Genomic DNA, 57,671 nt, shown 5'->3' with positions numbered 1-57,671 from the left:
GATAGAGCCGAAGAGTATCAGCAATACAGCAATCCATTCAATCCCTTGACTTTCGCTCAACGATAACGCCCCTTTCAATATATTTTGAAAAGGCAATCGTTCCAATAAACGCTAGAACACCCAGTATTAAAATCGCCTCTAAAAACGCTTTTGTCTTCAGTACAATAGATACGATAGCAATCGCCGAGATAAGGTTTACGCCAATTGTATCAATCGCAATTGCACGGTCAGGCAAGGTCGGCCCCTTTACGATACGGTAGAGCAGCAGTGCAATTGCTACCATAAATAGCGCAAGCGATACGAGCATTATTTTCTCAATCATTGCGCGTCACCTCCAAAATGGCCCGTTCAAATTTTCCGATGGAACGGACAATTGAATCCTTTGCCTCTTCTAAGTCCATTGCATGAATGTAGAAGAGGTTTCCTTCCTCCGATACTTCCATGACGACAGAACCCGGTGTAAGTGTTAAAAGCAGTGCAAGCGCCGTCACCTGCCAATCACCTTCCAGCTTTGTCTCATAGGTGAAAATCCCCGGGGTAATATTTAACTTTGGGGAGAGTACCCACCGAAGGACTGATATACTCGATAGGATGAGCTCTTGAATAAAGAGGAGGATGAGCTTGATAATTTTCTCTACACGACGCAGGTAAAAGCGTGTACCAAAGAATCGGTGCATCGCATATAGAATGACGATCCCTACAAGAAATCCTGCTACAAATGTGGAAAAATCGGCTTGCGGATCATCCTTTAATAGAAACCATAATGCAGCAATAAATAAGTTTAATACAAATTGTCCTAACATATGCTCACCCTCCTTTACTCACTATTTCCTAAAACAGCTTCTATATAGATGCTCGGATCAGCCAATGTTTTTGCTGCGTCTTCAATAAATGGTGCGAATGCCTCGGCCCCTACTCCCAGAACTATGAGGCAAAGCGCCAGTAAGGAGAACGCTGTCATCGCCAACTTGGGAATCGGCTTCTGATGATCCTCGCTGATCGTCGTCTCTCCGAAGAACGACGCTAGTAAAATACGTAATAGTGAGTATAATACAATGATGCTGGAAGCAAAGCCTAATGCCAGCAGCACAAAATTTTCACCTTCGATTGCTCCCTGTCCAATCAACAGCTTCCCGATAAATCCACTTAGTGGTGGAATGCCGGCAAGAGCACACATTACAATAAAGTAAATCCAACCAAACAATGGATAGTTTCGAATAAGCCCGCTCATCCTTTTTACGATGACTTCGCCAGTCAAATATACCATCGTACCGATTAATAAGAAGAGCAATGCTTTTGCAAACATATCATGAACTAGATAATAAATAGAGCCGGCAAAGCCTGTCTCTGTACCTGTAGCTAGGCCGATGAGGATAAACCCAATCGCGATAATTACATTATAAGTAGCAATCGTGCGGACATCCTTCCCAGCAAGCGCCCCCATACAGCCTGCTATAATGGTAAGACCCGCCATTATACCAATGATTAAATGTGTAACCTCCTGATTCAATGGGAACATCAATGTAAACGTACGGAATAATGCGTAGACGCCGACCTTTGTCAGCAATGCAGCAAACAGTGCCTGTACCGCTGTAGGCGGCACACTATAGGAACCTGGCAGCCAGAAGAACAATAATAGCCCTGCCTTTAACGCAAAGACAATCAAGAATAGAATCGACACTGTCGTAAGGATTGGGTCCTGTCCTAATTCGGCAACTCGCTGTGCAATATGTGCCATATTTAATGTCTTTACTGTCCCGTATAGGAAAGCCAGCGCCACAAGGAACAGCCAGGAAGCGACTACATTGATTAAGACATACTTGAGCGCCTCTCGCAGCTGTACCTTCTCCCCGCCCAGTGCAACTAGTACATACGACGCAAGCAGCATCACCTCAAAACAGACGAACAAATTAAAAATGTCTCCTGTTAGGAATGATCCATTTACTCCGGCAATTAAGAACAGCACAAATGGATAGAAAAACATCCTCTCATGGCGTTCACCAATGGTAGCGAATGCATAAATCAAGCAAATGGCTGTGATGATACTAGCCGTTAAGACAAGTATGAGCGCAAATGAATCCGCTACAAAAAGGATGCCATATGGAGGGAGCCATCCGCTGAAGTCCAGCTTCATAATCCCCCCGGATTGTACAAGACCAAGCAATAAGGCCGTAACACCGATGACAAACCCCATCGTCATAAGGCTGATAATACGCTGAAGCTTAATAAAATCACGAAGAAATACGAGCAGGATAGCTGTAATAACCGGGACAATCATCGGCAATACAATAATATTATTCATCAGATGATCCCCCCAACTCGCTGAAATCATCTGCGTCATTTGTTTTATACATACGGTAGGCCAGAACAAGAACAAAAGCCGTCACTGCAAAGCTGATAACAATAGCCGTTAAGATCAGCGCCTGCGGGAGAGCATCTGTGTAAGGGCCGTCCGACTGGCTAAGCAGCGGCACATCCCCTTTTTTCAGACCGCCTACTGTTAAAATCAGCAGATGCACAGCATGCGATAACACGGCTGTTCCAATAATGACCCGAAGGATTTTACGAGAGAGGACTAAATAGGTAGCGACTGCTACAAGAACACCAATTAATATCATCATTAAAGATTCCATGCTATTCATCCTCACTTATACTTAAAATAATCGTCACCAATGTTCCGATAACTGTCAAAGCTACCCCAGCCTCAAAGATGGTGACTGTCGTCAAATGGGTTTCCCCAAGCAGCGGAAATTCAAAATAATCATCTGCCTGCTTCAAAAACGGTGCGCCAAAGAAAAGAGAAGCAATGGCACTGCCTGTAGCAAGCAGCACCCCCAGCGCGGCCACCTTTTTAAAATCAAAAGGCATTCCTCTATGAACTGTCTCGATATCAAACGTAATATACAAAAGCACGATACCCGAGCCAAGCACAAGCCCGCCAATGAACCCTCCACCCGGCTCATTATGCCCTGCAAAGAAGAGGTAGACACCGAGTGTCAATACGATGAATACAACACCTTTTACGACTGTGCGTAAAATGACATCATTTATTTTCAACGTCTGCATCTCCTTTCTTTGCCTTTAGTTTAATAAGTGTATAAACGCCAAGCCCCGCGATAAATAGCACTACTACTTCGAGCATCGTATCAAATGCCCGGAAGTCGCCTAAAATCGCATTGACGATATTTTTACCGCCGGCCAGCTCGTAAGCATTTTCAAAGTAGACAGAGATAGCAGAAAATTTCTCGTAGTTCATTACCGCTAAGCCAATCAATGTCACTGTCGCTCCAACTAAAATAGACACAAGGGCTTTTGAAAAGACAATAGCCTTGGAGGTTCTTTCCGGTTTTAACTCCGGCAGGAATTTAAAGCTGATCAAGAACAATGCAGTCGTTACAGATTCTACGACAAGCTGTGTCAGCGCTAGATCTGGTGCCCGGAAGATAACAAAGAAGAAGGCTACAGAATACCCTAATACGCCGTTTAACAGGACGGAAGTGATACGTCCCTTCGCAAATAGCAGCGCAACAGACGCAAAAATCATGACCAACACAAGAATGAGCTCATAATACTGAACCGAAGAGTCCTTGGATGGCTGCCAGCTGAATGCATCAGAAAGCAAGAAGTACCCTGCTACTGCTGCCACAAAAACGATATAAATATACATAAAGTAATACGATAGATTTCCATTCATATAACGTCTTGTTATACTGCCAGATGTATTTTCACTCGTCGTAATAACACGTTCATATAAAGCATTCAGTGTATACCGCTCTGGGATAATGCGATAAATCGGACGCCATTTTTTCAGCGTACGATATAACACAATCCCCAGCACAACTACCCCGACCGTCATTAGCAGCTCTGTATTGATACCATGCCATGCATAAATATGAGGCGTAAGCTCCTCTGAAGACGGGAAACCAGGGTAAACACTTGCCATCGCCGGCTGCAGTATATAGTGCCCTAATACATTTGGGAATAAGAAAATACCGATTACAAGCGCAATTAAGATGAATGGCGAAATAAGCATGCCAAATGGCGCTTCATGCGGAGGCTTTTCCAGACGCTCCGGTTTCACCTTTCCAAGGAAAGTCCTAGCAACGATGATCATACAGTAGACAAATGTCAACACACTTGCTATCCATGCAATGATAGGAAACAGCATGCCAAATGCTTCAAGTGAGAAGATATTTAGCTCTGTAATGTGCAAAGTAGCGGCAAAGAACATTTCCTTACTTAAAAACCCATTGAACGGTGGAAGACCTGCCATAGAAAAACTTCCGATTACCGCTATTGTAAAAGTAAACGGCATAAGTGCCATTAATCCGCCCAAGCGACGGATATCACGTGTCCCCACTTCATGGTCGACTATTCCGACCATCATAAACAGGGCTCCCTTAAATGTTGAATGATTTATCAAGTGGAACAGCGCAGCGAATGTTGCCTGCGTATAAATCACCGACTCTGTGGAATAACCGAGGTGCAGTGCTGCAGATCCAAGCCCTAATAAGCACATGATCAATCCAAGCTGACTGACCGTCGAATACGCAAGCAATGCTTTTAAATCGAATTGTTTTACTGCATTAAAGGAACCCCAGAAAAGCGTTACAAGGCCGATTACACTTACGGTCCAGAACCATACCTCATGACCGCCGAAAATAGGGGTTGTACGAGCAACTAAATAGATTCCTGCCTTAACCATTGTCGCAGAATGAAGATATGCGGATACAGGAGTAGGTGCCTCCATGGCATCAGGCAGCCAAATATGAAATGGAAATTGGGCAGACTTTGTAAATGCCCCGAGCAGAACAAGCAGCATTGCCGGAACGAATAAGACATGACTCTGCAGCATGTCTGCCTGGGAAATGAGCTCCCTGACGCTGAACGTGCCGCCGATGGCATATAGCAGCAAAAACCCAACAAGCATTGCTACACCGCCTATAACGGTAATTGTCATTGCTTTACGCGCTCCTGCACGCGAAGCTTTCCGGTGATGCCAAAATGCTATTAACAGGAACGAAGATACACTTGTCAGTTCCCAGAACGCATAAAGGACCATTAAATTGTCTGATAGGACTACCCCAAGCATGGCTCCCATAAAGAGCAGCAGGTAGCAATAAAAGTGATGTAGTGATTCTTTTGTCGACAGGTAAAAAATCGAGTATAAAATGACTAAACTTCCGACACCAGTAATAAGCAGCCCAAGAATCATGCTTAGACCGTCTAAATAGGTGGTGAAATTTATATGGAACGAGGGAATCCACTCAATTGTATAGGTGTAGGTTTCACCTTTTGCAATACGAGGGATATATGTAGCTAAAAGTCCAAATAAGATGACCGGTACCGCTAGCACGAACCAGCCGATATGCAAATTCGTAAATCGCCTATATACAAAAGGAATACATGCGGCTACGATAAATGGAAGTAAGATGGCAAAAATAATCGTCACAAACTAAAACCCCCCAAGAATATCGAAACTGGTACTTTATGAAATCAATTACGCCTTGCCGCAATTGAGTCAGGATTCATTTTTGTGAATGGGCTCATATAAATGTCTGTCAGTCACCCGTTATCGCGTGATGCGACGAACTTAGGCTGACTTCCTTTTCAAGAATGCCCTTCCGAATCGCATAACTCACCGGAGGCTATCACTTCTTTTATACAGACCGTAAGGCATCTGCCGGATAGAGGGATTCCTCTTTTATCTCTCCTGCCTGTTAAGGTGAGAGACTCCTGTTAGAAGAAGTGAAAAATGAAAATAAGAAACGGACTTGACTAAAGATTTAACTCACTTCATAATATTGTTTCATAAGTAAGAAAGTAAACTTCAATGTTGCAAATTGTTTCGATTTTAATATTTTTAAAAATAAATTACAAAAATCCAATATGCCATACATGTTAAGTATACAATAGAAATGGGTGCATTGCACTGCATTAAGCCTATTTTTCACTTATTCATACTAATTTTCTCGAATTATTGGACACATTGATTAGGTATAATTTCAAATATTTAAAAGAGGTGCAAACTGAAATGAAGCATTTGAGAGGCCGAATGGATGAAAGCATTTTAGTTTGTGTGTACTACGGATTAAATGGGGAACGGCTGATTCGTAGAGGACACAAACTAGCAACATTACTGGATTGCCCATTATATGTGCTAACAGTAGATACAAAACCGCTGGACGCATTCGATGCGGAAAAATCGGGCTATATTGAGCAATGGAGACAGCTTGCAGAAGAGCTTCAGGTAGAAGAATTTATCGTCAAAGATAACGAGAAGCGCCCGATTCAAAAAGTTGTCAACGAAATAGCCCGCAATTATGACATTACACAAATCATCGTCGGCCAAAGTGCACAAAGCCGCTGGGAGGAGATTACAAGAGGTTCCTTCCTAAATGTATTATTGAAGGAAGTCCCATTTGTCGACTTCCACATTGTATCCATCAAACGCCCGACAGAGGATGATTCCTATGATGTATACGAAAAAGGCGTACGTGCTTATCTGGTCGAAACAGAAGACCATTTCAAGGTCGCTTTCACATGTCCTAAATTTGCCTCTATCGAAGGGATTTTCTTTAAAGAAATCGGGACAGACTTTGATAACGGTATCTTCAAGTTTACGTACAATAATAAAATGCATGAGTTGACGATTACAGAGGCGATTGTCGTTAACCCAGAAAAAATACCGGATGGCGCAAAACCGTCATTAAATCCCGGCATGTAAGCTGTTTCCTATAGGAAACAGCTTTTTTCAAAGCCATTACAGGAGCGATGAATAATGGACTATAAAAAAATCAGGCAAAAAAAACTTTATGAACAAGTAGCAGAGGCAATCGAATATCAAATGATTGATAAAAAACTTTTACCGGGTGAGCGTCTTGATTCCGTCGAGCAGCTAGCAAAAAGTTTTGATGTAGGACGCTCAGCTATCCGAGAAGCGCTTATGTCCTTGCAGGCTAAGGGATTAATTGAAATTCGTCATGGAGAAGGTACATTTGTCAGGCAGTTAAGTACCGAAGACATTACGATTCAAATGCCCCCCTCTGCTCTGTTTGATAAAAAGGATATAGAAGAAATTTTTGAAGTTCGGGAATTGCTGGAACTCGGTGTAATTGAAAAAGCAGCTACACGCCGTTCACAAGATCAGCTAATGACACTACAGAAAGCCATTCACATCATGAGCGAGGCATTAACAGATCATCAGGCAAGCAGCGAGGCGGACTTTTTATTCCATACGACCATCGCTAAAGCAGCGGACAACCAATTGCTCGTGACGATGCTTGAACATATTTCCAAGCCCCTCGCCGACCAAATTCAACAAACAAGGGTATTGCTGGGTACTACAAATCCGCAAGCACTAGAACAGCTGCATGATGAACATATAGCTATTTATAAGGCAATCGAACGAAAGGATGACCGCGGCGCCAAAGAAGCAATGTCCCGCCATCTCGCCACTGTAAAAACGATGATTTTTAACTAAAAATACTCGTTTTACAGAAATAAATCTATATAGCGTTCATTTATACTAGTCATCAGATGACCTGTTGACTTCCGTTCACACAAGCTGTACAGTGAAAAAAAGGAGTGATTTCATGAAAGTTTCATTATTTGCTACATGTTTAGTGGATTTATTTCAAAGCAACATTGGAAAAAGCACAGTGGAACTGTTAGAAAGACTCGGCTGTACGATTGATTTTCCAAAAGGGCAAACATGCTGTGGGCAGCCGGCTTACAATAGCGGCTATGTAAAGGCCTCCCGCGAGACAATGAAGCATACGATTCGTGCTTTTGAAAACGCACAATATGTCGTCTGTCCTTCAGGCTCATGCGCTTATATGTTGAAGGAATATCCCCATTTGTTTGAGGATGAACCGTTTTGGCAAGAACGAGCAGAGAAACTGGCTATGAAGACATACGAACTCTCGCAATTCATTGTGGACGTGCTAAAAATTGAGGATGTAGGTGCGAAACTTGAAGGAACGGCTACTTACCACCCTTCTTGTCATATGACACGCTTATTACAAGTACAAAGTGCTCCGCTTACGCTTTTAAGGCATGTAAAAGGACTGGAGATCATCGAGCTTCCGTTAAAGGAAAATTGCTGCGGATTCGGAGGTACCTTTTCAGTAAAAATGGGAAAAATTTCGGAGCAAATGGTAGATGAAAAAGTTATGAATATCCAATCCACTGGTGTGCACTATTTAATTGGTGCTGACGCGGGTTGTCTAATGAATATCGGCGGACGAATGAGACGCCAGGACCTACAGGTCGAGACGAAGCATATCGCAGAAATACTCAATATGGTGTAAAGGAGGAATGGGTATGGCTATGAAAATTTCCAATGAGCAGTTTCCAAATCGGGTGGACGAAAACCTTCAAAATGAATTCATGCGGAATGCGGTTTCTTCTGCACAACATCGCTTTCAGACCCGCCGTGCTGCTGCGGCTGAAGAGCTAGGCAATTGGGAGGAATGGCGAAATCACGGAGAGGAAATCCGCCAGCATGTTCTTTCAAACCTGGACTATTACTTATATGAGCTGAGTGAAAATGTAGAAAAACAGGGCGGCCATGTATTTTTTGCCCGTACAGCAGAAGAGGCAAATGATTACATCGTTTCTATTGCCCAAAAAAAGCAGGCCAAAAAGGTTGTAAAGGCCAAATCGATGGTAACGGAAGAAATCAGCTTAAACGATCATTTAAAGCAAGCTGGCTGTGAAGTAATTGAAACGGATCTTGGGGAATATATTTTGCAATTGGATGATCATGAGCCTCCTTCCCATATCGTGACGCCTGCTCTTCACAAAAATAAAGAGCAAATTCGGGAGGTCTTCGCCGAGAAAAACGGGTACGTCAATTCCTCTATTCCTGAGGAGCTTGCTCTGCATGCACGGCATGTACTGCGCGAGCATTTTCTTACAGCAGATATTGGTATTACAGGATGCAATTTTGCTGTCGCAGAAACAGGCTCCGTCTGTCTCGTGACAAATGAGGGAAATGCCGACCTTGTCACTGCCCTCCCTAAAACACAAATTACTGTTATGGGAATGGAGCGGCTCGCCCCCACATTCGAGGAGATGGAAGTACTTGTTAGTCTGTTAACACGGAGTGCGGTCGGACAAAAGCTGACTAGCTATATTACCGTTCTGACAGGCGCTAGGAAACCACTGGAAGTCGATGGCCCAGAAGAGTTTCACCTTGTTATCGTCGATAACGGAAGGTCTTCCATTTTAGGAAGTGAATTTGAACCGATTCTGCAATGCATTCGGTGTGCTGCCTGTATCAATGTGTGTCCAGTTTATCGTCAAATCGGAGGACACTCATACGGTTCTATCTATTCAGGTCCAATTGGGGCAGTCCTTTCTCCCCTTCTCGGTGGATACGATGACTATAAAGAGCTTCCCTATGCTTCAACGCTTTGCGGTGCCTGTACGGATGTATGCCCGGTGAAAATTCCGCTCCATCAGCTGCTGCACAAGCACCGGGAAGTCATAGTAGAACGAGAAGGGCGTGCACCGGTTAGTGAGACAGCATTAATGAATGCATTCGGCTTTGGGACTGCATCAAGCGCCCTTTATCGATTCGGTTCAAAAATGGCATCGGCCGCTATGAAGCCTTTCGGAAAAGGAGATACTATTTCTAGGGGGCCAGGTCCTTTAAAGGCATGGACAGATATTCGTGAATTCCCTGCTCCAAATAAAGAGCGCTTCCGGGATTGGTTTGAAAAACGCGGGAAGGACGGTGAACAGCGATGACAATTACAAACCGCGAGCAATTTCTTGCTGACATCGCCGGACGCCTTGGACGCTCTCCGTCGACGGAGAAGCCTGAGCGTATTTGGCAATATAACCCACAAGCATCGGTACTCAAGGGCCAATCACAAAATGAGCTGGTGCACGTACTTATTGAACAGTGTATGAATATTCATACTACCGCGTTAACATGTACAATAGCCGAGCTTCCAAATGTTTTTCAGGAGACGGTAGAGACATTTGGAGGAGGAACAGGAATTTACAGCAAAGACGCTCGCTTTGAGGAACTAGGGCTTACTTCCCTGCTTATGAATAATCCTATGATGCATGAATGGGCTTATGAAAAAGAAAATATTAATGTGAAAATAGCTGAACAGGCCAATATTGGGGTCGTAATTAGTGATATTACGCTAGCAGAATCCGGGACGATCGTTGTTCAGACAAGCAAAGACATTGGCCGGTCGCTATCTTATCTCCCGTCAAACTCCATTGCGATCATTCCAAAGAGCACCATTGTCCCCCGTATGACCCAAGCTGCCCAGCAGCTGCGAGCCAATACAGATACGGCATCATCCATTCACTTCATTACCGGTCCAAGCAACTCTGCCGATATCGAAATGAAGCTAGTTGTTGGTGTACACGGACCAATTCGTATGGCTTATCTCATTGTAGAAGATATGTGAGGAGATCCTCCCCATACACAAAAAAACAACGGCAATTGATTTGCCGTTGTTTTTTATTTAGGATAAATACATTTTCAAATTACCGATATCTATTTTAAATTTTCTATGCCCTAGCTTACCTGCCCACCAGAAATCAATAAATCCTTCTCATAATTTACAGCGGATTCGATTGCCACTTTTAATCCTTTTACGATTGTCTCCATTGACATATGTGGTTGACCGGTATGATGGACTGCTTGTTCCGGGAGAAACGGAATATGGATAAACCCGCCTCGTATTGCTTTTCCGGATTGAGCTACATAATGCATCAGACCATAAAATAGATGGTTACAGACAAAGGTCCCGGCTGTCTGCGAGATAGAGGCTGGAACGCCGCTTTCTCTCATATCCTTTACCATCGCTTTAATCGGAAGCGTAGACCAGTAACCGACTGGTCCTCCTTCGATTATAGGTGTATCAATCGGCTGATTGTGCTCATTATCCGGGATGCGGGCATCATTTACGTTAATCGCCACCCGTTCTACCGTAATATCTGGTCTGCCGCCAGCTTGACCAACACAAATTACAATGTCCGGATTAGTTTCCTCTACAGCTTCGATTAACCTTTCACAAGATAGTCCAAATACGGTTGGAATTTCACGAATGACTACTTGATACTCACCAACGAGCAAGCCTTTTAATTGCTTGATGCTTTCTAATGCCGGGTTGATGCTTTCTCCCCCAAATGGGTCAAAACCAGTGACTAAGATGTTCTTCATTTATATTGCCTCCTACTCTAAAAATAGTAACTACCACATGGAATTGCTTATCTTTCTGCTTACAAAACACTTAACCTTTGCTAGCTTCTTCAGCTCCTCCATCTTTCGGCAATGCCAAGGCAACCAGCATTAAAAGCGGCAGGAGTGAAATGATAATAATTGTTTTTTCAATCCCTATGACATCCATGAGCAGCCCGATTGCAACAGCCCCAATGGCGCCCATCCCAAACGACAGCCCTACTGTCAGGCCAGCCATTGTGCCTATTTTAGAAGGAACAAGTTCCTGCGCATAAACGACGGTTACCGAAAAGCTAATCATAATAAGAGATCCGATAGCAATCAGCAGTACGACCACCAGCCACAGCGGCACATAAGGCAGTGCCAAGCAGAGCGGAATCGGCACGACAACTGATAATAAAATGACATTTTTACGACCAATGCGGTCTGATAACGGACCGCCAAAAAATGTTCCTACTACCCCGCAAGCCATGAAGAGAAAGATCAGCAGCTGTCCTTCTTTTATCGTTAAACCGTATTCTTCCAACAGATAAAATACGTAAAAATTTGTAATGTTAGTTGTATAAAAAGATCTAGCAAAAATGACAGTAAACAACAGCCCTAGAGCAATGCCTACTTGTTTTTTCGTCAGAGGAGGAAGTGAAGAAATAAGTACCTTTTTCACATTCGCCAGCTTCTCTTCTTCTAATCTCTGTTTATACCATAAGGCAATTTTCGTCAGCATGAAAATACCAATTGCCGTCAATACTAAAATGACAGCAGCACCGTTCATCCCGAATGGTAAAATCAAAAAAGCACTGATGAGAGGCGCTAATGCCTGTCCTGAATTTCCTCCTACTTGATAAATCGACTGAGCCAATCCGCGCTTGTTTCCCGCAGACATGAAGGACACACGAGACCCTTCCGGATGGAAGATTGCAGACCCTAGCCCCAAAAACAGAACAGATATTAAAATCATCCAATAGGTCGGCGCCAAAATAAGCATCGTCAGTCCCACAAAGGAGCTGACCATCCCGATTGGGAGCGCATAAGGCATTGGCTTTTTATCTGTCACAAAGCCAACGACCGGCTGAAGGACAGATGCAAAAATATTTAATGTAAAGGAAATGAGACCCAGTTGTGTATAGCTTAGACCCATATCCCTCTCAAGCAACGGGAACATAGCAGGTATCACCGATTGCATTGCATCATTGATTAAATGACATATGCCAATAAGCACCATCATTATGTATACAGGGTTATTTTGTTTTGCTACTGCTGAAGCTGTTGTCATGTTTTTCACGCTTTCTGTATTTTAATTGCTGTATAGTTTCCCTTCTTTGCGCTCAAGTTAACGTGTAAGGAGTGGATAAAATGGAATTCAATTTTTTTGAAATGATCATAAGAACAACTGGAGCGTTTTTTGCTATTTTATTTTTGGCCCGCATTATCGGTAAGAAACAAATCAGCCAATTAACGTTTTTCCATTATGTCACAGGCATTACATTCGGGTCTATTGCAGCTGAAATATCAGCACAGGTAGAAACACCTTTTTGGGACGGCCTTGTTGCCCTGATTTGGTGGACAGTGCTAACTATACTCATTAGTTATCTATCCCTTAAATCTGAAAAATTACGTGTTCTATTTGATGATAAACCAACTATTCTTATTCAAAACGGTACGATCCTTCCCAAAAATCTAAAAAAAGCACGGCTCAGTTTAGATGAGTTATCAATGCTTTTACGTGAACAAAGTGTTTTTTCCGTGGCCGATGTAGATTATGCTGTATTCGAAACAAATGGCGAATTAAGTATTATGAAAAAGCCAGGTATGGAAGCTGCAACAAAACAGGACGTAAAAGCTAGTACCACACCTACTCAATATATTCCTACTCAAGTGATTAATGATGGAAAAGTCATTTTACCGAACTTATTAAATTTAAATCTCACAGAAGATTGGCTGATAAAAAAATTAAAAAAGAAAAATGTCATGAAGGTAGAAGATGTTTTCTATGCGCAGGTGCTGGAAAACGGCTCCCTCTACGTTAGTTTAAAAAATGGCGTTCCCCTTAATCCACCTTCATAATATCAATTGGCGTAATGATCCCAATCAGCTTTTGGTGCGGTTTGCCATGCTCTGTAATAAGCAGCGCTTCAAAGCGGCGGCCGCGCTCTACACCTTGCTTAAAAATCTCTTCTGCTTCATAGATCGTTATGTATCGGCTAATAAATTGATCGTTTACCTCATGCTTTTCATGATGCAAAATATCATGCAATGTCGGAATTTTTTTGGCAGCTGTACTCCAGTCATAGAACTCGCCAGCCAGTTCGTAATACCAACCGTTGTAACAAGCCCCCGAAAAACCTTTCCCTCATAGACAGGGAACTGTGTATACCTTCTCTTTCGAATGGCCTTTAGTGTATGTTGAAGAGAATCGGTCGTCTGAAATGTCATGACCTGCTTTCTGAACATCTGTCCTACAAGCTTCGGACGGGTCAATGCCTCATCAATATGCTCAATCTGCTCGACTACCTGTATATGGGGCTCTGCAATGACAAATTCCATCGATGTTCGATGATGGACAATTGCATTCCGTAAATCCGCATAAGCACGTAAATCATCCTCATATTTCCGAACGAGCAGACTCTTCTTTTTCGCCTGATCAATTAGACGGTAAAACGGCATATAGTCTCTTACTCCTGCAATATCCCGCATCTGATGGTCAATCCGGTTAAACGCCGTCAAAAAGCGATCCGAATTTTTCACGGTCATAGCAGGCTCACCTTTCTTCCCTTTGCTCTTTCTTTATTATATTCCTAATTTTCTTATATTTAAATATAGAAAAAGCAGCCCTCCTGTTGTAAGAGAGGCTGCTTCTTCAGTTTGATGGAAAAAACATAATAAAAACTACTTATTCTTTTTGTAATATTTTTCTATATTTTTGCTGTAGCCGCATTTCTTTTTGAGAACAAAATGCCGAGCAGCACAGCGCTAATCATAAGAGCTAATGTTAAAGCTACTGTCGCTGTATAGTACTCACTCGTTCCACCACTGATAAATTGTACTCCATAGGCAGAAAGCTTCCACGGACTCAAACTCCAGAAACTGCCGATTATTGAATCTATCATTAAACCAAATGGCAGGAGAAGGATGGCCAATGTCATAGAGATCGCCGTATTGAACATGGCACTGCAAGCAAGCGTCACAGCCGTTACAAAAAGAATCCAAATACAGTAAGTACCAAGCATTTTCATAAATGCTCCGTACTCTACCGACCCGTATAACAGCGTCGTATAATACAGGCTTCCTGCGTATCCTGCCACCCCACTGACAATCCCCAATAAACTTGCGACAGCCCATTTGCTCATAAACAAAGCGGTAAAAGAAATCGGGCGTACATACAGCAGCGTTGCCATTCCGTTTTGTCGCTCCCGGCTAATGGCACTAGCCATTGTCGCGACAAGGACTACTAAACCAATAGATTGGAACTGACTGGTAGAGGCAGAGAGAACATCAATCGGGTGCAGTTCAGGCATTGTCAGCATAAACCCTTCCGGCAAATTGCCGACAGCTCCTAAAATATCTTCCATAAAGTAATTGGTAAGAGGATCCATAATGCCAAGCACAATGAAAAGCAGCGGCATCCACACAAACTTCAGGCTGCGCCAAGCCTCTCGGAATTCCTTCGTAAACAACGTCAAAAAAGTATTCATTGTCCCGCCACCTTCATAAATATTTCCTCCAGGCTCGCTGTTACACGTTCCACTTTAGTAACGGCAAACTTTGAGGCGACAAGCCGCTCCAATAACTGCTGCATCGTCGGTCGTTCTTCTATGATTTCCACATACACCGATGAACCGGTTACAGTAGCGGAAAGCTGCGACTGCGAAGCAAATTGTAATGCGTCCTCTTGTGTCGCAAACTCTATCCGATAACGCGGGGACTCAAATTTGGTACATACTTCTGTAAGGGATCCCGACTCGACTAGCTCCCCTTTTCTTAAGAATAGCAGTTGGTCGGTCATCTCCTCTGCATCATTCAAAATATGTGTAGAATAGAGAATCGTCGTCTGCTGCTGCAGCTCCTTCAATAAATTCATAATTTCACGTCTGCCTACTGGATCCAATGCCGACACCGGTTCATCAAGCAGTAGAAGTTTCGGTTTATGGACAATAGCCTGGGCCATGCCGAGCCTCTGTTTCATACCACCTGAAAACGTAACGGTTTTTTTCTTCATTGCCTCCTCTAAACCAACAAAAGTAAGTACTCTTTCTGCTTCCTTTTTAGCTGCTGACGCGGGCACCCCGCTTAATTTGGCAGCCATTTCCGTGAACTCGAGCGCTGTCAGCCAAGGATAAAATTGAGGATATTGAGGAAGAAAGCCTATTTCCCTGCGGATATCCTTTACGCCGGCTATCTCAATTGAACCGCTTGTCGGTGCTAACAGCCCTGTCAGCATGGACAAGGTCGTCGTCTTTCCTGCTCCATTCGGTCCGATTAAGGCTGTCGCTGTATTTGGTTCAAGTGTAAAGGAGACATTCGATACCACCGTCTGCGCTCCGAATGTCTTTGTTAAATTACTCACTGTAATCATGATGATTTTCTCCCAACAATGAAATAGATGACCGGGCCGACTAGATTAGCGAATATAATGACTAAAGCCCATACCCATTTCGGCCCATTCGTTGCATGAATGCGAACTAGATCGGTTAAAGCCACTATCATCAAAATAGCCTGAACGACTATAAGCGGGGCAATTAACCCCCAATTGATATTTGCTAGTTCTTCCATTTAAAGTTCCTCCTCGATGTGCAGATGATGCTTTAAATTACTCATGAGCGATTTATAAGTAGGGTGCCCGTATAAGCTCTCGAATGCCGGGTTGTTTGCCATTGTTTTTACTAAATCCTTCTTAATGGACAGATCATCACGCGGCGCCTGCCCGCACGTTTGGATTTTATCTTCAATCCAGTCGGATAACAGATAGAAATAGTTATCCCCTTGCAACCTCAATGGAAACTCCAGACGGTAGCATATTTGACAATAGACTTCAATCATCTCCAGGGCCTTCTCTGTACGGTTTTGCATGGCATAACCCATCGCTGCCTTCAGATAAAAAACAAGTGCTGTATTCACATTTAATTGTTCGACTTGGAACAGCCTAATCATCTCTTGCATCCTGTGTACGATTTCGTCAAAATGCGATTCGTTCAAAACTTCCAAAGGCAGACTTTCCGCTGCATTGCCGATAGTGGCGATAACATGCTGGTAATGGCTTACCTGCAATATCTCTTTTGCCTTTTTCACATCACCCAGCATTTGATGGGCAGTAGCAATCAGCTGATCGGCCCCCAGCTCGATATATACATTCTCGCCTAGAATTTCCAAGACTTCTGCCGGTGCTCCCTGTACCAGCTTGACATACGCTTCAAACATGACCGCTTCATTAATTAAAAGATGGTCACCACTGTATTCCTTCACACGTTCAGAAAGTTCTAAAATCCTGTTTAGCACCTGCTGCTGATCTATTGCCTGTGGATGATAGTTCAAATACAGCTGGGCCATTTTCAATACAAACGGAAAGCAGGAATAATACTCTGCCAGCAGCTGCTCGATTTCCTTCTGGACCTCCTCAAATGGCTGCTCACTGAATCGCCTCGCTAAATCGGCATATGTCTTGCCAATCCGCTCCTTTGTCATTTGAGGCTCATACCCAAGCAATGCATCAATCGATATATTAAAGTAGGTCGCCAGCTTTGGCAGAAGTGTAATATCCGGATAGCTTAGGCCCTTTTCCCACTTTGATACTGCTGCTCTTGAGACACCAATATACTGGGCGACCTGCTCTTGCTTCAACCCCATCTCCTTCCGTCTGTTTGCGACTACTGCTGAAAACTGAAGGTTTTTCATTTCATCAACTCCCTACCGCTACTATATCCAAAATTTAGCGGTAAAAGTAGCGAACAATCGTTTACTTTACGATTGTTTGTCAACTATAGGTTGATTTTTGAAGAAAACACACCTCCACTCATCAAAAAACAGTCGAAGATACTTACACTTCGACTGTTTTTATTCATTTCATTCTTTTGAAACTTCCCTATTGTGTTGTATAGCCCCCGTCTAAAACGAGTGATTGCCCCGTCATCCCCCGTGATTCCTCACTTGCTAAATATTTTGCCAAGGAGGCAATCTCTGCTACCTCCAGCAGACGTTTTTGCGGAATTAATGGGAATAACACTTCATCAAGCACCTGCTCCGTCGATATGTTCCGTGTTCTGGCCAAATCCTCGAACTGCCCTCGCACAAGCGCAGTATCAACATATCCTGGGCAGATGGCGTTGGCTGTAATGTTATATTCAGCTGTCTCTAAGGCTGTTACCTTCGTAAGACCGATCACCCCATGCTTTGCTGAATTATAAGCAGATTTCCCGGCAAAGCCGATCAACCCATTAATGGAAGCAATATTCATGATTCGCCCGAAATTCTTCTCCTTCATATATGGGAGTGCATACTTTGTTGTGAGAAAAGGCCCGACGAGCATAATTTTCAGCATTTGCTCAAATTTTACAGCAGGGAAATCCTCAATTATTGCTACATGCTGCAAGCCTGCATTGTTAATCAGGATATCAATTGAGCCAAATCGCTCGACCGTAGCATCTATCGCTCTTTTTACATCCTCTTCTTTGGAGACATCACATACGATGCCTGATGCATTTTCAGAAAGACCTTCCAGTGCCTTTTCCAAGCTCTCTTCATTGATATCTGAAATCATCACCTTCGCACCTTCTTCTAGGAAGGACTGAGCGATTTCATAACCAATTCCTCTTGCAGCACCCGTAATGAATATTACTTTATCTTTCAAGCTTCCCACTCCCCTTTTGTGTATCTAACTTTAAAAATTCAATCAATAATTGCTCGCGTCTTTTACTGACTTTGTTTATTTCTTCTTCATCCCACTTATAAAAACCTTGCCCGCTTTTCACGCCTAATTGATTGCTCTCAATAAATTGTGTCATATGAGAGCTCGGCTTTCTATCGTTACATAGGTCTTCATACAAATACTCGCTGATCGCGACTGCGACATCCAATCCAGTGAAATCAGCAGACATCAGCGGACCGGTCATTGGCAGACGCCGACCGATGCTGTGCGTAACAGCCAAATCGATATCCTCCTTGCTGGCAACTCCTTCACTCAATAAGTACTGAGCCTCTCGAAACAAAGCAAACTGCAGCCGGTTGCCGATAAAGCCTGGGACTTCTTTCTTTACTAGAATCGGCTTTTTACCTAACAGCTCCAGCATTTCCAGCGTCTGTTTAACTGTACCCTCATTCGTCGCTGTCCCCGGGACGACCTCGACAAGTGGAATAAGGTGGGCTGGATTCCAAAAATGTGTGATGATGAAGCGTTCCGGGTAAAGCATTTCTGAAGATAGAGAACTGGTTGGTATGCCTGAAGTGTTGCTAGCAACCGGCACATCTTTTGGGATTACTGCTTCCAGCGACTGGTATAGCTCTTTCTTGATTTTAAGATTCTCTGGCACCGCCTCAATAATAAAATCGGTATTATTTATACAGTCCATCAATGATGTAGTGAACTGGAGATTACGTAAAAGCTGATTACCTTCCTCCTCTGTCAGCAGATCAGTCTGCACTAATGTATCTACCTTTTGCCGAATACTTTCGGTTGCTCTGTCTACTTCTGTTTCATCCATTGCATAGATTACAGCGGATAAATTTCGCCAAGCAACCGTTAGAGCGATCGAATGCCCCATCGTGCCGGCGCCAATTATGCTGATTTTGTTCATCGTATCATCTCTTTCTTCAACAGGTCTTCAACTTAGACCCTTTCTATCGTTATAGGCCGACCGAGAATAAGATCACAGCTAATATTGTTCCTAATATTGGAAGGATAACGGTCATTAATCCAAATGCAGGATATGCATCCTTATAAGATTCATTCGCAATGGAAGTAATGGTTGTGACTACGTAACCACTATGAGGAAGCGTATCTAATGAGCCTGAAGAAATGGCCACTACACGATGCAATGCTTCCGGGTCAACGCCCATATCCAAATAGTGTGGTGCAATTAAAGGCAATGCAATCGCCTGTCCGCCGGAAGATGACCCGGCTAAACCACAGATAATTGCTACTGCAAAAGCGCCGCCAATCAAAGGAGAGCCCGGCAGATCCGTTACCCAGCTAACAGCCGTCTGGAAGGATTCCGTTTCCTTTACTACACCGCCAAATCCAACTACAGCTGCCGTATTGGCAATCGCAATAACAGCTCCTAATGCGCCATCAGCCACTGCTTTTTCGCGATTTTTCATATAGTTAAAGCTTACAAGATATGTCGTCAAAATACCGCCAAGCAGCGCGATGATAAGCGCTGACGTACCAAGCGAGTCATGGAAGAAGTAAGAGATAAGAAGTACAACTAGAAGCGGCAGTACGCTTAAAACAGGATTCGGCAGCTTGGCACTTTCCGTCAAATTAAATTGATCCTGCTCCTGTGCGATAAAATATTCCCCTTTTGCCTTTGCCCGGCGAATGATCCAGCTTAGCATGAGATAACCGAAAACAATCATAAAAATAGCCACTATTATACTAACTTCTAACCCGGCATACGGCGTTGTTCCCAAATATTCAATCGGAATCCAATTCTGAATTTCCGGTGATCCGGCGGACGTCATTGTAAATGTTACAGAACCAAAGGCCATGGCTGCCGGTATGAATCGCCGCGGAATATCTGCTTGCTTAAATAAACTGAGTGCCATCGGAAAAACAGAAAAGGCTACGATAAATAAACTTACCCCGCCGTACGTCAAAACGGCACAGGCCGCCACAACGGCCACAAGCGCAAAACGGATTCCGATTTTCTCGACTATCCATTTAGATACACTGTCTGCTGCTCCACTGTCCTCCATGACCTTTCCAAAAATAGCACCCGCCAAAAACATAAGCCACCAGGAAGAAATGAAGTTTGTAAAAGCAGTCATATACCCTGTAATAAGGCTTGTCTCCCCCTCGGCAGCCATCTGCGGGAAAATTGTAAGACCGCTTAAAACCCCAGCGAACAGCGCTGCAAACGGGGCAGCAATCAGGATATTAAACCCTCTCACCGTCAAATAAATAAGTAACGCTAATCCCCCCAACAAACCAATGAACCCCAACATACACCATACCCCCTTAACATTTTTGATACATAAAAGAGAAAAAAATGTAATAAAACATTTTTTTCTATCTCATACCCTAATTTTATAAATATTCTATGTTTCACTGAAAAAAATTATATTTTGAAAAATAATTTAATGCTGAATCAAAAATTAAAAATGACATCGCATTATTCTTCAAAAGAAATAATAAAATATAAAATTTATGAATATTTGAAAATATATGATACATTAAGTAGAATTATAAAGCAAAAGAGGAGGGGTTCCATGAATATCGGATACTTTACTGAAAATAGGAAATCAGCTGAAAATCCAAACAAAATTGCTATTCAGTTTGAAGGCGGAGAAAAATGGTCCTATCGTGAATTACATCTTCGCTCCAACACGTATGCCCGTAAACTTCGGGAGCTTGGAGTCAAAAAAGGAGACAGTGTCGGCCTTTTGCTCTTCAACTGTTTAGAGTACTTCGCCTTGTATTTTGCCATTGGAAAAATAGGTGCTATTGCTGTCCGTATTAATTTCCGACTGACGCCAACGGAACTAGATTATATCCTAAAGGATTCTAAAACGAAGATATTATGCGCACACACAGAACTCCTTGAAAAAGTAGAGCCACTGAAGCCCCACCTGCAGATTAGACAGTACATCGCCTTTGGTGAAGAGAAATTCGACTGGACATTATCCAGTGATGAACTGGAAAAAGGCTCTGATGCTGACATCCTTGATATTGATATTTCCCTTCAGGATCCTGTCATGCTCATGTATACCTCAGGGACAACGGGTCATCCAAAGGGTGCGCTTTGGACACATAATACGACCTTCTGGTTCAGTACCATCCAGATCATGAAATGGGGATTTACAGGTGATGAAACTGCTATGACAACTGGTCCTCTCTACCATGTAGGTGCTATGGAAGATATTGCTCTGCCCGTCCTGCTAAGCGGAGGTACCGTCATTATCACAAAAAGTGGTGGATTTGCTATTAGCCGTGTACTGAACGTTGTGGAAAAAGAACAGGTGACGGATCTATTTCTTTTCCCATTCATGATTTACGAAATGCTGAACTTGCCGAATCTAGCAGATTACCATCTGCAGCACTTAAACACAATCTATACGGGTGGCGACCCGCTTATGCCATGGGCGATTGAACGAGCATATGAACTTTATCCTCACGTTGGTATTGTACAAGTGTATGGACTAACAGAAGGGCAGCCAATTGCTGCCTGTCTTGATGCAGCGAACGCTCTGCAAAAATCCGGTTCAGTAGGCAAACCCCTCCCGCTGACAGAAATTCGGTTAATGAATGATGATGAACAACCTATCCCTACAGGTGAGGTCGGGGAAGTATGGATCAAGAGCCCCGGCGTATCCGAAGGCTACTGGCAAAAACCAGAGGAAACTGCAAAATCCTTTTCTAACGGCTGGTGCAAAACAGGTGATCTTGGTATGTATGATAATGATGGATTCCTTTCGATTGTCGGCAGGAAGAAGGACATGATCCGAAGCGGCGGCGAAAATATTTATGCGGTTGAAATTGAGGATGTTCTTTATCGTCACGAATCCGTTCATACAGCGTCTGTTATTGCTATTCCTGACCCGAAATATTTGGAGGCAGTATGCGCCGTCATTGTCTTGAAGGAAGAAAAAAAAGCAACCGAAGAAGAGCTGATCACCTTCTGCCGGCGATATTTAGCGAAGTATAAAGTACCGAAGAAAGTGGTATTCATTGACGAAATTCCGAGAACTCCTTCCGGCAAGGTCAAAAAATTTGAGCTGCGTGAAATGTATAAAAATAGCAACCTGACGACAGAGGGGGTGTAAGGATGGAAAAAGTGCTGCTTCACATAGAAGAAGGGATTGCTACGATCACCATTAACAATCCGCCGATGAACATATTAGATGCAGATGTGGTTAACGGGCTGCTTCAAGTTACTTCCGAGCTTCGCAAGCATGGTGAAACTAAGATCGTCATTCTTACAGGTCAAGGAACGAGAGCTTTTATGGCAGGAGGCGATATCAAGTCGTTCCCGGACCTCATCGGAAACGGAGAAGAAGTTGCCTATCGCGGCTCAAAGTTCCTGCAAGAACCATTAGATGCCATCATGAACCTCCCCCATCCGACCATCTGTGTCCTAAATGGTTTAGCCCTCGGCGGCGGCTGCGAGCTCTCTTTAAGCTGTGATTTCAGAATTGCAGAGGAGCATGTAGAAATCGGCCTCCCAGAAGTAAAGCTCGGTCTATTCCCCGGCGCAGGAGGTACGCAGCGTCTTCCCCGTCTGATCGGCGTCTCCAAAGCAAAAGAATTAATTTTTACAGGCGACCCCGTCCCAGCTGATAAAGCACTGGAAATCGGCCTTGTAAATGAAGTTGTAAAAACAGGTGAAGGACTGCAGGCCGCCTATACACTCGCCCGTAAAATGAGCAGACACTCTGCCAAGGCGCTGCAATATGTTAAACTCGCCATCGACGAAGGGCTGAATGTCAGCCTGGAGGAAGGACTGGAGATCGAGGCCCGCTATTTCGGCAAAGTATTCCAGACAGAGGACGTGAAAGAAGGCGTTTCGGCTTTTATTGAAAAGCGGCAGGCAGTGTTCAGGGATAGATAGAAAGTAAAAGGAACCCTTGATGGATTTAAGTTTCCTTTTGGAAAAGATAACTTTAACTTATTTTTTTATAAAACTAGATTAGGTATTTACGCATTCAATCTGTATGGAGTGTATGTAGCAAGCAAAAAATGCTGACATGTTTCATTATAGAGGCTCGATTTCTATTTTTGAGAAGTCGAGCCTACCTTGTTTATTTATCTTACACCTCCATTATTTTAAGTGCACTTTTCCAAAACCTTAGTAGTCGTAATAATGCTAATCATATATCCCCCATTCGAACAAAAAATAATGGCTATCAGATTTTCCAAATATGCATTCATAGACATGCCCTTTTAGTATTTGTATTGTTTCCATATGATTTAATCTGCTTAAAAGTTCTTTAACCATCGCTTCAGGTGCATTCACGTGAGCTAAATCTCTTTTAAATTTACTTATAAAATCGCCTTTGATTAACTCTATACACATATATTTTCTTGGATAATATTCGTTAATCCAGAATTTTTTTAGTGCTGTTAGCCACCGTTCATCTGAAGAATCTGGTTCATCGCTGGTATCCCATTCTTCTCCATCAAACAATTGCTTTTTAAATATTGCAGAAAATGCCTCTTGAATATTATTAAACTGATCTTTTTTAATGAATAATAAGTCAACTTGCATTGCTGATTTATCTCTAAATTCATATACATCAAATGATAGATTGGATAATTGAACATCTGCAACTTTTCCAGCAAATGAATCGTAATCACTAAACAAATCTTGAATTTCAGTTCTCATTACAATCCCCCCTCTTTCTGAAGATTTCGTTCAACAAAATACCTTCGTTTCTTTTTAAAATACCAAGAAAAAAGAACGACTTCCATTATCGGGAATTTATTCTTTATTTATTAAACCAACTTCAACCAAGCAACATTTTCACAATACGCAAAGTACAAAAGGGATGCTGAATATTGGAAGTAAGGAGAATTTATTTCGACCCGATAATAGTAATCCAGTATTTTTCTTCAAGAATTTTATTACAAAATAACTCTTCTTAATTTCTATTAATAATTTTTCCAAAAATAAAAACCCTGGAAAAACAGCTCATTCACTGTCTCTCCAGGGTTTTCCCATTTATTTATACAAGTGTTCCAATGCTTCACGCATATTCGGACGAATATTTACAGAAGGGCGAGCTTCCTTGACCATGCCCTCCGCTTCTTCAAGCGATTCCGCCAATTTCAGTTCCATTAATGTCGCAACGGCCATCACACTGGCTCTTCCATTGCCGCTGCCGCAATGGAAATAAACGTTCTCACCGGCTTCATAGGCATTGATGACTTCCTTAACACCCGCTTGGATGGATTGGGGAATGTGGCTACTTTCATCTGCAATCGGCTTATGATGATAGGAATAGTCAACCTTGTCTTCCCGACCATTTACACGCAGATCAATCACTTTTTCGATTCCCTTTTCACATACTGCACTTTCTGCATCATCCGCGCCGCCAAAATAGACACGTCCTGCAATGAGTTCATCGTACATAAATAACCACCTTATACTAATGCTTTAATGTCTTCATAATGCGGTAAGGCTGTTAGCGCGCCTGGCTTTGTAGCCGCAATGGCACCAAGCTTATTGCCGAACGATACGCAATCGAAAAGTGATGTATTTGTCAGCGGCATTCCATTATAGTGCACATAGCGCAGAACGCCTGCCATAAAGGCGTCTCCCGCACCTGTTGTATCAACTGGAACGACCTTTTTTACCGGTACGTGCATGACATGACCATTCAATACGGCATATGCACCATCTGCCCCTACTGTTATTAAAATAACCGGAATGTTGAATGGCTTCAATATTTCCAATCCAGCTTCAATGGAATTCGTTTCTGTCAAGAATAGCAGCTCTTCATCTGTCAGCTTCAAAATATCAGCATCCTGGAAGAACGAAGCAATCGTCTCGCGGCAATACTGCTCACTGCTCCAGCGTAAAATGCGGATATTCGCATCAATCGCTACGAGAGCCCCGTGTTTTTTTGCCATCTCTACAGCTACACGTGTCGTTTCAAGAGCTGTTGGGTGGAACATTGTCCCTGAGCAGCAATTGAATACAGAAGCACGTTTGAATGCTTCTTTATTTAGCTGTTCCATCGTTACTTGCAGGTCCGGTGCTTCATCAATATAATCCTTAAAAATACGCTCGCCGTTATCCGTTAGATGTACATAGACACCGCTTACGCGTTTTTCTGGTACAAATACAGAGTAATCAAGATTAACGCCTTCTTTTTTAATTTCCTGACGTACAAATTCAGATGTATCATCTTCACCTGTAATGGTAATTAATGCTGAAGGGGCACCAATACGGCTAATTCCGGCTGCTACATTGATCGTAGCGCCGCCCAAAAACGTTGTGAATGATGTGTTTGTCGTATCATTCGCTATATAATCAACAAAAGCGTCTCCATAAACTAGTATGAATTCCTTATCTGATTGAGTCATCAGTTGTCTAACCTCCGAAGATGTTGTTCTGTCTAGAGTACCATAAAAACAGAGGACTATGAAAAATTTAAACTTTTCTAACAGTATGGATTAACGCTCTTTGTTCATAATTCTGTTACACTTTTGGAAAGGAGGAATTGGAATATGAATTTATTGGTAAGACAGGCTGCAGAACTTGATGCACAGCAAGTAGCCCCATTGATTTACGAAGCAATTGGAGACATTGCTGAGAGATTGACAGGAGCACATGAGCACAAGGATATCCTTTCCGGATTAGAAGAGCTGGTTCGAAGTGAAGATAACCGTCATTCGTATTTGAATACATATGCTGCATACGAGGAAGAAAAAATCCTTGGCATAATTGTTTTATATGATGGGAAAACGGGGAAAGATCTTGATGGGCAATTAATGAAGAAACTACAGGAAAAACATGGCTCTTCCTATCATATTGATGTAGAAGCACACAATGAGGAATATTATATCGATACAATCTGTGTAGCACCGGATGCCCGGGGCCGAGGAATTGGGACAATGCTTCTTCACTTTGCCGAACAGCAGGCAAAAAAGCTGGGATATACAAAGCTGTCGTTGAATGTGGAAACAGAAAAAACAAAAGCACGCCGCCTCTATGAACGGGAAGGCTTTGTCGTCACAGAACCTTGGGAGATCATCGGTGAACCTTTTTACCATATGGTGAAAGAATTATAGGCGATAGCCAACCATCTTTATCCGTATTTGCAGCCTCGAACCTTACCGGGGAGAAAAGAGCTTTACATCTTTTAAAACCATCACTTCATTGACTCCACCTGCTTTCTGCTCTTCCTTCTTTTCTGCTTTTCCTCAAAAAACGACTTCACGCCCAAGCAAGGAAGCAAGCGGTCCTATTATTTCTCCGAAAATATGACAAATATCTTGGAAGGAAAATGAACAACCTTTGTTTAATAGTAAGGAATAATGAACTTGAGGAGGCAAGGAAATGGAGAGAAATGCAAAGCTGTATATTTTGGCAGCATGTGCAGGAGCCATGATCGGCTTTATACAAGTATTACATTATTGGGAATCGGATGTTATCATGTCGGTGATTTATTTATTATTGGGTAGTGCCTGTGCTTTTATCGGGCTGGATAAACTAAAGGCTGCCAAAAGACAAAAAGAACAGCAAAAAATGGAGTAGACCTATTTTTACTCCTTTACCGCTATAGCGGTAAATTTACATATTTATTGAAAACTTTTAAAACCGCTTATAAGACAGCGGTTTTTTATTGTGCTAAATGAGCTATTAAGCACCAGTTAACAGCTATTAGTAATGAAGAAAAGGTTTACTATTTACAGTGAAATAAAAATAGAAGTATTTTGATGCAGCGCTACCATAACACTCTTTTCAATAACTGCTTACAAAGAGAAAGGATGCCCGGAAAGCTCCAACTTTCTGGACAGGTCCTTTCTTAAAAACTCATCGTTAAAATGAAAATTCACATATTTACAAGTAATATTCTGCTGCACTTGCTGGAATTATTACCTGCTTTCAGTTCTTATCATAGCCAGAGATTATCACTCAAATGGGAATTGTCTTGGTTTTTCTTGTACAGTTACCCACTGAACCGTTGTGAACTCATCGAATGCCCACTGGCCCCCAAATCGCCCTAGACCGGACCCCTTTTCCCCACCAAACGGCATACCCGACTCTACATTGACCGGCTGATCATTTACATGGGCCATTCCACTTTCAATTTGCTGAGCTACAGCAAGTCCTCTTTCTAAATCCTTCGTGAAAACCCCTGCACTTAAGCCATACTCTGTTTCATTTGCCAAATGAATACCCTCTTCTTCTGTTTCAAAGGGAATAATTGTAGCAATTGGTCCAAATATTTCTGTTTGTGCTATGCGACTATCATTGGATACTTCTGTGAATACAAATGGAGTGATGGCATTTCCAACTCTTTTTCCCCTTAAGGCTACTGTTGCCCCTTCTTTTTCAGCCATTTCCGTCATACTCATTACTTTTTCAATTTGTCTTTCATTAATGAGGGGCCCTAACAGAATATCAGGATCTTCCGGATTGCCTACCTTGATTTTAGAGGCACGGCTAACAAACTTTTCTACAAACTCATCATAGACTGCACGGTGAACCAAAATACGGTTTACAATCATACAAATCTGGCCGGAGTGCAGAAATTTCCCGAATAAGGCAGCATCAACGGCTTCATCAATATTGGCATCTTCCAGCACTAGGAATGGGCTGTTCCCACCTAGTTCCAATGCAACCCTTTTCAACGTTTCTCCTGCAATCTTTCCGATATGCTTCCCTACAGCTGTTGATCCAGTAAAAGAAATGAGCTTTGGAATAGGATGTTCAATAAAGTAATCGCCAAGTTCGGTAATATCCGTCACAATTAAGTTAAAGGCACCTGGCGGCAGCCCTGCTTCTTCAAACATTTTCGCAAAAACTACTCCGCCGGATATAGCTGTTTGCAAATCTGGTTTATGGACAACTGCATTTCCAGTCGCAATGGCAGGTGCAATCGTTCTGATAGATAAAAATAGCGGAAAGTTGAACGGGCTGATGGAGCTGACAACCCCTAGCGGCTTTCGAATAACATAGTTGACCTTATCGGGTATAGCAGAAGGAGTTGTGACTGTATTGGATTGGGCAGGATACTCTGCGGCTTCCTTTAGAGCCTCTATACTTGCGGATATTTCAAATTTTGATTTAAAGACAGAACTTCCCGATTCTTTCACAAGTACTTCTACAATCTCATCTTCATGATCTTGCATATACTGCGCTGCTTTAAGCAGAATCTTCTTTTTTTCTTCAGCCGGCACGTCCGCCCATACTTTTTGGGCTTTTTGCGCCGTCATGTACGCCTCATTGACATCTTCTTTGCTGGCAATGATTACTTCTTTAAGCACTTCATTATCATAGGGATTTTGTATTTTCATCGTCTTGTTTGCCGACCCTTTTTTCCATTCCCCATTAATGAACTGATTTGCTATGTCTATAAACTGATTCATGTAAAATGATCTCCCTTCTTCTTAATAGTCGAATATATGTTGTGCATCTATGCTGATAAGTAATCTAACTTTTTTATCTATGTACAATACCTTTCCCAGAACCGACATAAAGCAATGAAAAATTAGCCTCTCATGTTTACAGGTGTTTAATTGGATTGATATGTAATGTATATTTTGCCTAATATTACACATCCTTTTAATGAAAGAAAAAATAAACTATTGAGAGGTATTCATATGAAAATTCAGGCTATGATGACAACTCCAGAAAAGCATTTCCAAAAACAAAGCTTACACTTAGCTGAACCACAGGCAGGCGAAGTAATGGTTCGTCTTGTTGCTTCAGGTGTTTGTCATACGGATGCAACTGTTCTAGATCATACAATTCCAGTACCATATCCCGTAGTATTGGGACATGAAGGCTCAGGGATTGTAGAAAAAGTAGGGGCCAACGTATCTACCGTAAAGCCGGGCGATCATGTAGTTTTAGGTTTTTCTTATTGTGGTTCTTGTGACAACTGCTTAGAAGGTAACGCAGGCGGCTGTGAAAATATGATTCCACTTAACTTTGGCGGTAAAAACCAGCGGGGTGTGACGCCACTTTCAACAGAGGAAAACGCGGAAGTATCTCAATTCTTCGGTCAATCTTCCTTTGCGACATATACAACAGTAGATGAAAAAAATATTGTGAAAGTGGATAAAAGCGTAGATTTACGTTATTTAGGCCCATTTGGCTGCGGAATCATGACTGGCAGCGGAACAGTATTAAATTCTCTAGATCCCGAACCAGGTAACAGCTTTGTTGTATTTGGTACGGGTGCTGTAGGGTTAAGCGGATTATTGGCTGCAAAAATTGCTGGGTGTTACCCAATCATTGCGGTGGATATTCACGATAGTCGTCTAGAGCTGGCAAAAGAGCTGGGAGCCACACATACAATCAATTCTAAAAATGAAGATCCGGTTGAAAAGATTAAAGAAATTACCGAAAAAGGTGCACACTACTCCTTCGAAACGACGGGCGTCCCAGAAGTTACATTAGCCAGCCTGCGCTGCCTCCGTGTAAAAGGTACATGTGCAACAGTTGCTGTCGGTAAACGAGACCTGACGTTTAATGTATTTAATGATGTAGTAGCGAATGCATTAACCTTACGGGGCGTTATTGAGGGCGATGCGGTTCCACAATTACTTATTCCCAAACTTGTGACTTTCTATAAGAATGGTCAATTCCCAATTGAAAAAATGGTGAAATTTTATGATCTTGAAGATATAGACCAGGCCTTCGCAGACTCTGCAAACGGCTCCGTAATTAAACCTATCCTAATTATTGATAAGGAATATACAGCTTGATATGCAGATAAAGGGATTTGCGCAGCGCCATAATTAACGGGAAGCCCTTTTTGCTTATTACCAGATATTCACTTAATACTTTTTCAATAATGAGGCATCCCTGATAATTTTTCAGATGCCTCTTTTTCTTCTGTCTACAAAGAAAATCAGCTCGGGGCGTGCCATGTAAACTACATAAACGCTCAAAATGCGATAAGTATAACATTATAGCTGAAAGTCAGCAGCATGGAATCTTCAACATAAACATTCACAAGGAGATAACGCTGTACATTGGCTCTATCTCCACTTTAACTTTACTGTGCTCACGGTAAAGTTATTTTTATGCCCAGAAAGTCATAGACTGGAAAGAAAGTAATCGTCCTTTTTGCATAGCCCTTCCTTTCTCCGCTAACCTTTAGGGCTCATTGACTTTTTTTACTAAAAAGAAATAAGATTAAATTATATTTCAAATTTTCAAATAAATGCGAAAAATGCATTTATCCATATATGTCTAAATTAAAGAACAAGGAGGCTGTTACGTATGAAAAGATGGGGATTACTTTCTTTATTACTCGTATTGCTCGTCGTAATGTTAGCTGCTTGTAATGAGGAATCGGAAGATACGGGTAAGGAAAGCAGCGATGATAGTGCTGGTACGGAGGAAAATCCATCTGGCAATCTCGTAATTTACACGGGACGGGATGAGGGAATGGTGCAAGAAGTCATTGAAAAATTCAATGAGCGCTACCCAGATATCAAAGTAGAGTTTATAACGATGGGGGCCCAGCAAATTCTAGAACGTGCCCGTGGTGAAAAGGCCAATCCGCAGGGCGATTTCTGGTGGGGAGGCACACAGGCGGCGATGATGGTGGCAGCCGAGGAAGATTTGCTTGAATCATGGGAACCATCCTTTGCTTCGGCTATTGATGACCAGCACCGAGATAGCGAGAATCGGTGGATCGGTGAAATGCTCCTGCCGGAAGTCATTATGATTAACAGCGACGTGCTTTCACCGGAGGAAGGACCGCAAGATTGGGATGATTTACTCGATTCTAAATGGAAGGATGAAATATTAATCCGTGGTGTTCTGGCATCAGGTACAATGCGTACGATCTACTCCTCCATGATTTATCGTCAAGGGGCAGATACACCCGAAAAAGGCTATGAATGGCTAGAAAAGCTGGATGCCAATACAAAGGAATACACACAAGATCCGAACGCTCTTTATTTGAAGCTGACGCGGCAGGAAGGAACACTTTCTCTTTGGAACCTGCAGGATATTTTATTGAAAAAGTATACGACTGACTATCCATTTGATTATATCTATCCAAAGAGTGGGGCCCCGATTCTCGTAGATGGAGTCGGTATCATCAAAAATGCAAAAAATATGGAGAATGCAAAACTGTTTGTTGAGTTCCTATTTGACAAGGAAGTAATGACAGAGCTTGCCCATAATTACTACCAAATTCCGACCCGCACGGATATCGATCTGGCCGCAATGCCTGATTGGTACCAGGAGCTTGATTTGAAAACATTTGATATTGACTGGCAGGTAATGGCTGATAAAGAAGCAGAATGGATGGAATACTGGGATACAAATATAAAAGGAAAAGGTGAGTAGCTAAAAATTGCTTTCCCGGGAACTGGATATTCTCCCAATTGAAATCCTATAGTTTCTTATTCTCTCAAAAAAGGGTTGCTCCGTTATACGGTTCAGCCCTTTTCTCCTATCTATCCTTCAAAAGGTGGTGCATGATCATGAAAAGTGTTCGAATAGAAAATGTAACAAAGAAATTTGGAGACGTGCTAGGCGTTAGTGAACTGAATCTCGAAGTAAAGCCCGGAGAATTTTTTACATTTTTAGGCCCGAGCGGCTGTGGTAAAACGACAACGCTGCGCATGATTGCTGGATTCTATTACCCTACTACAGGAAAAGTCTATTTTGACGGGCAGGATGTCACGACATTACAGCCGAATAGACGTAATATCGGCATGGTATTTCAAAACTATGCGTTGTTTCCTCATATGACGGTCGATGAAAACATTGCCTTTGGACTACAAGTAAGAAAGCTGCCAAAGAGCGATATCCGTCAGAAGGTAGACCGCATTCGCGGACTTGTTCACCTTGCACAGTATGGCAGCAGAAAAATTAATGAGCTTTCCGGCGGGCAGCAGCAGCGCGTTGCCTTGGCACGTGCTCTCGTCATCGAACCCGATATCCTGTTATTGGACGAACCACTTTCTAATTTAGATGCCAAACTTCGTGAGGAAACACGGGTAGAAATTAAGCGCATCCAAACAGAACTCGGTGTCACGACTATTTATGTTACACACGACCAAACAGAGGCCATGTCCATGTCTGACCGAATTATGGTAATGGAGGCCGGGCTTGTTAAGCAAGTCGGCACTCCGCAGGAAATTTATCATAAGCCAAATAACCGTTTTGTGGCAACGTTTATTGGGGAGACCAATATGCTAGAGATGAAGGTATCTTCTATTGAGGGAGATGTAGTAACCGTCGAGAGTGAGAATGGACTCATCCTACGTGGACTTGTAAACGGTGCTGCTAAAGAAGTACAACTGACAGCAGGCAGTACCATCCATGTTTCTATCCGCCCTGAAGCATTTGAAGCAGGCCCTGGCGATAACACAGTAAAAGGTACGATTGAATTTGTAGAATTCACCGGCCTAAGTGTCAATTATATCGTTCATGTAAATGGTACTTCCTTAAAAGCAATGATCATTAATGGAGGCAGTGCCATCAAGGCAGTCGGAGACGAGATTGAACTACATATCCCACCAAGAAATCTTTATTTCCTGGCTGAATAGGAGGCGACAAGGATGAAACAGCAAGCTGAATACCAAAGAAGCTGGTGGTCCCGTGCCACCCAGTCACCTTATTTCGTCTATCTATTGATTTCACCGCTATTTCTTATTTTATTTGCCTATGTAGTATACCCATTTTATTCCACCTTTCTGCAAAGCTTTGCGGGCGATGATACGCTTGCAAACTATCGTAAGTTTTTCAGTCTGGAGAGTACCGCTAACTTAGAAGCGTTATGGAACAGCGTCTATATCTCTATCATTAGTGTCATTTGCTGTGCAGTGGTTGGAGTAACAATGGCATTCCTTCTGGAGCGTTATGAGTTCCCGGGGCGTAGATTGCTGTCTGTTCTTGTACTAGTCCCGATGGCGCTTCCTCCCCTTGTCGGTGTACTTTCTTTTACTTTTTTATATGGAGAGAGCGGAATCTTCCCCCGCTTCTTTCAGCATCTATTCTCGCTTGATGAAGTACCTTTTTCACTAAAAGGCATTTGGGGCGTTGTCGTCGTGCACACATTTACAATGTACACATATTTTTATTTAACGGCATCCGCTGCCATTAAGGGGCTTGATCCATCATTGGAAGAGGCGGCAACAAGCTTGGGAGCCGGTCGAATCCGAGTTTGGACAAAAGTCATTTTGCCCATGCTGACACCTTCTATCATTGCCTCTTCCCTGCTCGTCTTTATGGTGTCCATGGCTTCCTATACAGCACCACTCATGTTCGGCGTCGAGCGGACGATGACAATGCAGATCTATTTGGCCCGAACAAACGGGAATTTGGATATGGCAGCAACACAATCGACCATTCTATCGATTGTCTCTATCCTGTTTTTATTAATCATGCGATGGTACCAAAACCGCCGCAACTACCAAAATCTGAGTAAAGGGGTCAGCGTTCACCGCTCAGAAGTTACGTCAAAACCATTAAAGACCATTTCTATTATTCTATCTTTTGCCGGGACATTGATTCTTATCTTACCAATATTGGTACTGATCCTTATCTCCTTCTCGAAAGATGGTTCTTGGACGATTCAGATCTTGCCGACAGACTATACGCTGGCTCATTATAAAGCGCTATTTACGGATGAACGAACATGGCGGCCGATTTGGAATTCAATTCAGATGGGGGCTGTTGCCACGGTCGGTAATATCCTATTCGGGGTTGCGGCTGCCTATGCGATGGTACGATTGAGCTTTAAAGGAAAATCACTGCTTGATACACTCATTATGATTCCGTGGGCATTGCCCGGAACAGTCGTCGCTGTTAACCTGATTGCCGCCTTCAGTACGGAAAGTCCATTTGCCTTTAATCAAGTACTGATCGGAACGTTCTGGATTTTGCCGCTTGCCTATTTCGTCCGGCACTTGCCGCTCGTATTCCGCTCTACCTCGGCTTCCTTGCTGCAGCTGGATCAATCTGTCGAAGAGGCATCACGCAGTTTGGGAGCAAGCTGGTGGTATACATTCAGAAGAATCGTCCTGCCGTTGACCCTATCCGGCATCATCGCTGGTACCTTGCTGGCGCTCGTACAAAGCATTGGAGAATTTGTAGCGTCTATCTTACTATATAGCACAACAACGATTCCTTTATCAGTTGCTATATTCCAAAAGCTGTATGCCTTCAAATTTGGTACGGCATGTGCATACGGTGTACTTCAAATACTCTTGATTTTGATTGTTCTGTTGATTTCTGAAAAACTGTCTAAAGGTTCGGCCGGCTCTGCAATATAATGATTTCACAGCATCTAATGGAGGCAGATGATGTTATGTTTTTTCAAGATTATAAAAATCATATTAATGAAGTAGAAGGCACCAACTTTCCGTCAAACAGTTATCGTCAAATGGTTCTACAGCCTGCCTATAATGAGGCAAAACAACGTTTTTTAACATCCATGATGCAGATTCATGTGGCGCATCTAAAAATGTTGGAAGAGCAAAAGCTGGTTACAGCAGAAGACGCGAAGAATATTGGCAAGGCATTGAAAAGACTCGATTTGGAATATTTTAAAACCGGAGAATATAGTCCCCAATTTGAAGATTTGTTTTTCCGGATTGAAGATAAATTGATTGAGCTTGGCGGGGATGTAGCAGGAAATCTACACATCGCCAGAAGTAGAAATGATATGGGAATTGCGATTTATCGCATGACACTGCGAAAGAAAATGTTGTCCGTTATGGAGGAGCTTCTGCGTCTGCGGGCTTCCCTCATTGCATTCGCCAACGAACATGTCGATACAATCATGATTGGCTATACCCATACGCAGCAGGCGCAGCCTACTACATTTGCTCATTATCTGAAGGCAGTCATCAATCAGCTGACACGCGATTTTCATCGCATGCAGGCCGCCTTTGGTACCATTAATAAGAGCAGCATGGGTGCTGCAGCTCTTACGACAACGGGCTTTGCTATCAGCCGAGAACGCATGCAGGAGCTCCTTGCATTCGATGGGTTAATTGAAAATGCATGGGACGCCGTAGCAGGCGCAGATTATATCGCGGAAGCGGCGAGTGTTATTCAATTGGCTGCGCTCAATCTTGGCCGGACATCGCAGGACTTCCTATTATGGGCCACACAAGAATTCAATGCATTTCGTTTGGCAAGCCCTTACGTTCAAGTTAGTTCAATCATGCCGCAGAAGCGGAATCCAGTATCCATTGAGCATACTCGCTCTCTACTTTCTTCTGTCGTAGGCGATACAGGCACCGTCCTGCAGATGATTCATAATACGCCATTTGGAGACATTGTTGATACAGAGGATGATATGCAGCCCTTTTTATGGCGGGCAATGGATCGGCTCATTGGCATTTATAAGCTGTTTGGCAGCCTTGTTCTCACGATGAATGTGAATAAGGAAAGCCTGCTAGAACGGGCGAAGAATAGCTTCGCTAATGTAACGGAGCTAGCCGATACGCTTGTTCGTTCTGAAAAAATCTCATTCCGCCAATCACACAGCATCGTTAGCAAGTGTGTACGTGCCTTGATGGAATCGGAAGAAGAGTCACTTGGAAATCTGACATGGGAAATTGCTAATGAGAAAGCCTTGGAAGTAACGGGAAAGCCGCTGCATATTTCAAAAAAAGAATTCTACAATGCGCTGAAACCTGAGTATTTCGTTCAAGTGCGTACATTGCTTGGGGGTCCTGCTCCAGAAACAATGCGCCGCTCCTTAGAAATTGCCGAAAAGGATTCTGCTACCCTGCTAGAGTGGGTAACGGATAAAGTGGGTGCAATCACAGAGGCAGAGCGAAAGCTAGAAGTTATTCTACAAGGATGGGATGCGGATTGAAACAAGTCATATTAGCAGTCGATGGCGGCGCGACAAAAACAACGATGACACTCAGGACAGAAGATGGGCGAGAGCTATTTTCTACAACGTCGACCGGATCGAATTATCAGGCAATCGGTGGGGAGCGTGTACAGCATCTCTTTGAAGTTTTACTATCGGATGCTAAAAGGACTGTTTCTGAACGTGAGATTACAGTTGCGGTATTTGCCATTGCCGGTATTGATACGAACGAAGATGCAAAAGTTATGCAGCAGCTGATTGAAGCCAGTATTCAGCATACCGGTTTCACCGTCAGAAATCTTATCATCGAAAACGACGTGGAAGCCACACTGCTAGGATTAGCTGATAGACGCCCGGCCTCTCTCCTAATTTCAGGAACAGGAGCTATTTGCTTTAGTTATAATGGGAATGAAATTGTTCGTACTGGAGGCTGGGGGCATCGTGCAGGAGATGAAGGAAGCGGGTACTGGATTGGAAGACAAATAGCAAAAGCCATCTTCCAGGCTGAAGATGGCCGTGCTGCACCAACTATACTGGCTGATTTCGTACTGGAAGCTAATCATTTAGCAGATGTTCCTGCGTTCATGAATTGGCTGTACAGGGCAGACTATACAAATGCCCGGCTCGCCAGCCTCAGTTCACACCTTCAGCCAGCAGCGGAGCGAGGCGATAGAGCAGCTAGAGTGATTGCTGTTAAAGCAGCAGAAGAGCTGGCACTGCTTGCAACGGCAGCCTTACGAAAGGCAGAGTGCGGCGGAAATACTCATCCATTCTATGTAAACGGTGGCGTATTAAAAAATATCTCCGCTATCTATGACTTAGTTACAAGTAAAGTCAAAGAGACATTCCCGGCAGTCCAGTTCAAGCTTTGCGATGAAAAACCGATTGAGTATATCGTAAAACGGGCTGAGAGTCTTGCCCGGTTAGTTAAATAAATCAACTTCGCTGCTAGAGCAGGATTGCCTGAAAAAGCTGAAACCTTATAGAGGAAGGAAAGCTCCTTCCTCTAAGAGTGAAGACAAAGTCAAAAAAGACTTTGTCTTCACATTTTTTAGGCCATTTTATAAAACAATCTTTTACTCAGCCTGTCTTGAAAACGCTTGCCAGACAAGGCGCGCGTCGAGCGAAGACTCGAATAGAACCTAAGTTCATGAGAGGACGAGCGAGGCAAGCAACGCTGTATGAAAACGTTTGTCAATAGGCTGAGAGGAAGGAAAACTCGTTCCTCTTTTTTACTTCTGCTTTTTTGAAGTTGGGAAGCGTTTCTTTTCCGTTATATCCATCTGTGTAATTTCTCCTTCATGTACTGTAATTATCACTGAACCATACTGGATTTTCTGTACGTCCTCCAGCAGCTTTTCAATAATTGTGTCCTTTGCAGATCCCATCAGTATCCCCCTTTTTTCACACGTTTTCTGTCGCTTACTTACCAACTTAAAATCAAAATACTTTATCTCACACTCAGTTACTAAACAAAGTAGTTTACTCAGTTATCGTTTTAAAGAAATTTCATTACACCCTTTTCATCCTGAAAAATGCTGTTCAACCTCCGTCTCGGCAAAAGCCCCTCTGTATTTAGCAGCCGGATGGCGTTCATTGAGCTGATCAGTACCAAAAAGAGTAGAGCGAAGTGTTCCATCCACTGCTTCCAGTTCCTTCGCCAACCCCCGTTCTCGTAAAATAGGAAGAATAGCATCAATAAACTCATCATAAGAACCTGGAAGTGTTGCATTGATAACGTTTATGCCATCAACGCCCGCCTCTCTCCATAGCTCAAGCTGATCAGCAATCATCTCAGGTGTACCTACAATGCGGGCAGATCTGCTTCGGAGCTCGGCAAAATCTCCAACGACCGGCTTACGTCCTGTTATACTTTGCTTTAACCATTCTAGAATACTTTTCGTGCCTTCTGTTTCTATATCCTCAATGGGAGTATCCAAATCTGCATGGCCAAAATCAATTCCCAATCCGCCTGCTGAGTGAGCAATCATCATATGATAGTCAATCTTTTCATCTAATTCGGCGGCCTTGCGTTTCGCTTCTTCTATTGTTTTCCCAACAATGAAATGTAGTCCTTGATAAAACCGGATATCTGTCGCATCACGGCCATTTTGAACAGCTAAAGCCCGTGTTTCCTCAATTACTGTTCGAGCAATATCAGGGGTAGGTGCGATAATGAATACTGCTTCTGCATTACGCGATGAAAAGCTCTTTCCAGCAGTAGAAGAGCCAGCCTGAAACAGGACAGGTGTTCTTTGCGGTGATGGGGACACTAAATGCGGACCTTCCACCTTATAGCGCTTTCCTACATGATTTATTTTATGCACTTTATTCGGGTCTGCATGAACGCCTGTTTCACGGCTTTGCACTAATGCCCCTTCATCCCAGGACCCTTCCCATAATTTATATAATACATCTACATATTCCTCTGCCCATTCATAGCGTTCGTCATGTTTAGTCAATCCATCATGGCCGAAATTGTGGAATGCATTTTCTAATGCGCTTGTAACAATGTTCCAGCCAATACGCCCTTTAGAAATATGATCTAGCGTGGAAACACGCCGGGCAAAATTGAAGGGAGGCTCCTGCAACGGCGCTGCAGTAAAGGCAAGGCCAATACGTTTTGTATTTACCGCTAGAGCAGAAAGCAGTACGAGTGGGTCATTACTCGGAATTTGCAGACCGCTTTCTACATGAAACTTCCAATCTCCGCGGTAATCCCCATACAATCCGACTACATCCGCAAAGAACATAATGTCAAAGCCGCCTTCCTCAAGACGCTGGGCTAATGAAACCCATAAATCCACATCATTGAAGTCCTTTTGATGTCCCTCCTCATCTCTCCATAGACCATGAAGAATATGAGACGCTGTATTCATAACGAAGGCAGAAAACGATAATGGCTTCTTCATAAAAACACCCCTTCCTACAAAATCAGATTACTTATTAGAATCCGGCTTAATCTTTTCCATATTCGTCCGCATCATTTGCTCTGTCATTTCACCGCTTACTCTTTCTACGATTTTCCCCTTTTCATCGATAAAAAAGGTAATAGGTAGAGTTAATCCTTCATAGTCAGAGAATACTTCCCCATGACGATCGAGCAGCACAGGAAAGCTGATCTCCTTCTTTGAAACGAATGGATGTACAACTCGCATTGTTTCTTCCACATTCACAGCAAGCACCTCTATGCCTTGTTGTTTATAATCCTGATAGGCACTTTCGATAGCAGGCATCTCTTTTTCACAAGGAGGACAATATGTCGCCCAAAAATTCACGACTACACCCCTTCCCGCATAATCAGTTAATGCGTGGGAATGTCCCTGCAGATCACTCAGCGTGAAATCCACTGCTAGGCTGCCATTTTCAGTGGAAGCATCAATATGCGGTGTACGTACTGTCTGATTGTAAATCATAAAACTTACCGCTATGCACAAAAGTATAAGCATCAGTTTGCTCAACAATGATTTGTGCCTGTAAATCATTGGAATATCCACCTTCATTCTGTTACCAGAAAGGAAAGAAACCTTGTCTCGTAGTAGTCTTCATACTCAACATGCGCCACTACCATATGCTCACCTTCCGATATAAACTTCATTTCCAATTCATACTTACCTTTTCCTAAGTAGCTGGGATTGACAGAGCCCAGCGAAATACCGTTCTCTATAAATTCAACTTCAACGATTGTATCTCTGCTAATCTCTTTTTCTCCGTACTGCACGGCAATTATCAATTTGAACGGTTCATCTACCTTGACGCTTTCTTTATTGCTATTCAGCGCTACTTCTAGAAATAGAACTGTCTCCTGTCTATCTTGACAGCCACTGATAAATAGAACCGCACTAATGCTCATCATGAGCTTGAGTAGTTTTTTTATAGGAATGTAAATCACTCACTTTTTAAATTCATCCAGAACAACATGCGCTTTTTTACCTTTTCAAATAAGACGATGATCGTCAGGATAATAATACTGTTAAAGATCAATCCTGCAAGGACGTAATCATACTGTGAGAAATCGGTATAGTAAACGATAAAATGCCCCATTCCGGACTGCGCACCAAACATTTCTGCCATCATTAACACGATGAAAGATAAAGTCAAGGCTGTTCCTGTACCGCTTAAAATATGGGGGGCACTAGCAGGCAGGACGACTTTCCAAATGAAATCTTTCCCCCTGACGCCAATCGTTTTTGCATTATCCCAGTAATGTTTCTCTATTAATATCACTCCCTGAATTGTCCCAAGGAAAATAGGCCAGAAAGCACCGATAAATAAAATGGCGATGGAGGCTGATTTAAATGTAGGTAATAGCGCAATGGCATACGGTATAAACAATGTCGGCGGAAGCGGGCTAAGCGTATGGAAAAACGGAGAAAAAATAGCCCTTCCCTTTTCGTGAAGACCGAAATAAAGTCCTCCGCCAATTCCGGTAACCAATGCCCCTGCCAGTGCAGGAATGAGCAGCCTCATCGAGCTGAAGAAGCCCTGGATCAATTCACCTAATGCACTAATAAATGCCTTTACTATATCCAAGGCAGGAGGGAAAATAACTGGATTCAAAAGTGTGCTATAGGTTGTGATGATCACCCAGGCAGCTACTAATAAAAAGGCAATCGCTGCCGTAATGGAATACCTTTTAAAGAAATTTGCCATTTTTATTGCCTCCTATGCATTCTGCTCGTTGTAACGCTTCAATACCTGCTTGTAATAGTCATCCTCGGGGTTCTCTTCAATTAGTTCATTCAATGCTTCCTCATAGAAGGTTAGATTGAAATGTTCATTCAAATTGATTTCATCCCCGCTTTCTACATAGCCAAGGTTCTTCATCTGCTCCCACAGCTGTTCCACCTGATGCTTATGAGGATCTGCCGAGTTGATCAGATGCTCTTCATTTACAATTTCATTCACTGTCTCATCATCCAGTTTAAAGCGATCTCTTGAGGCCTCTAATGCTTTTTCCGGCGTTTCTAATTTTATTCTCTCTGCTTGGATGAGACCTTTCAAAAATTTCTTATATGCAACCGCCTGTTCTTTAGAATAATCACCGCGTGTTACTGCTCGACAGCATACATGACCAGGCTGCACATCGTTACTCCACGTCACAGGCACCAAGCCTGATGTTAATGCCTTTGTTAAAAAGCCCGAGCCGGCAAATGCTACCTCTACCTTACGTGATGCGGCTGCCTCAATAAGGTTTGCCATCGTTTTGAATTCAATAATTTCTACATCCTTTTCCAAATCCAGGCCTGCCTGTTCGAGCGCAGAACGGAATATAATATCCGGCACGCTTAAACGTACAGTACCAATGATTTTCCCTTTGTAGTCTTCAAAAGAATGGTACTTCTCCTTGTCTTCTTCAGGTACATAAATCGGATGCCCTCCTTCCATATGGCCGCCGATAATGTCCAGATCTGCCCCTTGCGAAATAAAGGCAAGCGGGGTCGTGGTACCGAATGTTAATCCCACATCAATTTTCTTTGATTGCAGGGCATTCACCCCGTCAGTCGACGCGTTAAAGGGCACCATTTCAATTTCTAAATTTTCTTCCTCAAAAAAACCTTCCTGAATGGCTATATCTGCAAGGGGGGCTCCATTCGCCTTGAGATAGCCAACCTTCAGTGAATGGTCTTTTGCTTCGCCTGGTGTATTTGCATTATTCGCTGTATTTTTATCGGTTCCACATGCTGTCAAACCAAATAATGCAATGGCAGTGATGCCTCCTAAAGCCAACTGTTTTAAATAATTTCTCTTCATACGCTCCCCCCTAAATCCCTTCTCCAGGTAAAAGTTGCTGTGATTGATTCAATCTTTCTAGGACGCCCTTATTCATAACACCTAATAAATAATCACGAAATTCAATGTACTCCTTGCTATCAAAAAGCCGCTTTCGATTTCTTGGTTTACTAAAGGGCACATCAATCGTTTCTACAATTATTCCGGGAGGACCTGGGGAAAACATGACAATCCGATCGGCCAGAAAAATAGCCTCTTCTGCATCATGAGTAACAAATACGATTGTCCTTTTCTGCTCCCGATTGATTGCCACTACTAGCTCCTGTAATTGGATCCGTGTAAGTGGATCTAATGCCCCGAACGGTTCATCCATTAAGATAATTTCTGTCCCTAGCGAGAGGGCGCGTGCAATGGCCGCCCGCTGTCTCATGCCGCCGGAAAGTTCCCCCGGATACTTCTTAACTGCATGCTCTAACTGTACGAGCTGCAAATATTCCTCTGCCAGCTGCTGAATCTCCTTTTTAGTTTTTGTTTTCTTCAGTTTTTGTTTTAATGCCAGCACCAGATTTTCCTGTGCCGTTAGCCAAGGGAACAAAGAGTAATCTTGAAAGACAACCGCTAACTCCTCTGAAACACCTGACAGCCTTTGATGATTCAGTCTAATTTCACCGGATCTCGGCTGTGATAACCCTGCTAATAACCGGAGGAGCGTGCTCTTTCCCGACCCGCTCGGCCCCATAAAAACGATGAACTCGCCTTCTTTTACTTCCAGGTGAATATCCTTCAGTATTTCCGTTTCTCCGTAATGAAAAGATACAGACTTTGCTTCTAGCTTAGTAGCCGCTTCCAGTTTCTCTTGCTGTTCTTCTTTTTCTACCGAATAGTCCAATAAACGTACCACACTACCCCTCCTTCTCAATATACCTAATAACCTATAAGTTTAATATGTTTTAAAGATAAAAATTTTTATCTAAAGCAAGACACTAGAAACTGTCGCTTTTAGCTTATTCTACATTCTCCCGCAACGTCTTTTCTTCATACATAATTTCCTTTCATGGTACGTTTGCGAAAATACATCTAGGCATATTTGCTTTTGTTTGCCTATTTACTAATCTCCTCTAGCTCAGTTGCGGTACTTGTTTCGCAGCTCGATAATTTTTGACAGCCTCTGCCGCAACACCGTTCACAACCATATCATTTAGCGGCGGATTATACAGCCCACATTGAACATCACGGAAGTATCTTTCCAATGGCAAATCCCTTGATAAGGAATGGCCTCCTGCGATGCTCATCGCCAGCTCCACAATTTTGACAGCATGATTGCAAACTGTATACTTTGTAATGGCCACTTCCTGGCTCAACTGATCCTGTACACCTTCGTCTCGGTCCCATTTTTCGGCCAAGCCATAGAGAAGGCCGCGTGAAATGGCAATCAATATTTCTATTTCGCCAATCTTTTGCTGTACGTGGGGGGCTTCTAAAATCACATTATTTAGGCTCGGTGAGTATTTTTCATCTGCATACTTTATGATAAAGTCACGGGCTGCTGTAGCGATTCCAAGGTAGACTGCCGGCAGCTGCAGGGTATAGGCACTGCTCTTCCCATTAAAGCGGTTTGCTGCTCCCTTATCCGAATAGGCTAAAAGGGCTTCATCCGGCACGAATACGTCGTGCAATACAATGTCCATGCTGCCGGTACTTCTCATACCAAGTACATTCCAAGTATCGATGATTTCTACCGAATCATTTTTTCTAATTAAGAACTCTGCAACCCTATCCTCTTCTTCAATATAAGCGAGAACTGTAAACTGTTTGACGATCGGGGCAAGCGTCGCAAATGCTTTTCGCCCATTAATGATGTAGCCATTGTCTACTTTTTTGGCGAGCGTCGAAGGATTTCCTCCTCTTACAATGTTGCCTGCAGTCCTTTCCGTTGCATACACATTTAATAGAAAGCCTTCTTCCACCGCCTCTTTACATAATCTCTCAAAAGTTTCTTCCTTCCATGGGCGAAAATGAGATAAGCTAAAGAAAGTCATTAAATGCCATCCAACAGCTAAAGCCGTGGAACCTGATGCTTTCGCCAGCCGCTCTTGAACAAGCAGTATCTCATATAAAGAGAGCTCTTCCCCCCCATATTTCTTAGGGATTGTTAGCCCGCAATATCCCTCTTCCTTCAAAATCTTAAAATGCTCAAAAGGAAATTTTCCTGTTTCATCGTAAAAAGAAGCCGTTGAAGCAATCTTTTGAGCAACTCGATCGGCATATTCCGTCCATTTTTTATCATGAGCATTCCGGATGGTGCGATTGCTTTCGTTCATCGTCACTTCTCCCTCTATCTAAATTTTTGTTACCAATAGCCGGCTTCAGATATTTGCTAAAAATAAATTTCTTGAAGCGGTAAGCTGACATCATTTACAACATAATCACCAATCGTACGTGCCTTATAAACCGTCGGATTGTGAGAGGCCAATGTACGAATGTTAAGCCAGTGGCGATCAAGATGAGCGGATTGCTTTGTTGCAGAGGCTCCGCCGACTTCAAACAAAAGAGTAGCAGCGCGCAAAGCGAGACTGTCGATAATCACCTTGGCTTGGGAAGCTTCCAAGGAGGCCTGGTGGCTGGATGCAAAATTGATATCACCACCAATTGCAGTAGACGCAGCATGTTCCAAAGTAGCAGCCGCCTTTAGTAAAATTGATTCCGCGGCAAATGCAATGGAAGATATTTCACCAATAATTTGCAATAGCTGCGGATCTTGCCGCGGCGTTTCTGCTGCCGCAAAACTAAATGTCCGCTTCCGATTTCTTACTAAATCTGCCGCATCCTCCACGACATTCTTCAGTATCCCTACCATCACTGCATGCAGGTAAAGCTGCGGAAATGAATTGAACGGAGTTTGATTAGGCAAATGTTCTATTACTTCGTATTTTCCAACCCATACATTTTCAAAAATGGTCGTACCGCTGCCCGTTAATTTTTGACCGAATCCATCCCAATCGTCTACAATCCGCACTCCCTCTCGGTTAGTAGGGATAATGGCTGTTATAGGGGTCCCTTCCGCAGTGGATGCTATAACATAGACAAGGTCTGCATATAAAGTTCCTGTACTAAAATATTTGATTCCATTCAGGCGATAGTCCTCGCCGTCCGGTAAGAGGGTCGTTTCAAATTGGGCACTTCCTGCTTTTTGAGAAGATCGCTCCGTGAAGGCATTGCCGATAATAGCACCATTTGCTACCTGCTGCAGGAACACATCTGCCTTCTCAGCTTCAACGGCTCCGCGGACGATTTGTTCTACATGACCGAAATGCGACCTCAAAATATGTGCTACATCTGGATCTGCCTGTGCCAACTGAACAACAACAGAAAAAATCTCTTCGATATTTGCCAGGCGTCCTCCTTTTTCAATAGGTAATTGAAGTGCTCCTAATCGTGCTTTTCGAATCAATTCCATAGCATAATACGGACGTTCATTTTTCCCTTCTCTTCTGCGCCTTTCTGCATCACTGGATATTTCATCCAGTAAAATAGTAAATTGCGGTGAACCTATCTCAATGACCTGCTGCTGCTTTAACATAGAAAAAGTGTTTCCATCTTCCTCAGCGGTGTGAATATTCTTCATATATCCTTCCCTTTCCCTTGTTTTTCTGATTTTATAAACTTCCTATTTCAAGCTCCTGCTTCGCTTCCTACGCTCAGAAGGCCTGGAGATCCTCTTCATCAATAAAAGCAGTTTTTATCTCAATGTTTTGATGCAACAGGCTTAATGTCTCCTCCAAATGGGCTGAGGAATGTACGCTGATTGACATCCACTTTTTGCTCAATCGGCAGTTTCGGAAATAGTAGTTCCGCTGTATTATAGGCTTCTTCTAAATGTGGGTAACCTGATAGAATGAACGTCTCGATGCCTAAGTCTGCATATTCTTTTATGCGAGCTGCTACCGTATCTGCATCTCCTACTAGCGCTGTTCCTGCTCCAGTTCGGACAAGGCCCACTCCTGCCCACAGGTTTGGACTAATCTCAAGTTTCGTTTTGTCTCCCTTATGCAGCTGGGCCATCCTTTTCTGCCCTTCCGAATCCATACGGCTAAACATTTTTTGTGCCTGCTGGATTGTTTCCTCATCTACATATTGAATTAAATCATCGGCTGCTTTCCATGCTTCTTCTGCTGTTCTCCTTACGATGACGTGCAGGCGAATGCCAAACTTGATTGTGCGCCCTTGCTGCTCCGCTAAGACACGCATCTTTTGAATTTTCTCAGCTACTTGTGCCGGCGGTTCTCCCCATGTTAGATAAGCATCAATATGCTTTGCGGCCACTTCCATCGCAATTGGAGATGAACCTCCGAAATATAGTGGAGGATACGGTTTTTGTACAGTAGGATACGGTAACTGACCACCTGCTATCTTCAAATGGTTCCCTTCAAAAGCGACAGTATCCTCGGTGAATAAATTACGCCAAATCGTCAAAAACTCATCTGTTAAACGGTAACGCTCATCATGACCCAGGAAGAAACCTTCCCCTGCAAGTTCAACAGGATCGCCTCCCGCCACAACATTGATTAATAAACGACCGTTTGAAAAACGGTCTAATGTTGCAGACAGCCTTGCCGCAAAGCTTGGAGACATAAGGCCGGGACGTACAGCTACTAAATACTTCAGATTTTTTGTTTCCCCAATCAAGCTTGAGGCAACAATAAACCCTTCTTCGCAAGTTTTACCGGTCGGAATTAATACACCCGTATAGCCTAAGTTATCTACGGCCTGCGCAATCTGCTTACAGTAATCGTATGTGGCTGGTCTTGCACCTTCTGCAGAATTGAGATAGCGTGCATCTCCATTAGTTGGGATGAACCAGAAAATTTCCATTTTTATTTCCCCCTTATGAATATGGTGATATGTCCGGGTACTTTTGATTTACTACATACTGACCGACATCCCGAATTTTATAATCGACCGGGTCATGCAGCGTATGTGTCCTCACGTTTCGCCAGTAACGATCAAAGTTGTATTTAGCAAAAGTCGCCCGCGCTCCCATCATTTCAAACATTCGGCTGGTGACCTCCAGTGCTGTCTGTGTAACTTGAATTTTGGCTGTAGCAATAACGATACTGCACTCCCCTCGTTGCTCTATCGTAAGATAATGCTTTTGATCCCATGTCCGCTGTAATGACTCGTTAGCCATTTGCACAAGCGCATCAGCAGCTTTTAATTTCACGAAAAGCTCTCCGTAGTGATGAAGGTAATATGGATCTTCCGCAGCTACTGAGATGCCTGATGTAAGCCACGGGCGTGTAACGTTCTTTGTATAGTTCTTTGCTTCTTCAAATGCACCTTCGGCCGTCCCTAGTAACACATGGGAGAGAATGGACTGGGCGATGTGTGGGCGAACAGTTGAAAATAAGCCGCTTGATTGTCGCTCATATGCTTCCAGTACTTCTTCATTTTTTATTTCCACCGCGTCAAAATGCACGTTGCCGCTATCCGTTTGACGCTGGCCAAACCCATCCCAGTCGTTACTTACGGTTATCCCTCTCCTATCAGTTGGAATAACTGCAATCAGAGGCCCTGAGCCATCGTCCTTTTGTGCAGAAATAAGCAGCCTATCCGAGTCCGATGCCCCCGAGCAAAAGCTCTTTATGCCATTCACTTGCCATCCGCTTCCTGCTTTTTGGGCTGCTACCCGTTTATCAAGCGGATTAAAGGCATTGCCCCAAAATAAATTTTTTTCAGCAGTCTCTTTGGCGTAAAACGCTGCTTGCTCTTTGGAACCATATAGCTCTACTGATGCCAAACATAAAAAATGGTAGCCAAATAAATGAGCGATTGAACTATCTACTTTTGCAAATTGGCGGGTAATGGCCAGCACCGTATGCCAATCCTCCCCAAATCCACCTGTATATTTTGGGGCTGTTAATCCAAGCAAACCCTTTCTTCGGATGAAATCCCTCTGTTCTTTTGCCGTTCCGCCTAATACATCTCTTTCACTAGCAGTATCAGCAAATTGCTGCATCAGTTCTTTTACAACAGATTCAATCGTTTCGGTAAACACCATGAATATCCTCAACTCCCTTGGGCTTGCTGTATAATTGTTGTCGATTTTCAACTCAATTAATTAAAACGACATCATTAAAAGCTTTCTGTAATTGCTGATTAACCCGTTCCAGGACGTTCACTTCAATGACAAACCCATCATTCTTACGCTGGATGCTTTGATCCAAGACGTACACCCCCTGCAGGATATTGGTAGCTCCTAATGCAGACAGCACCGGCTTTAACGCATAATCAATGGCCAATAGATGATGCAATGTCCCTCCTACAGCAATGGGAAGAATTGTTTTTCCCTCTAATCCTTTTTGCGGAATCAAATCTAAATACGTTTTTAGAATCCCTGAATAAGCCGCTTTATACACAGGTGTCAGTACAACGACAATGTCTGCATTTGAAACAAGCTGATTAGCTGATTTAATCGCTTCACTAAAAAAATCAGCAGTAAGCAGATCCTCCGCAGGTAGTCGGTGCACCTCTATGATAGACACCACTTCTGCTGCCTGCTGAATATGTTGCTGAATGGCATTTACTCTGGATGTATGAGCATTAGCTCCATTAATGATGACTATATTTGTCATAAGAAAACCTCACTTTTCTTTTATACTTAACTAAACAAATCATTTTACTAGGTTATTAAATTAAAAATTTTTTGTTACTGAACTGATGCAGTGCAACAGAGAGCTTCCCTGAACCAAAGGTATAATATTTCTTGTCACTTACTGGCTGCACATTTTGCTGAAGAAATGAGACGATAGCTCTTCTTCTATCCTCAACTTTTCTATATCCCGCTTCAAAGAGCTTTTCATCAATTGTGTTATAAACACCGCGGTTAATGGCAAATGCCCCTTCACACCATTTTGCAAAACGAAGATCTGGTAAATACAAAATTTGTTCATGCTCTATTTCCATTGTCACCTCTTATAACGCCTCCTTATTTACCTTAAAACAAAAGGCTCCCATATCTTCAGCAGATAGGGAGCCTCTAGTTGACTAGTAGGCTGATTATTCAATTGCTATTACCTGCTAATTTTTATCTTATGTAAAAGCTGTTCCGTAAGCCAAAAAGGCTCCCATTCTTTTTGAATAGGAGCCTCTAGTTATCTAGTGAGCTTTTATAAAGTTCTATTGTTGAATTTTATGTTAAATAATTCATTTCCAAATGTCAACCATTTTTATAAGAATTATCTGTATTATAAGAAAATAATTCTTCTGTCCTAAAGGCAAGGTAATTTATTATTAGGCGCATATTCATACTTTATTTGATGAGAATTACCCATTTTCCCCCAAATAAATAACGATCACTGAAAAAATCACAGTGAAAAAAGCTTACTAGGCAATTTGCTTAGTAAGCTTCAAGTGCAACTTTTTTGGCTCCGCTTTCAGCTGTAAAGTATACATAATCTCCTTCAATGAACAGGTCTTGTACCTCTTCTTTGAAAAGTGTTGTAAGCTCTGTACCATCTAATCGTATTTTTGATAAGTAGGCTCCTTTTGAATAATTGCTGAAATATAGCCAATCACCCGCACCTACAATATAAAGAGCGCGGATATCCGCTACTTGGGCCATCTTACCTGTTGCCTTATTTAATTTGTAAAGCTTATTTTCGTCTTCAGAATTACTGAAATAAATATACTCTCCATGTTCATAGCTATCCTGCACAGCATGCATATAGCTGTATGTGGAACTTTCTGCCTTTGGATAGTCCGTTGCCTCCCAGGAGTGATCGACTCTCATGTCCCGGTCATTCAACAGGAAATAATCATAGCGAACACCCGTGCCGCGGTCAGGTACAGGGTCATTCCAAGTCGTATCAAGGTGGTACCATTCTCCCTCGACCTTTACAAGGTTCCATGCATGTCCTCCCGTATAGACCTCTCCTACAACATACATTGATTCCATACCTAATGCCTGAAGCAGTTTCTGAGCAAACAACGCATAGCCCTGGCATACCCCTTTTCCTTCGTGGGCAACAGCATAAGCACTGTGGGAGCTGGCAACTGATTCCTCACTATATTCGGTGTTCTTCACAATATAATCGTTTACGAACTTTACCTTTTCAAAATCCGTCATTTCCTCCGGGCGCATCGTGGACACAATCGATGCTGTAATTCCTTCTACCATCTGCTCCTGCTGCGGATTTGTTAGATAACTCTGCGTTACTCGAATAGTAGCTTTCGTTTTGCTGTATTCGTATTCCATTTCACGATTCGATAAATGCCCGGCGATATAAGTATCACGCTGAGCAGCCTCTTCTGTCGCGTCTGTCAGCAGGCGCTCGATCTCTGCTGTGCTTCCTCGATACTCAATTGTAAACTCGGTATCCAATCTGCTGAAATGATAAAAGAATGCGTCTGCTAATTGTTCTGCACTTTCTACTTTTTCTGGTTTTGCTGCTAGGGCGATTTGTTCTGTCTGATTTGCTGTTTCTATAGGCTGCTGTTCTGACATACGTTCTGCTTTGATGGGTTCAGCCGTCTCTACGGTGACGTTTTCGGTTGGCACATAAACATCTAGAAATTCTGAGACTTCATCATACACCGGCTTGGCAAACACGACTAAAATAACAAGAAATGTGATTCGTTTTAACATACATCTCTCCCCAATCTATCAGCGGCTCTTCACGACAAGGTTGACCGCCTCTTTAATCATTTCGTCCACCTTGCCTTCATTCCCTTCCGCATGTCGTACACATTCTACTAAATTTTCACTGACAATAACACCGATCGTACGGTCCACTGCAGAGCGCACCGCCGATAATTGTGTAACGACATCTTTACAATCCTTTCCATCTTCCATCATTTTTAAAACACCGCGCAGCTGTCCTTCTATTCGCTTCACCCGGTTTTTGACTGGATCTGTATATTCCATGCTTTTTTATCCTTTCCTATTCTTTTCTTTTACGATACCGCATTTTTTATCTAAATAAAAAGATTCCGTCCCTAGACGAAATCTACTTGTCCTATTATAATTTTTCAGCCTGCATCTCATTATTATCATAATGTTCACCTAATGTTTTTTTCAACAGCGCATGTGCGTCCGCTTTCATTTCATCATCAATACTCATGAACACCTTCGTCAAAGCAGCAGTCATGACTACTAAATCATCCGATAATCCCACTACCGGTAAAAGATCAGCTACTACATCGATTGGAAGAATAAAATAACCGAGTGCACCTAGGATAATCATTTTATTGGCCTTTGACATATTTGGACTTTTCAATGCCGTGTATAATGTTGCTGCTGCATGCAAGCCTTTAAAGCCCATCTTCGTTCCATATTTTTTCATTGTATGAAAAAATCCTTCATCTGAAAAATGTTTTTCCTTACCTGCAATCATTTGCTCCATTGATTGATTTTGGTCCATAAAAATGCCCCCTAGATAAAAAAATAAGTACTACAGTCTATTCATTCCCTGCAAGGATGATTGGTAACCCTGTAGCACTCATTAATATGTACGAAACACGCAGAAAAAAGTTTCACCCCTTCGTAGATTTGCTCTTTAAAAATGTTTTCCATATTTGTTGCAGTATTTCTCTCGTTCCAATGGCCTCATCATAATGGATAATGGAGTTTTTCCTTACCCGGGCTTCGCCAATCGGAATTTCATAAATCGGGATTTCTCGTTGAACGGCCTGCACTAGCATATTTGTATCAAAATCTGCCTGCTCTCCATCTACGTTGCGCAGCCATAGCAGTTCACGCCTTGGAATATACCGAAGCCCGGTCTGTATATCAAGCAAGCGATGATGAAACAACAATTCAAATAAAATAGAAGCTGCGCGGTTTCCTATAAAGCTCAGCAATGGCATCTCTCTTGACATAAATTGGCGTACTCCAAGTACAATGCCATCAGAGAAAAGCTTTGCAGATTCAAGCATTCGTTCTACGTCCTCAAATGTATGTTGTCCATGGGCACCTACCGTTAGCAAGCCCTCTACCTCTTTCTCATGCTTTACAATATATTCGAAACCCGTTTTTAATGCACGCCCTTTTCCTGCATTTTGCTTATGCTCAAGCACCATACAATGCGGCTGATTTTTTAGCTCTTCGAAGATAGCTTTGTATTTTTCATCGCTTCCATCGTTGATGATAAGTACTTTTTTAATTTCCGCTGACCTCAGCCGTTCGATTAATAATAAGAGCGACTGTAAAGGGTTCAATGCAGGTATAACTATAATTATATCCCCCACTGTACATTCTCCCTTTCAAGAATTGACCTACCTCTATTCTAACCTAATTTTTATAATTATCGGAAAAATGTTTTATCAGAGATTTCTTCATCTCTTTTTTAGAAAAGGCAAAAGGCAGTCCAATAAACTAAACTTATTGGACTGCCTCCCTGTTATAATCCAGGTATGACTTTCTGCTCTAATTCATTAACATTTTATTCCTCTCGTCAGAAGAAAGCTTTCTTCGCTCAGCTCACTTTTTCAGAAGCAGAAGATGACGTTATTATAAAGCTGTCTTACTATCCTCGGCTATCGTCTTGTTAAATACTTTTACAGCTTCTTGTATATCTACTTTTATTCCTTGCTCATCTAGTACTTCTCCAATAGCTATAATAGCTTCCGCTAATTGCTCTTCTTTCGTATTCCCCATATGACCGATACGGAAGGCTTTTCCTGCCAGGTGGGCCAAAGAACCTGCTACAATCACGCCTCGGGCTGCCAGACTGCTTCTGAATTTTGTATCATCTAAGCCTTCTGGATAGAGGATGCAACTTAATGTTGGAGCAGCTGCCATTTCATCAGCAAGCGGCATCATTCCATACGTGCGAAGTGCTGTACGTACCGCACGTCCATATGTTATATGCCGTTGTTCACGTCTCTCCATTCCTTCTGTCAAAACGATGTCAAGTGCCTTATCATATGCATAAATGAGATTTACAGGCGGTGTCGCAAAGTAGCTTGCCGGATTATTCATAACTGGCCGCCAGTTTTCAATATCTGCATAGTAAGCCCGTACTGTACCAAGTGCTTCTCTTGCAGCAATTGCCCGTTGGCTGAACGCTATAATGGCCAAGCCCGGCGGTACGCCTATTGCCTTCTGTGAGCCTGTTAAGACGATGTCAATTTTATAGTTTTCATTTCCACCGTATGCCTTGCTCATATCTTCTTGAAGAGCAGCTGTTGCTACAACACCATCTACAATTGCTAAAGCGCCTGCTTCCTTAATGAGAGGGATTAATGCTTCTAAATCTGAAAAGACACCTGTTGAAGTATCTGCATGCGTGACCGTAACTGCTTTATACGCCCCTGTCGACAGCTTTTCTTTTACAGAAGCGGCATCAACCCGTTTTCCCCATTCAGCCTGCAATACATCTACCTCAATACCAAATGCTTTGGACAGCGAGATAAATCTATCACCAAAGTAACCATGACTGATAACCAGCAGCCGTTCGCCTTCTGCTACTGTATTGACGATTGCCATTTCCATCGCCAATGTTCCGGACCCTGCTACAACAAACACTTCCCCATCCGTGTTGAACAACTTTTTCGTGTTTTCAATCGAACGCTTATAAATAGCAGCAAAGCGCGGGTCTGTATGACCTCTTGTTTCACTGGCCAGTGCCTCATAAATTTCATCAACAACCGGTGTCGGCCCTGGTACAAGCAAAATTTCCTTATTCTTCATTCTCCTTCTCCCCCTTGAGCTGTACTACCCCTGATAGTCCCATACTAGTATTGTCTGAAAAGTTTTGCAATAGCACCTTCCACATATTTTCCAAGGTAATAACTATAAAAAAATGTCTTTCCAGCCCCATCATGACCGGAAAGACACTTTTCCTATTTATATAAGAACCTTTCATAATTCTTCTATAATAGACCCCTTGTTTGAACGCTATATATATTATTTTATGGGAGGCAGCCCATATTCAAAATCACACCCTGCCCAACTCCGTGGAATTTGAAGCAGGGGCGCTCTTAACGAACTTATGATAGTAGAGTTTTCATGTCTAACGAACAATTAATCAGTTAACTTTTGTATAACCAGGAAGCGTTAAGAACTCAACGAACTCATCTTGCTCAATTAAAGTTTTGAATAGCTCAGTCGCTTCTGCATAACGACCGCCTTCATAAGCTTGTTCCCCAACAGCTTCTTTAATTTTTGCAAGCTCTTCCTCAAGCACTTGAAGCACCAGCTCCATCGTTACTTTGCGTCCATCTTCCAGGATACCTTTCGGATGGCGAATCCATTGCCATACTTGTGTGCGGGATATTTCCGCTGTTGCAGCATCTTCCATTAAATTATGAATTGGTGCTGCTCCTTGACCACGTAACCACGACGCGATATATTGAACCCCAACATTTAAATTCACTCGAAGACCTTCTTCAGTAATTGTACCTTCTGGAACTGCAAGCAAATCATCCGCTGTTACAGACACATCTTCACGTTTTTTGTGAATTTGGTTAGGTGTTGTCATGATTGCATCAAATTGTTCCATCGCAGTTTGAACCATACCAGGGTGGGCAACCCATGTACCATCATGGCCATCAGTTGCTTCACGACGTTTATCCTCCGCCACTTTTGCAAATGCTGCTGCATTTGCTTCATCATCCCCTTTTACAGGGATTTGAGCAGCCATACCGCCCATCGCTGGAGCGTTACGTTTATGACACGTCTGAATGCATAATTGTGTATATGCACGCATGAATGGCACCGTCATCGTCACCTGGCCGCGATCTGGCAGTACCACTTCTGGCTGGTTACGAAGGCGTTTGATGAAGCTGAAGATGTAATCCCAGCGACCACAATTCAATCCTTTTGAATGCTCACGCAATTCATATAGGATTTCGTCCATTTCAAATGCTGCTGGAATCGTCTCGATTAATACAGTTGCTTTAATTGTACCTTGCGGAATACCGATATAATCTTGTGCAAATACAAAGATTTCGTTCCACCAGCGAGCCTCTAAATGACTTTCTAATTTAGGCAGATAGAAGTACGGACCCGTACCTCGAGCGATTGCTTCTTTTGCATTGTGGAAGAAGTATAAACCGAAATCGAACAGACTTCCTGACATTACCTCATCATTTACTGTCACATTTTTTTCTATGAGATGTAAACCTCGCGGACGCACTAATAAAACAGCCGTCTCTTCGTTCAGCTTATATTCCTTGCCGTTTGCCGGGTTTGTATACGTGATTGTACGGCGAACCGCATCATGCATATTGATTTGCCCGCTGATCATGTTTTCCCATGTTGGTGAAGAGGCATCTTCAAAACATGCCATAAACATCTTTGCTCCTGAGTTTAATGCATTGATCACCATTTTACGGTCTACAGGACCTGTGATTTCAACACGGCGGTCTTGTAAATCCTCTGGAAGTGGAGCAATCGTCCACTCGCCTTCACGAATGTGCTTCGTTTCTGGTAAGAAGTCGAGTTTCTCCCCAGCATCTAGACGCTTTTGACGCTCTGCACGAAGTTTCAGCAATTCTTTACGTCGATCATTAAACTTTTCGTGAAGCTGAGTTAGAAACTCGATTGCCTCAGGTGTAAGCACTTGTTCTACCTGTGGTGTAATTTCCCCTACAATTTTCAGTTTGCCTGTTGTAGCTTGACCCATACTCAAAATCCCCTACCTTTGTGTATGTTAAGGTATATCCACATTCAATGGGTAAATGTGGATATACACTATTAAACTAGTCTTCGTCTTTCCGCTGCTGTTTGCTTAGAGTTGCCCAAACAGCTGATATTATACGAATTGTTCAGTTTCAGTAGAACCAGCCATGGCAGTTGTTGAAGATGTACCACCAGAAATAACTTGTGATACTTCGTCAAAGTAACCAGTACCTACTTCACGTTGGTGGCGGGTAGCTGTGTAGCCTTTTTCTTCAAGCGCAAATTCCGCTTGTTGAAGTTTTGAGTATGCAGCCATACCGTTGTCTTTGTAGTCTGCAGCTAATTCGAACATTGCTTTGTTTAAGCTGTGGAAACCAGCTAATGTTACAAACTGGAACTTGTATCCTAATTTCCCTAGTTCACGTTGGTACTCAGCGATTTCTTCCTCTGAAAGATTTGCTTTCCAGTTAAATGATGGTGAGCAGTTATAAGCAAGCATTTTACCTGGGAATTTTTCATGAATTGCCGCAGCGAATTCACGAGCTTCCTCAAGAGACGGTTTTGAAGTTTCGCACCAGATTAAATCAGCGTATGGTGCATATGCTAAACCACGAGCGATTGCTTGTTTGATACCAGGTTTTGTACGGAAAAAGCCTTCAGGTGTACGTTCTCCAGTAATAAACTCTGCATCGCGTGGGTCGATATCCGAAGTTACCATATCAGCTGCATCGGCATCTGTACGAGCAATTAAGATTGTATCTACGCCCATTACATCGGCTGCAAGACGAGCTGAAATTAAATTGCGTACCGCATTTTGAGTTGGAAGTAATACTTTGCCACCTAGGTGACCACATTTTTTCTCCGAAGCCAGTTGGTCTTCTAAGTGAACACCTGCTGCACCTGCTTCAATCATACCCTTCACAAGCTCAAATACATTTAATGGTCCACCAAATCCTGCTTCTGCATCAGCTACGATTGGGGCGAACCAGTCGAAGCCTTCACGTCCTTCTGCCTGATCAATTTGGTCAGCACGTTGAAGCGCCTGATTAATACGCTTTACTACTGCAGGTACAGAGTTTGCAGGGTATAGAGATTGATCCGGATACATATTACCAGAAAGGTTTGCATCAGCCGCTACCTGCCAGCCTGATAGATAGATAGCTTTTAAGCCCGCTTTCACTTGTTGTACTGCCTGGTTACCAGTCAATGCACCAAGCGCATTGATAAACGGTTCGTCATGTAACGAATTCCAGAGGCGAGCAGCACCGCGTTTTGCCAATGTTTGTTCAACTACAACTGATCCTTGTAACTTAACTACTTCATCTGCTGCGTATGGGCGTTCAATACCTTTCCAACGTAAATTTTCAGCCCAATCTTTTTTAATTGCTTCAATCTTTTCTTGTCGAGTTGACATGATAAATTTCCACCTTCCCATTTGTAGTTAATAGTTATTCTGTCAGGAAAATAACTTCACCCCTGTTCCATAACAGAACCACTTGTTGTAAATTAATATATAACAGTATGTTTTAATTTTCATTATTTTTTGATAAAATGTTAGAATATTATGACGAAACAGGGGATATGAAGGATGAAATATAAAAAAACAGTTAACACAGGGGAGGATATGTAAAAATGTCTTGGCATAATTTCAATGTGGGAAAAGAAAGTGTAGGACAGTATAAAGCTATATTAGAAGATTGGATTCCAGAGGATGCTTCGATTGCCATTGCCGTAAAGGATACGTTTATTTATTTTGAGTCTGGATGTCATAAAATTCCTTTAAAGGTTGGCTCGCCTATCCCCCCTGACAGCGTGGCCTATAAAGTATTGCAAACAAATAGTAAAGTAGATGCTGTAATGGATAGTTCACTATTTGAAACTCCTTATTATGCAATTGGATATCCTATCTTACTTGATGGAATAAAGGGAGCACTTATTATTATGCTGCCTCCTCACTTTAAAATAAACAGTCCAGATATATACCGCTTTTTAACAGGAAAGCAAAATGAGGAATGGAGTCCCATCCCTATTGAACAGATCTCCCATATTGAAAGTCTTCAGAAGAAAACATGGTTTTATAAAGAGGGAGGACAATATAAAACGAATGTAACGTTAAAGGAGCTTCAATTACGATTACCAGATATTTTTATCCGCATACACAGGTCGTATATTATTAATATCTATTTCATTCAAAGGATTTATAGGGACATTACTTCTAACTTTATCGTCAAAATGAAAGATGGCACAGAACTGCCAATCAGCCAATCTTATTTGAATGAAATTAGAAATGTATTAGAATTCTAATGTAAGTAAAAATAATAGAACCCAGAAAAAAAGGGAATATAACAAATAGGTTATCTCCCTCTTTTTCTCATCTTTATAAACAAAAGACCCAATTTTAATAGATTGGGTTTTAGTTGCTAA

At 42.6% G+C, this 57,671-nt stretch carries 59 protein-coding genes (1 of these 59 running past the window's edge); 17 read left to right on the top strand and 42 right to left on the bottom strand.

Features of this window, described 5'->3' with window-relative positions; all coding sequences use genetic code 11:
* The 7 genes in view from AA0Y26_RS00295 to AA0Y26_RS00265 are tightly spaced (at most 14 nt apart) and all read right to left on the bottom strand, a layout consistent with a single transcriptional unit that may run on beyond the window.
* Positions 1 to 60, bottom strand: the beginning of a protein-coding gene (locus tag AA0Y26_RS00295; RefSeq protein ID WP_413364332.1) for a Na+/H+ antiporter subunit G. 381 nt of this gene lie to the left of the window's left edge; the window shows 60 of its 441 coding nt (coding positions 1-60); its start codon is at positions 58 to 60; its stop codon lies beyond the left edge, outside the window.
* Positions 38 to 322, bottom strand: coding sequence for a Na(+)/H(+) antiporter subunit F1 (locus tag AA0Y26_RS00290; protein ID WP_413364331.1), 285 nt, complete (start codon positions 320 to 322; stop codon positions 38 to 40). Before AA0Y26_RS00290 ends, AA0Y26_RS00295 begins: the two co-directional genes overlap by 23 nt.
* On the bottom strand, positions 315 to 803 hold the full coding sequence (locus AA0Y26_RS00285) for a Na+/H+ antiporter subunit E (protein ID WP_413364330.1): 489 nt from the start codon (positions 801 to 803) through the stop codon (positions 315 to 317). Before AA0Y26_RS00285 ends, AA0Y26_RS00290 begins: the two co-directional genes overlap by 8 nt.
* A 14-nt stretch (positions 804 to 817) precedes the next feature.
* Complete coding sequence (locus AA0Y26_RS00280) at positions 818 to 2,302, bottom strand: Na+/H+ antiporter subunit D (RefSeq protein ID WP_413364329.1); 1,485 nt, start codon at positions 2,300 to 2,302, stop codon at positions 818 to 820.
* Entirely contained in the window at positions 2,295 to 2,633 is a 339-nt protein-coding gene (locus AA0Y26_RS00275) for a Na(+)/H(+) antiporter subunit C (protein ID WP_413364328.1), read from the bottom strand. The genes AA0Y26_RS00280 and AA0Y26_RS00275 overlap by 8 nt, the downstream gene beginning before the upstream one ends.
* Before the next feature lies 1 nt (position 2,634).
* On the bottom strand, positions 2,635 to 3,057 hold the full coding sequence (locus tag AA0Y26_RS00270) for a Na(+)/H(+) antiporter subunit B (protein WP_413364327.1): 423 nt from the start codon (positions 3,055 to 3,057) through the stop codon (positions 2,635 to 2,637).
* Positions 3,044 to 5,452, bottom strand: coding sequence for a Na+/H+ antiporter subunit A (locus tag AA0Y26_RS00265; RefSeq protein WP_413364326.1), 2,409 nt, complete (start codon positions 5,450 to 5,452; stop codon positions 3,044 to 3,046). The genes AA0Y26_RS00270 and AA0Y26_RS00265 overlap by 14 nt, the downstream gene beginning before the upstream one ends.
* A gap of 582 nt (positions 5,453 to 6,034) precedes the next feature.
* On the opposite strand from AA0Y26_RS00265, the gene AA0Y26_RS00260 reads away from it, so the two are divergent.
* From AA0Y26_RS00260 to AA0Y26_RS00240, 5 genes are all read left to right on the top strand, one after another.
* The gene (locus AA0Y26_RS00260) at positions 6,035 to 6,727 is read left to right on the top strand and encodes a universal stress protein (RefSeq protein WP_413364325.1); all 693 of its coding nucleotides are present in this window, start codon (positions 6,035 to 6,037) and stop codon (positions 6,725 to 6,727) included.
* Positions 6,728 to 6,781: 54 nt separating this feature from the next.
* Entirely contained in the window at positions 6,782 to 7,483 is a 702-nt protein-coding gene (locus AA0Y26_RS00255) for a FadR/GntR family transcriptional regulator (protein WP_413364324.1), read from the top strand.
* Positions 7,484 to 7,595: 112 nt separating this feature from the next.
* A complete protein-coding gene (locus tag AA0Y26_RS00250; protein ID WP_413364323.1) occupies positions 7,596 to 8,312 on the top strand; it encodes a (Fe-S)-binding protein in 717 nt (238 codons plus the stop codon).
* A gap of 13 nt (positions 8,313 to 8,325) precedes the next feature.
* Entirely contained in the window at positions 8,326 to 9,756 is a 1,431-nt protein-coding gene (locus AA0Y26_RS00245; protein WP_413364322.1) for a LutB/LldF family L-lactate oxidation iron-sulfur protein, read from the top strand.
* Positions 9,753 to 10,436, top strand: a complete 684-nt coding sequence (locus AA0Y26_RS00240; protein WP_413364321.1) for a LutC/YkgG family protein — start codon at positions 9,753 to 9,755, stop codon at positions 10,434 to 10,436. The genes AA0Y26_RS00245 and AA0Y26_RS00240 overlap by 4 nt, the downstream gene beginning before the upstream one ends.
* A gap of 110 nt (positions 10,437 to 10,546) precedes the next feature.
* On the opposite strand, the gene pcp is transcribed toward AA0Y26_RS00240, so the two are convergent.
* Positions 10,547 to 11,194, bottom strand: a complete 648-nt coding sequence (pcp, locus tag AA0Y26_RS00235; RefSeq protein ID WP_413364320.1) for a pyroglutamyl-peptidase I — start codon at positions 11,192 to 11,194, stop codon at positions 10,547 to 10,549.
* A 70-nt stretch (positions 11,195 to 11,264) separates the two neighbouring features.
* Positions 11,265 to 12,485, bottom strand: coding sequence for an MFS transporter (locus AA0Y26_RS00230; protein WP_413368374.1), 1,221 nt, complete (start codon positions 12,483 to 12,485; stop codon positions 11,265 to 11,267).
* An 80-nt stretch (positions 12,486 to 12,565) separates the two neighbouring features.
* Between AA0Y26_RS00230 and AA0Y26_RS00225 the strand changes: the two genes are divergently transcribed.
* Positions 12,566 to 13,276, top strand: coding sequence for a DUF421 domain-containing protein (locus AA0Y26_RS00225; RefSeq protein WP_413364319.1), 711 nt, complete (start codon positions 12,566 to 12,568; stop codon positions 13,274 to 13,276).
* Here the strand turns inward: AA0Y26_RS00225 and AA0Y26_RS00220 are convergent.
* The 9 genes from AA0Y26_RS00220 to AA0Y26_RS00180 form a co-directional block, all read right to left on the bottom strand.
* Positions 13,260 to 13,454, bottom strand: coding sequence for a hypothetical protein (locus tag AA0Y26_RS00220; protein ID WP_413364318.1), 195 nt, complete (start codon positions 13,452 to 13,454; stop codon positions 13,260 to 13,262). The two genes, AA0Y26_RS00225 and AA0Y26_RS00220, sit on opposite strands and share 17 nt — an antisense overlap.
* Positions 13,430 to 13,963 (bottom strand): hypothetical protein, encoded by a 534-nt coding sequence (locus AA0Y26_RS00215; RefSeq protein WP_413364317.1) that lies wholly within the window; start codon positions 13,961 to 13,963, stop codon positions 13,430 to 13,432. The genes AA0Y26_RS00220 and AA0Y26_RS00215 overlap by 25 nt, the downstream gene beginning before the upstream one ends.
* 161 nt (positions 13,964 to 14,124) lie before the next feature.
* On the bottom strand, positions 14,125 to 14,904 hold the full coding sequence (locus AA0Y26_RS00210; RefSeq protein WP_413364316.1) for an ABC transporter permease: 780 nt from the start codon (positions 14,902 to 14,904) through the stop codon (positions 14,125 to 14,127).
* Positions 14,901 to 15,785 carry an ATP-binding cassette domain-containing protein gene (locus tag AA0Y26_RS00205; RefSeq protein ID WP_413364315.1) on the bottom strand — a complete coding sequence of 295 codons (885 nt, stop codon included), beginning with the start codon at positions 15,783 to 15,785 and terminating at the stop codon, positions 14,901 to 14,903. The genes AA0Y26_RS00210 and AA0Y26_RS00205 overlap by 4 nt, the downstream gene beginning before the upstream one ends.
* Positions 15,782 to 15,982 (bottom strand): PLD nuclease N-terminal domain-containing protein, encoded by a 201-nt coding sequence (locus AA0Y26_RS00200; protein WP_413364314.1) that lies wholly within the window; start codon positions 15,980 to 15,982, stop codon positions 15,782 to 15,784. Before AA0Y26_RS00200 ends, AA0Y26_RS00205 begins: the two co-directional genes overlap by 4 nt.
* Positions 15,983 to 17,101, bottom strand: coding sequence for a helix-turn-helix domain-containing protein (locus AA0Y26_RS00195; RefSeq protein WP_413364313.1), 1,119 nt, complete (start codon positions 17,099 to 17,101; stop codon positions 15,983 to 15,985).
* Positions 17,102 to 17,288: 187 nt separating this feature from the next.
* On the bottom strand, positions 17,289 to 18,053 hold the full coding sequence (locus AA0Y26_RS00190; RefSeq protein ID WP_413364312.1) for a 3-hydroxybutyrate dehydrogenase: 765 nt from the start codon (positions 18,051 to 18,053) through the stop codon (positions 17,289 to 17,291).
* Complete coding sequence (locus AA0Y26_RS00185; RefSeq protein ID WP_413364311.1) at positions 18,043 to 18,996, bottom strand: 3-hydroxyacyl-CoA dehydrogenase family protein; 954 nt, start codon at positions 18,994 to 18,996, stop codon at positions 18,043 to 18,045. The genes AA0Y26_RS00190 and AA0Y26_RS00185 overlap by 11 nt, the downstream gene beginning before the upstream one ends.
* 49 nt (positions 18,997 to 19,045) lie before the next feature.
* Complete coding sequence (locus AA0Y26_RS00180; RefSeq protein ID WP_413364310.1) at positions 19,046 to 20,365, bottom strand: GntP family permease; 1,320 nt, start codon at positions 20,363 to 20,365, stop codon at positions 19,046 to 19,048.
* A gap of 264 nt (positions 20,366 to 20,629) precedes the next feature.
* On the opposite strand from AA0Y26_RS00180, the gene AA0Y26_RS00175 reads away from it, so the two are divergent.
* Positions 20,630 to 22,183 carry a class I adenylate-forming enzyme family protein gene (locus tag AA0Y26_RS00175; protein ID WP_413364309.1) on the top strand — a complete coding sequence of 518 codons (1,554 nt, stop codon included), beginning with the start codon at positions 20,630 to 20,632 and terminating at the stop codon, positions 22,181 to 22,183.
* Between the two features lie 2 nt (positions 22,184 to 22,185).
* The gene (locus AA0Y26_RS00170; RefSeq protein ID WP_413364308.1) at positions 22,186 to 22,968 is read left to right on the top strand and encodes an enoyl-CoA hydratase; all 783 of its coding nucleotides are present in this window, start codon (positions 22,186 to 22,188) and stop codon (positions 22,966 to 22,968) included.
* A gap of 255 nt (positions 22,969 to 23,223) precedes the next feature.
* On the opposite strand, the gene AA0Y26_RS00165 is transcribed toward AA0Y26_RS00170, so the two are convergent.
* The 3 genes from AA0Y26_RS00165 to AA0Y26_RS00155 form a co-directional block, all read right to left on the bottom strand.
* Complete coding sequence (locus AA0Y26_RS00165; protein ID WP_413364307.1) at positions 23,224 to 23,742, bottom strand: hypothetical protein; 519 nt, start codon at positions 23,740 to 23,742, stop codon at positions 23,224 to 23,226.
* A 336-nt stretch (positions 23,743 to 24,078) separates the two neighbouring features.
* On the bottom strand, positions 24,079 to 24,489 hold the full coding sequence (locus tag AA0Y26_RS00160) for a dual specificity protein phosphatase family protein (protein WP_413364306.1): 411 nt from the start codon (positions 24,487 to 24,489) through the stop codon (positions 24,079 to 24,081).
* Between the two features lie 11 nt (positions 24,490 to 24,500).
* Positions 24,501 to 25,445, bottom strand: coding sequence for a carbohydrate kinase family protein (locus AA0Y26_RS00155; protein WP_413364305.1), 945 nt, complete (start codon positions 25,443 to 25,445; stop codon positions 24,501 to 24,503).
* A 144-nt stretch (positions 25,446 to 25,589) separates the two neighbouring features.
* Between AA0Y26_RS00155 and AA0Y26_RS00150 the strand changes: the two genes are divergently transcribed.
* Positions 25,590 to 26,153, top strand: coding sequence for a GNAT family N-acetyltransferase (locus AA0Y26_RS00150; protein ID WP_413364304.1), 564 nt, complete (start codon positions 25,590 to 25,592; stop codon positions 26,151 to 26,153).
* Positions 26,154 to 26,421: 268 nt separating this feature from the next.
* Entirely contained in the window at positions 26,422 to 26,619 is a 198-nt protein-coding gene (locus tag AA0Y26_RS00145) for a phage holin family protein (RefSeq protein WP_413364303.1), read from the top strand.
* Positions 26,620 to 26,996: 377 nt separating this feature from the next.
* Here AA0Y26_RS00145 and AA0Y26_RS00140 read toward each other — a convergent pair whose 3' ends face one another.
* Positions 26,997 to 28,457, bottom strand: a complete 1,461-nt coding sequence (locus tag AA0Y26_RS00140) for an aldehyde dehydrogenase family protein (RefSeq protein WP_413364302.1) — start codon at positions 28,455 to 28,457, stop codon at positions 26,997 to 26,999.
* Positions 28,458 to 28,691: 234 nt separating this feature from the next.
* Here AA0Y26_RS00140 and AA0Y26_RS00135 point away from each other — a divergent pair, with 234 nt between their 5' ends.
* The 6 genes from AA0Y26_RS00135 to AA0Y26_RS00110 all read left to right on the top strand — a co-directional run bounded on the left by AA0Y26_RS00135 (position 28,692) and on the right by AA0Y26_RS00110 (position 36,828).
* The gene (locus AA0Y26_RS00135) at positions 28,692 to 29,801 is read left to right on the top strand and encodes an NAD(P)-dependent alcohol dehydrogenase (RefSeq protein ID WP_413364301.1); all 1,110 of its coding nucleotides are present in this window, start codon (positions 28,692 to 28,694) and stop codon (positions 29,799 to 29,801) included.
* A 520-nt stretch (positions 29,802 to 30,321) separates the two neighbouring features.
* On the top strand, positions 30,322 to 31,401 hold the full coding sequence (locus AA0Y26_RS00130) for an extracellular solute-binding protein (RefSeq protein WP_413364300.1): 1,080 nt from the start codon (positions 30,322 to 30,324) through the stop codon (positions 31,399 to 31,401).
* Positions 31,402 to 31,538: 137 nt separating this feature from the next.
* Positions 31,539 to 32,609 (top strand): ABC transporter ATP-binding protein, encoded by a 1,071-nt coding sequence (locus AA0Y26_RS00125; RefSeq protein ID WP_413364299.1) that lies wholly within the window; start codon positions 31,539 to 31,541, stop codon positions 32,607 to 32,609.
* Positions 32,610 to 32,621: 12 nt separating this feature from the next.
* Positions 32,622 to 34,337, top strand: coding sequence for an ABC transporter permease (locus AA0Y26_RS00120; RefSeq protein WP_413364298.1), 1,716 nt, complete (start codon positions 32,622 to 32,624; stop codon positions 34,335 to 34,337).
* A 35-nt stretch (positions 34,338 to 34,372) separates the two neighbouring features.
* Entirely contained in the window at positions 34,373 to 35,893 is a 1,521-nt protein-coding gene (gene argH, locus AA0Y26_RS00115) for an argininosuccinate lyase (protein ID WP_413364297.1), read from the top strand.
* A complete protein-coding gene (locus AA0Y26_RS00110) occupies positions 35,890 to 36,828 on the top strand; it encodes an N-acetylglucosamine kinase (RefSeq protein WP_413364296.1) in 939 nt (312 codons plus the stop codon). The genes argH and AA0Y26_RS00110 overlap by 4 nt, the downstream gene beginning before the upstream one ends.
* Before the next feature lie 297 nt (positions 36,829 to 37,125).
* On the opposite strand, the gene AA0Y26_RS00105 is transcribed toward AA0Y26_RS00110, so the two are convergent.
* The 20 genes from AA0Y26_RS00105 to aceA form a co-directional block, all read right to left on the bottom strand.
* Positions 37,126 to 37,281 carry a YezD family protein gene (locus AA0Y26_RS00105; RefSeq protein WP_413364295.1) on the bottom strand — a complete coding sequence of 52 codons (156 nt, stop codon included), beginning with the start codon at positions 37,279 to 37,281 and terminating at the stop codon, positions 37,126 to 37,128.
* A gap of 135 nt (positions 37,282 to 37,416) precedes the next feature.
* Complete coding sequence (locus tag AA0Y26_RS00100) at positions 37,417 to 38,805, bottom strand: LLM class flavin-dependent oxidoreductase (protein ID WP_413364294.1); 1,389 nt, start codon at positions 38,803 to 38,805, stop codon at positions 37,417 to 37,419.
* Between the two features lie 27 nt (positions 38,806 to 38,832).
* Positions 38,833 to 39,378 (bottom strand): thiol-disulfide oxidoreductase ResA, encoded by a 546-nt coding sequence (gene resA / locus AA0Y26_RS00095; RefSeq protein ID WP_413364293.1) that lies wholly within the window; start codon positions 39,376 to 39,378, stop codon positions 38,833 to 38,835.
* A 14-nt stretch (positions 39,379 to 39,392) separates the two neighbouring features.
* Positions 39,393 to 39,749 carry a hypothetical protein gene (locus tag AA0Y26_RS00090; protein ID WP_413364292.1) on the bottom strand — a complete coding sequence of 119 codons (357 nt, stop codon included), beginning with the start codon at positions 39,747 to 39,749 and terminating at the stop codon, positions 39,393 to 39,395.
* A 32-nt stretch (positions 39,750 to 39,781) separates the two neighbouring features.
* Entirely contained in the window at positions 39,782 to 40,546 is a 765-nt protein-coding gene (locus tag AA0Y26_RS00085; protein ID WP_413364291.1) for an ABC transporter permease, read from the bottom strand.
* A 12-nt stretch (positions 40,547 to 40,558) separates the two neighbouring features.
* Complete coding sequence (locus AA0Y26_RS00080) at positions 40,559 to 41,647, bottom strand: ABC transporter substrate-binding protein (RefSeq protein ID WP_413364290.1); 1,089 nt, start codon at positions 41,645 to 41,647, stop codon at positions 40,559 to 40,561.
* A gap of 10 nt (positions 41,648 to 41,657) precedes the next feature.
* Entirely contained in the window at positions 41,658 to 42,527 is an 870-nt protein-coding gene (locus tag AA0Y26_RS00075; protein WP_413364289.1) for an ABC transporter ATP-binding protein, read from the bottom strand.
* Between the two features lie 217 nt (positions 42,528 to 42,744).
* The gene (locus AA0Y26_RS00070) at positions 42,745 to 43,947 is read right to left on the bottom strand and encodes an acyl-CoA dehydrogenase family protein (RefSeq protein WP_413364288.1); all 1,203 of its coding nucleotides are present in this window, start codon (positions 43,945 to 43,947) and stop codon (positions 42,745 to 42,747) included.
* 56 nt (positions 43,948 to 44,003) lie between these two features.
* Positions 44,004 to 45,251 carry an acyl-CoA dehydrogenase family protein gene (locus tag AA0Y26_RS00065; protein WP_413364287.1) on the bottom strand — a complete coding sequence of 416 codons (1,248 nt, stop codon included), beginning with the start codon at positions 45,249 to 45,251 and terminating at the stop codon, positions 44,004 to 44,006.
* 119 nt (positions 45,252 to 45,370) lie between these two features.
* Positions 45,371 to 46,498: an FMNH2-dependent alkanesulfonate monooxygenase gene (gene ssuD / locus AA0Y26_RS00060; protein ID WP_413364286.1), complete on the bottom strand. Its 1,128-nt coding sequence runs from the start codon at positions 46,496 to 46,498 to the stop codon at positions 45,371 to 45,373.
* A 13-nt stretch (positions 46,499 to 46,511) separates the two neighbouring features.
* Positions 46,512 to 47,684: an acyl-CoA dehydrogenase family protein gene (locus AA0Y26_RS00055; RefSeq protein WP_413364285.1), complete on the bottom strand. Its 1,173-nt coding sequence runs from the start codon at positions 47,682 to 47,684 to the stop codon at positions 46,512 to 46,514.
* A gap of 52 nt (positions 47,685 to 47,736) precedes the next feature.
* A complete protein-coding gene (ssuE, locus tag AA0Y26_RS00050) occupies positions 47,737 to 48,258 on the bottom strand; it encodes an NADPH-dependent FMN reductase (protein WP_413364284.1) in 522 nt (173 codons plus the stop codon).
* Positions 48,259 to 48,313: 55 nt separating this feature from the next.
* Positions 48,314 to 48,595 carry a hypothetical protein gene (locus AA0Y26_RS00045; RefSeq protein WP_413364283.1) on the bottom strand — a complete coding sequence of 94 codons (282 nt, stop codon included), beginning with the start codon at positions 48,593 to 48,595 and terminating at the stop codon, positions 48,314 to 48,316.
* A gap of 427 nt (positions 48,596 to 49,022) precedes the next feature.
* Positions 49,023 to 50,270, bottom strand: a complete 1,248-nt coding sequence (locus AA0Y26_RS00040; protein WP_413364282.1) for a DUF5050 domain-containing protein — start codon at positions 50,268 to 50,270, stop codon at positions 49,023 to 49,025.
* Between the two features lie 18 nt (positions 50,271 to 50,288).
* Positions 50,289 to 50,549 (bottom strand): metal-sensitive transcriptional regulator, encoded by a 261-nt coding sequence (locus tag AA0Y26_RS00035; RefSeq protein WP_413364281.1) that lies wholly within the window; start codon positions 50,547 to 50,549, stop codon positions 50,289 to 50,291.
* 94 nt (positions 50,550 to 50,643) lie between these two features.
* The gene (locus tag AA0Y26_RS00030; RefSeq protein WP_413364280.1) at positions 50,644 to 51,045 is read right to left on the bottom strand and encodes a YkvA family protein; all 402 of its coding nucleotides are present in this window, start codon (positions 51,043 to 51,045) and stop codon (positions 50,644 to 50,646) included.
* Positions 51,046 to 51,157: 112 nt separating this feature from the next.
* Entirely contained in the window at positions 51,158 to 51,871 is a 714-nt protein-coding gene (locus AA0Y26_RS00025) for a glycosyltransferase family 2 protein (protein WP_413364279.1), read from the bottom strand.
* Between the two features lie 262 nt (positions 51,872 to 52,133).
* Positions 52,134 to 53,315, bottom strand: a complete 1,182-nt coding sequence (locus AA0Y26_RS00020) for a pyridoxal-phosphate-dependent aminotransferase family protein (protein WP_413364278.1) — start codon at positions 53,313 to 53,315, stop codon at positions 52,134 to 52,136.
* A gap of 337 nt (positions 53,316 to 53,652) precedes the next feature.
* Complete coding sequence (aceB, locus tag AA0Y26_RS00015; RefSeq protein ID WP_413364277.1) at positions 53,653 to 55,251, bottom strand: malate synthase A; 1,599 nt, start codon at positions 55,249 to 55,251, stop codon at positions 53,653 to 53,655.
* A gap of 129 nt (positions 55,252 to 55,380) precedes the next feature.
* Complete coding sequence (gene aceA, locus AA0Y26_RS00010) at positions 55,381 to 56,661, bottom strand: isocitrate lyase (protein WP_413364276.1); 1,281 nt, start codon at positions 56,659 to 56,661, stop codon at positions 55,381 to 55,383.
* 218 nt (positions 56,662 to 56,879) lie between these two features.
* Here aceA and AA0Y26_RS00005 point away from each other — a divergent pair, with 218 nt between their 5' ends.
* Positions 56,880 to 57,551 carry a LytTR family DNA-binding domain-containing protein gene (locus AA0Y26_RS00005; protein WP_413364275.1) on the top strand — a complete coding sequence of 224 codons (672 nt, stop codon included), beginning with the start codon at positions 56,880 to 56,882 and terminating at the stop codon, positions 57,549 to 57,551.
* Positions 57,552 to 57,671 lie beyond the last annotated feature (120 nt).

It is taken from the genome of Lysinibacillus canaveralius, assembly GCF_047301505.1.
GTDB lineage: Bacteria > Bacillota > Bacilli > Bacillales_A > Planococcaceae > Lysinibacillus_B.
The sequence above is the reverse complement of the archived record's forward strand: the minus strand, read 5'-3'. Positions and strand labels throughout refer to the sequence as shown.

What these genes read in the sequence shown, in the direction of transcription:
- AA0Y26_RS00290 (WP_413364331.1), bottom strand. Translation starts at nt 322, where the DNA reads ATGATTGAGAAAATAATGCTCGTATCGCTTGCGCTATTTATGGTAGCA.
- AA0Y26_RS00285 (WP_413364330.1), bottom strand. Translation starts at nt 803, where the DNA reads ATGTTAGGACAATTTGTATTAAACTTATTTATTGCTGCATTATGGTTT.
- AA0Y26_RS00280 (WP_413364329.1), bottom strand. Translation starts at nt 2,302, where the DNA reads ATGAATAATATTATTGTATTGCCGATGATTGTCCCGGTTATTACAGCT.
- AA0Y26_RS00275 (WP_413364328.1), bottom strand. Translation starts at nt 2,633, where the DNA reads ATGGAATCTTTAATGATGATATTAATTGGTGTTCTTGTAGCAGTCGCT.
- AA0Y26_RS00260 (WP_413364325.1), top strand. Translation starts at nt 6,035, where the DNA reads ATGAAGCATTTGAGAGGCCGAATGGATGAAAGCATTTTAGTTTGTGTG.
- AA0Y26_RS00255 (WP_413364324.1), top strand. Translation starts at nt 6,782, where the DNA reads ATGGACTATAAAAAAATCAGGCAAAAAAAACTTTATGAACAAGTAGCA.
- AA0Y26_RS00250 (WP_413364323.1), top strand. Translation starts at nt 7,596, where the DNA reads ATGAAAGTTTCATTATTTGCTACATGTTTAGTGGATTTATTTCAAAGC.
- AA0Y26_RS00245 (WP_413364322.1), top strand. Translation starts at nt 8,326, where the DNA reads ATGGCTATGAAAATTTCCAATGAGCAGTTTCCAAATCGGGTGGACGAA.
- AA0Y26_RS00240 (WP_413364321.1), top strand. Translation starts at nt 9,753, where the DNA reads ATGACAATTACAAACCGCGAGCAATTTCTTGCTGACATCGCCGGACGC.
- pcp (WP_413364320.1), bottom strand. Translation starts at nt 11,194, where the DNA reads ATGAAGAACATCTTAGTCACTGGTTTTGACCCATTTGGGGGAGAAAGC.
- AA0Y26_RS00230 (WP_413368374.1), bottom strand. Translation starts at nt 12,485, where the DNA reads ATGACAACAGCTTCAGCAGTAGCAAAACAAAATAACCCTGTATACATA.
- AA0Y26_RS00225 (WP_413364319.1), top strand. Translation starts at nt 12,566, where the DNA reads ATGGAATTCAATTTTTTTGAAATGATCATAAGAACAACTGGAGCGTTT.
- AA0Y26_RS00215 (WP_413364317.1), bottom strand. Translation starts at nt 13,963, where the DNA reads ATGACCGTGAAAAATTCGGATCGCTTTTTGACGGCGTTTAACCGGATT.
- AA0Y26_RS00210 (WP_413364316.1), bottom strand. Translation starts at nt 14,904, where the DNA reads ATGAATACTTTTTTGACGTTGTTTACGAAGGAATTCCGAGAGGCTTGG.
- AA0Y26_RS00205 (WP_413364315.1), bottom strand. Translation starts at nt 15,785, where the DNA reads ATGATTACAGTGAGTAATTTAACAAAGACATTCGGAGCGCAGACGGTG.
- AA0Y26_RS00200 (WP_413364314.1), bottom strand. Translation starts at nt 15,982, where the DNA reads ATGGAAGAACTAGCAAATATCAATTGGGGGTTAATTGCCCCGCTTATA.
- AA0Y26_RS00195 (WP_413364313.1), bottom strand. Translation starts at nt 17,101, where the DNA reads ATGAAAAACCTTCAGTTTTCAGCAGTAGTCGCAAACAGACGGAAGGAG.
- AA0Y26_RS00185 (WP_413364311.1), bottom strand. Translation starts at nt 18,996, where the DNA reads ATGAACAAAATCAGCATAATTGGCGCCGGCACGATGGGGCATTCGATC.
- AA0Y26_RS00180 (WP_413364310.1), bottom strand. Translation starts at nt 20,365, where the DNA reads ATGTTGGGGTTCATTGGTTTGTTGGGGGGATTAGCGTTACTTATTTAT.
- AA0Y26_RS00175 (WP_413364309.1), top strand. Translation starts at nt 20,630, where the DNA reads ATGAATATCGGATACTTTACTGAAAATAGGAAATCAGCTGAAAATCCA.
- AA0Y26_RS00170 (WP_413364308.1), top strand. Translation starts at nt 22,186, where the DNA reads ATGGAAAAAGTGCTGCTTCACATAGAAGAAGGGATTGCTACGATCACC.
- AA0Y26_RS00165 (WP_413364307.1), bottom strand. Translation starts at nt 23,742, where the DNA reads ATGAGAACTGAAATTCAAGATTTGTTTAGTGATTACGATTCATTTGCT.
- AA0Y26_RS00160 (WP_413364306.1), bottom strand. Translation starts at nt 24,489, where the DNA reads ATGTACGATGAACTCATTGCAGGACGTGTCTATTTTGGCGGCGCGGAT.
- AA0Y26_RS00155 (WP_413364305.1), bottom strand. Translation starts at nt 25,445, where the DNA reads ATGACTCAATCAGATAAGGAATTCATACTAGTTTATGGAGACGCTTTT.
- AA0Y26_RS00150 (WP_413364304.1), top strand. Translation starts at nt 25,590, where the DNA reads ATGAATTTATTGGTAAGACAGGCTGCAGAACTTGATGCACAGCAAGTA.
- AA0Y26_RS00145 (WP_413364303.1), top strand. Translation starts at nt 26,422, where the DNA reads ATGGAGAGAAATGCAAAGCTGTATATTTTGGCAGCATGTGCAGGAGCC.
- AA0Y26_RS00140 (WP_413364302.1), bottom strand. Translation starts at nt 28,457, where the DNA reads ATGAATCAGTTTATAGACATAGCAAATCAGTTCATTAATGGGGAATGG.
- AA0Y26_RS00135 (WP_413364301.1), top strand. Translation starts at nt 28,692, where the DNA reads ATGAAAATTCAGGCTATGATGACAACTCCAGAAAAGCATTTCCAAAAA.
- AA0Y26_RS00130 (WP_413364300.1), top strand. Translation starts at nt 30,322, where the DNA reads ATGAAAAGATGGGGATTACTTTCTTTATTACTCGTATTGCTCGTCGTA.
- AA0Y26_RS00125 (WP_413364299.1), top strand. Translation starts at nt 31,539, where the DNA reads ATGAAAAGTGTTCGAATAGAAAATGTAACAAAGAAATTTGGAGACGTG.
- AA0Y26_RS00120 (WP_413364298.1), top strand. Translation starts at nt 32,622, where the DNA reads ATGAAACAGCAAGCTGAATACCAAAGAAGCTGGTGGTCCCGTGCCACC.
- argH (WP_413364297.1), top strand. Translation starts at nt 34,373, where the DNA reads ATGTTTTTTCAAGATTATAAAAATCATATTAATGAAGTAGAAGGCACC.
- AA0Y26_RS00105 (WP_413364295.1), bottom strand. Translation starts at nt 37,281, where the DNA reads ATGGGATCTGCAAAGGACACAATTATTGAAAAGCTGCTGGAGGACGTA.
- AA0Y26_RS00100 (WP_413364294.1), bottom strand. Translation starts at nt 38,805, where the DNA reads ATGAAGAAGCCATTATCGTTTTCTGCCTTCGTTATGAATACAGCGTCT.
- resA (WP_413364293.1), bottom strand. Translation starts at nt 39,378, where the DNA reads ATGATTTACAGGCACAAATCATTGTTGAGCAAACTGATGCTTATACTT.
- AA0Y26_RS00090 (WP_413364292.1), bottom strand. Translation starts at nt 39,749, where the DNA reads ATGATGAGCATTAGTGCGGTTCTATTTATCAGTGGCTGTCAAGATAGA.
- AA0Y26_RS00085 (WP_413364291.1), bottom strand. Translation starts at nt 40,546, where the DNA reads ATGGCAAATTTCTTTAAAAGGTATTCCATTACGGCAGCGATTGCCTTT.
- AA0Y26_RS00080 (WP_413364290.1), bottom strand. Translation starts at nt 41,647, where the DNA reads ATGAAGAGAAATTATTTAAAACAGTTGGCTTTAGGAGGCATCACTGCC.
- AA0Y26_RS00070 (WP_413364288.1), bottom strand. Translation starts at nt 43,947, where the DNA reads ATGAACGAAAGCAATCGCACCATCCGGAATGCTCATGATAAAAAATGG.
- AA0Y26_RS00065 (WP_413364287.1), bottom strand. Translation starts at nt 45,251, where the DNA reads ATGAAGAATATTCACACCGCTGAGGAAGATGGAAACACTTTTTCTATG.
- ssuD (WP_413364286.1), bottom strand. Translation starts at nt 46,498, where the DNA reads ATGGAAATTTTCTGGTTCATCCCAACTAATGGAGATGCACGCTATCTC.
- AA0Y26_RS00055 (WP_413364285.1), bottom strand. Translation starts at nt 47,684, where the DNA reads ATGGTGTTTACCGAAACGATTGAATCTGTTGTAAAAGAACTGATGCAG.
- ssuE (WP_413364284.1), bottom strand. Translation starts at nt 48,258, where the DNA reads ATGACAAATATAGTCATCATTAATGGAGCTAATGCTCATACATCCAGA.
- AA0Y26_RS00040 (WP_413364282.1), bottom strand. Translation starts at nt 50,270, where the DNA reads ATGTTAAAACGAATCACATTTCTTGTTATTTTAGTCGTGTTTGCCAAG.
- AA0Y26_RS00035 (WP_413364281.1), bottom strand. Translation starts at nt 50,549, where the DNA reads ATGGAATATACAGATCCAGTCAAAAACCGGGTGAAGCGAATAGAAGGA.
- AA0Y26_RS00030 (WP_413364280.1), bottom strand. Translation starts at nt 51,045, where the DNA reads ATGGACCAAAATCAATCAATGGAGCAAATGATTGCAGGTAAGGAAAAA.
- AA0Y26_RS00020 (WP_413364278.1), bottom strand. Translation starts at nt 53,315, where the DNA reads ATGAAGAATAAGGAAATTTTGCTTGTACCAGGGCCGACACCGGTTGTT.
- aceB (WP_413364277.1), bottom strand. Translation starts at nt 55,251, where the DNA reads ATGGGTCAAGCTACAACAGGCAAACTGAAAATTGTAGGGGAAATTACA.
- aceA (WP_413364276.1), bottom strand. Translation starts at nt 56,661, where the DNA reads ATGTCAACTCGACAAGAAAAGATTGAAGCAATTAAAAAAGATTGGGCT.
- AA0Y26_RS00005 (WP_413364275.1), top strand. Translation starts at nt 56,880, where the DNA reads ATGTCTTGGCATAATTTCAATGTGGGAAAAGAAAGTGTAGGACAGTAT.